At 63.5% G+C, this 43559-nt stretch carries 41 protein-coding genes, 1 pseudogene and 1 riboswitch (1 of these 43 cut by a window edge); of the genes and pseudogenes, 26 read left to right on the plus strand and 16 right to left on the minus strand.

The genetic code is table 11. The features are described 5' to 3' along the window. The 5 genes from CRO48_RS08075 to CRO48_RS08095 form a co-directional block, all read right to left on the minus strand. A protein-coding gene (locus tag CRO48_RS08075; RefSeq protein WP_097137959.1) for an ABC transporter substrate-binding protein crosses the window boundary here: on the minus strand, positions 1-455 show its 5' portion. It extends 499 nt beyond the left edge of the window; 455 of the gene's 954 nt are visible here — the first part of the coding sequence; its start codon is at positions 453-455; its stop codon lies off the left edge, out of view. A gap of 150 nt (positions 456-605) precedes the next feature. Continuing rightward, entirely contained in the window at positions 606-1781 is a 1176-nt protein-coding gene (gene rlmN / locus CRO48_RS08080; protein ID WP_245423464.1) for a 23S rRNA (adenine(2503)-C(2))-methyltransferase RlmN, read from the minus strand. A gap of 337 nt (positions 1782-2118) precedes the next feature. Next, a complete protein-coding gene (gene rpmF / locus CRO48_RS08085) occupies positions 2119-2304 on the minus strand; it encodes a 50S ribosomal protein L32 (protein WP_097137963.1) in 186 nt (61 codons plus the stop codon). Positions 2305-2493: 189 nt separating this feature from the next. Next, the gene (locus tag CRO48_RS08090; RefSeq protein WP_097137965.1) at positions 2494-3153 is read right to left on the minus strand and encodes a glutathione S-transferase family protein; all 660 of its coding nucleotides are present in this window, start codon (positions 3151-3153) and stop codon (positions 2494-2496) included. Positions 3154-3232: 79 nt separating this feature from the next. Beyond that, a complete protein-coding gene (locus CRO48_RS08095; RefSeq protein WP_407071901.1) occupies positions 3233-3919 on the minus strand; it encodes a biosynthetic peptidoglycan transglycosylase in 687 nt (228 codons plus the stop codon). Between the two features lie 283 nt (positions 3920-4202). Between CRO48_RS08095 and CRO48_RS08100 the strand changes: the two genes are divergently transcribed. From CRO48_RS08100 to CRO48_RS08110, 3 genes are all read left to right on the plus strand, one after another. Then, on the plus strand, positions 4203-5120 hold the full coding sequence (locus CRO48_RS08100) for a polyprenyl synthetase family protein (protein WP_102026001.1): 918 nt from the start codon (positions 4203-4205) through the stop codon (positions 5118-5120). 4 nt (positions 5121-5124) lie between these two features. Further along, complete coding sequence (gene hisC / locus CRO48_RS08105; RefSeq protein ID WP_097137967.1) at positions 5125-6180, plus strand: histidinol-phosphate transaminase; 1056 nt, start codon at positions 5125-5127, stop codon at positions 6178-6180. A 108-nt stretch (positions 6181-6288) separates the two neighbouring features. Beyond that, positions 6289-6930 carry a LysE family translocator gene (locus CRO48_RS08110; protein ID WP_097137969.1) on the plus strand — a complete coding sequence of 214 codons (642 nt, stop codon included), beginning with the start codon at positions 6289-6291 and terminating at the stop codon, positions 6928-6930. Here CRO48_RS08110 and ispG read toward each other — a convergent pair whose 3' ends face one another. Continuing rightward, positions 6931-8184: a flavodoxin-dependent (E)-4-hydroxy-3-methylbut-2-enyl-diphosphate synthase gene (gene ispG / locus CRO48_RS08115; RefSeq protein ID WP_097137971.1), complete on the minus strand. Its 1254-nt coding sequence runs from the start codon at positions 8182-8184 to the stop codon at positions 6931-6933. Positions 8185-8327: 143 nt separating this feature from the next. Further along, a complete protein-coding gene (locus CRO48_RS08120; protein ID WP_176526687.1) occupies positions 8328-8915 on the minus strand; it encodes a TetR/AcrR family transcriptional regulator in 588 nt (195 codons plus the stop codon). 125 nt (positions 8916-9040) lie between these two features. On the opposite strand from CRO48_RS08120, the gene CRO48_RS08125 reads away from it, so the two are divergent. From CRO48_RS08125 to CRO48_RS08135, 3 genes are read left to right on the plus strand one after another with little or no spacing between them, the layout of a single operon-like run. Further along, positions 9041-9499 (plus strand): (2Fe-2S)-binding protein, encoded by a 459-nt coding sequence (locus tag CRO48_RS08125; RefSeq protein WP_097137975.1) that lies wholly within the window; start codon positions 9041-9043, stop codon positions 9497-9499. A 2-nt stretch (positions 9500-9501) separates the two neighbouring features. After that, a complete protein-coding gene (locus tag CRO48_RS08130; protein ID WP_097137977.1) occupies positions 9502-11778 on the plus strand; it encodes a xanthine dehydrogenase family protein molybdopterin-binding subunit in 2277 nt (758 codons plus the stop codon). Beyond that, positions 11775-12344: a hypothetical protein gene (locus CRO48_RS08135; protein WP_210201983.1), complete on the plus strand. Its 570-nt coding sequence runs from the start codon at positions 11775-11777 to the stop codon at positions 12342-12344. The genes CRO48_RS08130 and CRO48_RS08135 overlap by 4 nt, the downstream gene beginning before the upstream one ends. A 27-nt stretch (positions 12345-12371) precedes the next feature. Here the strand turns inward: CRO48_RS08135 and CRO48_RS08140 are convergent, their stop codons facing one another. From CRO48_RS08140 to CRO48_RS08160, 5 genes are all read right to left on the minus strand, one after another. Beyond that, positions 12372-13565, minus strand: a complete 1194-nt coding sequence (locus CRO48_RS08140) for an MFS transporter (RefSeq protein ID WP_097138085.1) — start codon at positions 13563-13565, stop codon at positions 12372-12374. A 65-nt stretch (positions 13566-13630) separates the two neighbouring features. Then, a complete protein-coding gene (locus CRO48_RS08145; RefSeq protein WP_097137979.1) occupies positions 13631-14449 on the minus strand; it encodes a DeoR/GlpR family DNA-binding transcription regulator in 819 nt (272 codons plus the stop codon). Between the two features lie 191 nt (positions 14450-14640). Further along, the gene (locus CRO48_RS08150) at positions 14641-15387 is read right to left on the minus strand and encodes a Bax inhibitor-1/YccA family protein (protein ID WP_097137981.1); all 747 of its coding nucleotides are present in this window, start codon (positions 15385-15387) and stop codon (positions 14641-14643) included. 248 nt (positions 15388-15635) lie between these two features. Beyond that, positions 15636-18194, minus strand: a complete 2559-nt coding sequence (locus tag CRO48_RS08155; RefSeq protein WP_097137983.1) for an ABC transporter permease — start codon at positions 18192-18194, stop codon at positions 15636-15638. Further along, positions 18191-18907: an ABC transporter ATP-binding protein gene (locus CRO48_RS08160; RefSeq protein ID WP_097137985.1), complete on the minus strand. Its 717-nt coding sequence runs from the start codon at positions 18905-18907 to the stop codon at positions 18191-18193. Before CRO48_RS08160 ends, CRO48_RS08155 begins: the two co-directional genes overlap by 4 nt. A 132-nt stretch (positions 18908-19039) precedes the next feature. Here CRO48_RS08160 and CRO48_RS08165 point away from each other — a divergent pair, with 132 nt between their 5' ends. Both CRO48_RS08165 and thpR read left to right on the plus strand, forming a co-directional pair. Next, positions 19040-19684, plus strand: a complete 645-nt coding sequence (locus tag CRO48_RS08165; RefSeq protein ID WP_097137987.1) for an arylesterase — start codon at positions 19040-19042, stop codon at positions 19682-19684. Positions 19685-19771: 87 nt separating this feature from the next. Next, positions 19772-20353, plus strand: a complete 582-nt coding sequence (thpR, locus tag CRO48_RS08170; RefSeq protein ID WP_097137989.1) for an RNA 2',3'-cyclic phosphodiesterase — start codon at positions 19772-19774, stop codon at positions 20351-20353. Here thpR and CRO48_RS08175 read toward each other — a convergent pair. Then, positions 20299-20778 carry a low molecular weight protein-tyrosine-phosphatase gene (locus CRO48_RS08175; protein WP_097137991.1) on the minus strand — a complete coding sequence of 160 codons (480 nt, stop codon included), beginning with the start codon at positions 20776-20778 and terminating at the stop codon, positions 20299-20301. The genes thpR and CRO48_RS08175 overlap by 55 nt on opposite strands. Positions 20779-20848: 70 nt before the next feature. Here CRO48_RS08175 and CRO48_RS08180 point away from each other — a divergent pair, with 70 nt between their 5' ends. The 3 genes from CRO48_RS08180 (at position 20849) to CRO48_RS08190 (ending at position 22478) form a co-directional block, all read left to right on the plus strand. Beyond that, entirely contained in the window at positions 20849-21148 is a 300-nt protein-coding gene (locus tag CRO48_RS08180) for a 4a-hydroxytetrahydrobiopterin dehydratase (RefSeq protein WP_097137994.1), read from the plus strand. Between the two features lie 103 nt (positions 21149-21251). After that, positions 21252-21635 carry a YkvA family protein gene (locus CRO48_RS08185; protein WP_097137996.1) on the plus strand — a complete coding sequence of 128 codons (384 nt, stop codon included), beginning with the start codon at positions 21252-21254 and terminating at the stop codon, positions 21633-21635. Between the two features lie 339 nt (positions 21636-21974). Then, on the plus strand, positions 21975-22478 hold the full coding sequence (locus CRO48_RS08190; RefSeq protein WP_097137998.1) for an invasion associated locus B family protein: 504 nt from the start codon (positions 21975-21977) through the stop codon (positions 22476-22478). 126 nt (positions 22479-22604) lie between these two features. On the opposite strand, the gene phaR is transcribed toward CRO48_RS08190, so the two are convergent. Continuing rightward, the gene (phaR, locus tag CRO48_RS08195) at positions 22605-23183 is read right to left on the minus strand and encodes a polyhydroxyalkanoate synthesis repressor PhaR (protein WP_097138000.1); all 579 of its coding nucleotides are present in this window, start codon (positions 23181-23183) and stop codon (positions 22605-22607) included. 324 nt (positions 23184-23507) lie between these two features. On the opposite strand from phaR, the gene CRO48_RS08200 reads away from it, so the two are divergent. The 7 genes from CRO48_RS08200 to CRO48_RS08230 all read left to right on the plus strand — a co-directional run bounded on the left by CRO48_RS08200 (position 23508) and on the right by CRO48_RS08230 (position 30491). Beyond that, a complete protein-coding gene (locus CRO48_RS08200; protein ID WP_097138002.1) occupies positions 23508-24689 on the plus strand; it encodes an acetyl-CoA C-acetyltransferase in 1182 nt (393 codons plus the stop codon). A 104-nt stretch (positions 24690-24793) separates the two neighbouring features. After that, positions 24794-25519: a beta-ketoacyl-ACP reductase gene (phbB, locus tag CRO48_RS08205; protein WP_097138005.1), complete on the plus strand. Its 726-nt coding sequence runs from the start codon at positions 24794-24796 to the stop codon at positions 25517-25519. A gap of 205 nt (positions 25520-25724) precedes the next feature. Next, the gene (locus tag CRO48_RS08210) at positions 25725-26564 is read left to right on the plus strand and encodes an AAA family ATPase (protein ID WP_097138007.1); all 840 of its coding nucleotides are present in this window, start codon (positions 25725-25727) and stop codon (positions 26562-26564) included. A 100-nt stretch (positions 26565-26664) separates the two neighbouring features. Beyond that, positions 26665-26742, plus strand: a riboswitch (SAM riboswitch). Positions 26743-26801: 59 nt separating this feature from the next. Then, positions 26802-27725 carry a homoserine O-acetyltransferase MetA gene (metA, locus tag CRO48_RS08215; protein ID WP_097138009.1) on the plus strand — a complete coding sequence of 308 codons (924 nt, stop codon included), beginning with the start codon at positions 26802-26804 and terminating at the stop codon, positions 27723-27725. A gap of 4 nt (positions 27726-27729) precedes the next feature. Next, complete coding sequence (locus CRO48_RS08220) at positions 27730-28179, plus strand: GNAT family N-acetyltransferase (RefSeq protein ID WP_097138011.1); 450 nt, start codon at positions 27730-27732, stop codon at positions 28177-28179. 5 nt (positions 28180-28184) lie between these two features. Next, on the plus strand, positions 28185-29372 hold the full coding sequence (locus CRO48_RS08225; protein WP_097138013.1) for a vWA domain-containing protein: 1188 nt from the start codon (positions 28185-28187) through the stop codon (positions 29370-29372). Between the two features lie 96 nt (positions 29373-29468). Next, the gene (locus tag CRO48_RS08230) at positions 29469-30491 is read left to right on the plus strand and encodes an aldose epimerase family protein (RefSeq protein ID WP_407071899.1); all 1023 of its coding nucleotides are present in this window, start codon (positions 29469-29471) and stop codon (positions 30489-30491) included. 211 nt (positions 30492-30702) lie between these two features. On the opposite strand, the gene CRO48_RS33230 is transcribed toward CRO48_RS08230, so the two are convergent. Further along, on the minus strand, positions 30703-32259 hold the full coding sequence (locus CRO48_RS33230) for a calcium-binding protein (RefSeq protein WP_141402021.1): 1557 nt from the start codon (positions 32257-32259) through the stop codon (positions 30703-30705). Between the two features lie 517 nt (positions 32260-32776). Here CRO48_RS33230 and CRO48_RS08245 point away from each other — a divergent pair. From CRO48_RS08245 to CRO48_RS08275, 7 genes are all read left to right on the plus strand, one after another. Continuing rightward, positions 32777-34234, plus strand: coding sequence for a tyrosine-type recombinase/integrase (locus tag CRO48_RS08245; RefSeq protein ID WP_051796299.1), 1458 nt, complete (start codon positions 32777-32779; stop codon positions 34232-34234). A gap of 158 nt (positions 34235-34392) precedes the next feature. Further along, positions 34393-34704, plus strand: a complete 312-nt coding sequence (locus CRO48_RS08250; protein ID WP_035224494.1) for a type II toxin-antitoxin system TacA family antitoxin — start codon at positions 34393-34395, stop codon at positions 34702-34704. Between the two features lie 2 nt (positions 34705-34706). After that, positions 34707-35231 (plus strand): GNAT family N-acetyltransferase, encoded by a 525-nt coding sequence (locus CRO48_RS08255; RefSeq protein ID WP_308384985.1) that lies wholly within the window; start codon positions 34707-34709, stop codon positions 35229-35231. A 439-nt stretch (positions 35232-35670) separates the two neighbouring features. Beyond that, on the plus strand, positions 35671-36423 hold the full coding sequence (locus CRO48_RS08260) for an ImuA family protein (RefSeq protein ID WP_035224497.1): 753 nt from the start codon (positions 35671-35673) through the stop codon (positions 36421-36423). Beyond that, complete coding sequence (locus tag CRO48_RS08265; RefSeq protein WP_035224499.1) at positions 36338-37861, plus strand: Y-family DNA polymerase; 1524 nt, start codon at positions 36338-36340, stop codon at positions 37859-37861. Before CRO48_RS08260 ends, CRO48_RS08265 begins: the two co-directional genes overlap by 86 nt. Further along, positions 37858-41130: an error-prone DNA polymerase gene (locus tag CRO48_RS08270; RefSeq protein WP_035224503.1), complete on the plus strand. Its 3273-nt coding sequence runs from the start codon at positions 37858-37860 to the stop codon at positions 41128-41130. Before CRO48_RS08265 ends, CRO48_RS08270 begins: the two co-directional genes overlap by 4 nt. A gap of 67 nt (positions 41131-41197) precedes the next feature. Then, a complete protein-coding gene (locus tag CRO48_RS08275) occupies positions 41198-42148 on the plus strand; it encodes an AbiU2 domain-containing protein (protein WP_237681070.1) in 951 nt (316 codons plus the stop codon). 51 nt (positions 42149-42199) lie between these two features. Here the strand turns inward: CRO48_RS08275 and CRO48_RS08280 are convergent, their stop codons facing one another. Next, the gene (locus CRO48_RS08280) at positions 42200-42790 is read right to left on the minus strand and encodes an SOS response-associated peptidase (protein ID WP_035224507.1); all 591 of its coding nucleotides are present in this window, start codon (positions 42788-42790) and stop codon (positions 42200-42202) included. 60 nt (positions 42791-42850) lie between these two features. On the opposite strand from CRO48_RS08280, the pseudogene CRO48_RS08285 reads away from it, so the two are divergent. Continuing rightward, positions 42851-43355, plus strand: a pseudogene (locus CRO48_RS08285) (SOS response-associated peptidase family protein). Positions 43356-43559 lie beyond the last annotated feature (204 nt).

Here is a 43559-nt window from a genome sequence, read left to right on the forward strand (position 1 = left end):
GGCAGGATTTCCTTGATCAGCGCCAGGTGCTCGGCCACCGGCGACATGTCGGAAAGGCCGGTGACATTGCCGCCCGGCTTGTCCATGTCCCTCACCAGCTGCGCGCCGAGCGGATCGGAAACAGCCGTGAAGACGACCGGGATGTCACGGGTCGAGGACACCACTGCCTGCGCGGAAGGCGTGGAGATCGGGACGATGACGTTCGGGCCGTCGCCGGCGAACTGGCGGGCGATCTGCGCAGCGGTCGCCGGATTGCCCTGGGCAGACTGATAGACGAAGGTCAGGTTCTCGCCTTCCTTGTAGCCTGCGGCGGCAAGGGCTTCCTTGACGCCGTCGCGAGCGGCGTCGAGCGCCGGATGCTCGACGATCGCCGTGACGGCAACCGTCACGTCTTCTGCACGGGCAGGAAGTGAAATTGCAACCGTTGCCGCCAACGCAAGCAGAAGTGCGCGCATGAATTGATCTCCTCGAATAATTTTCGAGCAGTTTTTAGGCAATGCAGCCCGCGGAATCAATTCGCGCTCGCTACTACATCAATCAAATTTGTTGACCTGAGTATCTCTTCATCGGTCCGGCACACTAAACATGCGGCAACGGCACGGGCGTCAGTCGTCCTCGCCGTGGCCGGCAATCATCATGGCCTCGTAGGCCATGCGGTCGACCTTGCGCATCCGCTCGGATTCGGACTTCAGCTGGCCGCAGGCTGCAAGAATGTCGCGGCCGCGCGGCGTGCGGATCGGCGAGGCATAGCCTGCCTGGTTGATGAAATCGGCAAACTTCTCGATCTGTTCCCAGTCCGAGCATTGATAGTTCGTGCCGGGCCAGGGGTTGAAGGGAATCAGGTTGATCTTGGCGGGAATGCCCTTCAGGAGCTGCACGAGCAGCTTGGCGTCTTCGAGCGTATCGTTGACGTCCTTCAGCATCACGTATTCGAAGGTGATGCGGCGCGCGTTCGAAAGGCTCGGATAGGCGCGGCAGGCTTCCAGAAGCTCCTTCAGCGGGTACTTCTTGTTGATCGGCACCAGCATGTCGCGCAATTCGTCGCGTACGGCGTGGAGCGAAATCGCCAGCATCACGCCGATCTCCTCGCCGGTGCGATAGATTTCGGGCACGATGCCGGAGGTGGACAGGGTGACGCGCCGCTTCGACAGCGACAGGCCGTCCCCGTCCGTTGCAATCAAAAGCGCCTGCTTGACGTTTTCAAAGTTGTAGAGCGGCTCGCCCATGCCCATCATCACGATGTTGGACACCTTGCGCCCCTCGTTCGGCACGATCGCGCCAGCCGGCGTCTCGCGGTCCGGGAAATCGCCGAGACGGTCGCGAGCGAGAAGCAGCTGGGAGAGGATTTCTTCCGCAGTCAGGTTGCGCACCAGCTTCTGTGTGCCGGTGTGACAGAAGGAACAGGTCAGCGTGCAGCCGACCTGGCTGGAGATGCATAGGGTGCCGCGGCCCTCTTCAGGAATATACACCGTCTCGACTTCGACCGGTCGGCCGGCGCCGCGCGCGGGATAGCGCAGCAGCCATTTGCGCGTGCCGTCGTTGGAGACCTGCTCCTCGACGATCTCGGGACGCGCGATGGTGAAGTGCTGCTTCAGCATCTCTCGCATGTCCTTGGAGACATTGAGCATATGGTCGAAATCGGAAACGCCGCGCACGTAAAGCCAGTGCCAGAGCTGGCTCACCCGCATTTTCACTTGCCGCTCCGAGACGCCTCTCTCGATGAGCGCCCTACCCATGTCTTCCCGGGAAAGGCCGATCAGCGACGGCTTCTCCAAAAGCATCGCGTTGCGCGGCGGCTTCGCGGTCGCAGGCTCCGAGCCGTTCAGAAAATCCAAGGTCGCCATGGCTGCAATCCCGTTACGGCAGGCGTCCCACGTCGCCCTCGGGCCCGCAGTCGCGCCGTCTCTCTATCGTGAAGTCTTCCGAGCCTCCGGCGCAGCAGTTGGCGCGCGGCTCCTTGCGTTGCGTGCGCGTTTAGCATCGTTCGGCGGCAAAGTCACGCGCGGCGCGCCGCATCGCCCGTCCGGCACTGGCGGGGACGATAAGGAAGGCTGCCAAAAAAAGAAAAGGGCCGGTCGAAACCAGCCCTCTCTACATGCGTTTTCAACGCGAAGGCGGTTATGCGCTTTCCTTCGGCGTCAGAACCTGGCGACCGCGGTACATGCCGGTCTTGAGGTCGATATGGTGCGGGCGGCGCAGCTCGCCCGAGTTCTTGTCTTCGATGTAGCTCGGAGCCTTCAGGGCGTCGGCGGAGCGGCGCATGCCACGCTTGGACGGGCTCGTTTTTCTTTTCGGTACAGCCATTTCACTACTCCACTGAACGTGCGAACACGTCAAAGGCCATCTAAAATGGCCGAAAAGACGTGCATCCATCTCGGAAATTTGGCGGGCTTATACATGGCAAATTCCCGCTTGACCAGTCCCTGCGGGGATTTTTTCATTGCCGGTGACGCGGGCGCCTTGCGGCGGAAGGCGTTGCGAGGGCCGGGTCTGTCAGGCCTCGTCTTCCGGCACGATCCAGGTTTCGGCAAGTGCCGCCTCCTGCCACTTCTTCCAGGCCGGGTGCGCCATGACGCGGTCCATGTAGGCGAGCGTGCCCGGATCGCTGGTCAGGAGATAGGCGTGCAAGCGGTTGACGACCGGGGCATACATCGCGTCAGCGGCCGAAAACGCGCCGAACAGGTAGGGGCCGCCGGATCGCTCCAGCGCCTCGCGCCAGATCGCCTCGATGCGGGCGACGTCTTCCATCACCCCCTCCGGAAGCTCGATCGCGCGCTGCGGCCGGCGAATGTTCATCGGGCAGGCGTTGCGAAGTGAACGGAAGCCCGCAAGCATCTCCATCGATATCGAGCGGGCATGCGCGCGCGCTTCGCGGTCCGCTGGCCAGATCCCGGCGCTGGGAAAGAGCTCGGCCACATATTCGATGATGGCCAGCGATTCCCAGATCCGCAGCTTGCCGTGATGCAGCACCGGTACGCGCCCTGTGGGCGAAAGCTCCTTGAAGGCCGGATTGCCGGCCGCGAAATCGAATGGAACGACCCTGTCGGAGAAGGGAATGCCTGCCGCCTCCATGGCGATCCAGGGACGGAACGACCAGGACGAGTAATTCTTGTTGCCGATGTGGAGGACGAGATCGGAGGTGGGGTCTGACATGGCGTGCGGTTCCCTGCGGCTCTATTCGCCGGCAACCGTAAAGACGCTGCTCGGCCGGCGCCAATGAAAAGACATGAACTCACTCATAAAGGCACTTGATATATTCGCCCGACCGGCTGGCGCGCCGTTCGATAACCACGGCGAGACGCTGCAGGCCGCGCCCCGGCTTGCCGGCGTTTCGGTCGATCGGGTTGGGCAGAGACACGGCGAGCAGGGCGGCCTGGCGCCTTGAAAGCTTGCTGGCGGGCACGTCGAAGTGATGCTGCGCGGCCGCCTCGATGCCATAGATCCCGGGCCCCCATTCGGCGACGTTGAGGTAGATCTCCATCAGCCTGCGCTTGCTCCAGATCGTGTCGGCCGCCATCGCAAGCGGCAGCTCCAGCGCCTTTCTCACGAACGATCGGCCGTTCCAGAGGTACAGGTTCTTGACGGTCTGCATCGGAATGGTGCTCGCGCCGCGCGTCGGAGACCCTTCCAGCGCATCGTTGACCACGCCACGCATCTCGCCCCAGTCGACGCCGCCGTGGCGACAGAATTGGCCGTCCTCCGACATCATGACGGACTGGACGAGCACCGGGGCGATGTCCTCGAAGTCGACCCAGCGACGATCGTAGCCCTGCAATGTCACGAGATCGCGCAGCATGAGCGTGGAGACGGGATGAACGAAGCCGATCGCGTAGACGGGTATCAGCAGGTAGGGAAGCACCAGCAGGGCGAGCGCGACGAGCAACGCCTTGCGCCAGCCGCGCCGCAGCCGCCGGCTCACAGTCTCTTTTCCGTCAGCTCCCAGCCCGCCGGCTCCCGGCCCGGCAGCGCCGAGCGTGCCAGTACCGAGCCGGCTGGCGTCGTTGTGCCTGGCATCGAGCCCCGCCTCTGCGCGTCTTTCGGGTGAAATCTCCAAGGGCGGTGTCCGTCCTTTCGCCGTCGTGGGTTTTCATAGCGTCATGCCGCCCGGTTTGCCAGTGGTTGCGGCCAAACTTTGCTGCCTTTGCGGCGGCTATCCAACCTTCGCCGTTGCCTATCATCGCGCCGCATGCCAAAGAGCGGCAATGACCAGCCCTTCAGCCCTTTTCCGCCAGCGCCTGCAATCGAATGCCGTGGCCGTGGAGGCAATGCTTGCGGCCCTTTTGTCCGCCGATACCCAGGCCGGCGAAATCGCGCGGCCCGAACGCCTGCTTTCGGCGATCCGCCATGGCGTGCTGAACGGCGGCAAGCGGCTGCGTCCGTTCCTGGTGATGGAGACGGCGGCCTTGTTCGGCGAAGGTTTTACCGCGCCGGCGCTGCGGGTCGGGGCCGCGCTCGAGTGCATTCATTGCTATTCGCTGGTGCACGACGATCTGCCGGCGATGGACGACGACGACCTCAGGCGCGGCCAGCCAACGGTGCATATCGCCTATGACGAGGCAACGGCGATCCTCGCCGGCGACAGCCTGCTGACGCTGGCATTCGACATCGTTGCCGCACCGGAAACAATGCTGGCCGACCGGCTCAAGACGGCGCTCGTGCTGTCGCTCGCGCGCGCTGCCGGCATCGGCGGCATGGCGGGCGGGCAGGCGCTGGACCTGGCGGCCGAACAGAAGACGCCGGATGCCGAGGGCATCGTGACCCTGCAGGCGATGAAGACCGGCGCGCTGATCCGGTTTGCCTGCGAGGCCGGTGCCATCGTCGCGGATGCGGACGTGGAGGCGCGCAGCCTGTTGCGGCGCTACGGCGAGACCATCGGCCTGGCCTTCCAGCTGGCCGACGACCTGCTCGACCTGACGTCGGACGCTGCGACCATGGGCAAGGCCACCGGCAAGGACGCAGCCCGCGGCAAGGGCACGCTTGTTGCCCTCTACGGGCAGGACTGGGCCGAGGAGCGGCTGAACGAGCTGGTCGGAGCAGCGGAGGCCCTGCTTGCGCCGTTCGGAGAGCGCGGCGCGATCCTGGTCGAGACCGCCCGGTTCGTCGCCAATCGCAGGAGCTGACAGCATGAGCAAATTCTGGTCGCCGATCGTCGCTACGCTGAAACCCTACGTGGCCGGCGAGCAACCGCGCATCGCCGATCTCGTCAAGCTGAACACCAACGAGAACCCCTACGGTCCGTCGCCGAAGGCGATCGCGGCGATGCAGGAGGCCGTGTCGGACAGCCTGCGGCTTTATCCCGACCCGACCGCGCTCGCCCTGCGGCAGGCAATCGCGCGGACCTATGCGGTGGAGCCGGATGAGGTCTTCGTCGGTAACGGGTCCGACGAGGTGCTGGCGCACGCCTTTGCGGCGCTCCTCAAGCACGACAAGCCGCTGCTCTATCCCGACATCACCTACAGCTTCTATCCGACCTATTGCGGCCTGTTCGGCATCGAAGCCGTCGAGGTGCCGCTCAAGGACGATTTTACGATCGACCTGGCCGACTATGACCGGCCCTGCGGCGCGATCATCCTGCCCAACCCGAATGCGCCGACGGGGATCGGCCTGCCAATCGCCGCGATCGAGGCGCTGGTGGCGGTGCATCCCGATCAGCCCGTCGTGATCGACGAGGCCTATATCGACTTCGGCGGCGAGAGCGCGATCCCGTTGACGCGCAAGTACGACAACCTGCTGGTCGTCCACACGCTGTCGAAGTCCCGCTCGCTCGCCGGCCTGCGGGTCGGCTACGCCATCGGCCAGCGGCCGCTGATCGAGGCGTTGGAACGGGTGAAGGACAGTTTCAACTCCTATCCCCTGGATCGCGTGGCGCAGGCGGGTGCTGCAGCGGCGATCGAGGATGTCGCCTGGTTCGACGACACGCGGGGCAAGGTGATCGAGCAGCGTGAGCGCGTCACCGGCGCGCTGCGTCAGCGCGGCTTCGAAGTGCTGCCCTCGCAGGCGAACTTCGTCTTCGCCAGACATCCCGATCATGGCGGTGCGGACATCGCGAAAGGGTTGCGCGAGCGCGCCGTCCTGGTGCGGCACTTCGCCAAGCCGCGCATCTCCGATTTCCTGCGTATCACGATCGGCACGCCTGAGGAATGCGACAGGCTGGTGGCCGCTCTCGACGAGATCGTCTAAGGGCGGGCCGGCAGCCTGATGTGACCGTGCAGTCGCCGCCTCGTCGCCGATGTTGCGCTGAGCGTCGGCGGTGAATTATGCCGAACGAGGATTGCGGAGGTTCAAACGGTGCAAGAGATCCTGCCCTTTTTGCCGCAGCTTGCTGTCGGCTGGACGGCCTATCTGATCGCCACGGCTTCCCCCGGCCCGGCGATCCTTGCGATCATCGCGACATCGGTCGGCCAGGGTGGTAAGGCGGGTTTGGCGCTGGCATTCGGCGTGCTGACCGGTTCCTACTTCTGGGCGATGCTGACTGCATCGGGACTGTCCGCGCTCGTGCGGGCCTACGGGCATGCGATCATCGTGCTGAAGATCGCGGGCGGGCTCTATCTGCTCTGGCTTGCCTGGAATGCCATGCGATCGGCGATGCGCGACGGCGCGGCCTATAATGCACGGCAGGTCCTGGCTACACTTTCATTGCGCAAGCAATATCTGAAGGGGCTCGGCATCCACCTGACCAATCCGAAGGCGATTTTCAGCTGGATCATGCTGACCTCGCTCGGCATGCCGGCCGGCGCGCCGTCTTGGACCATGGCCGTCTTCATCGGCGGCTGCATGATGATCGGGCTTGTGACCTTCATCGGGTTTGCGCTGGTGTTCTCGCTGGCGCCGGTGCACCGTGCCTACCTGCGCTCGCGCCGGGTGATCGAGGGCGCGATGGCGGCGTTCTTCGCCTTTGCCGGGTTCAAGCTTCTGACGGCGCGGATCTGACTATTCCGCCGCCGCCTGGCCCTTGCCGAAGCGCTGCTCGATATAGTCGGTGACGAGCGCTTCGAAATCGCCGGCGATATTGGTGCCGCGCAGCGTCATCGCCTTCTTGCCGTCGATGTAGACGGGTGCGGCCGGCAGTTCGCCGGTACCGGGCAGCGAGATGCCGATGTCGGCGTGCTTGCTCTCGCCCGGGCCGTTGACGATGCAACCCATCACGGCGACCTTCAGCGCTTCCACGCCCGGATATTTCTCGCGCCAGACCGGCATGTTCTTGCGGATGTCGTCCTGGATCTTCTGGGCGAGCTCCTGGAACACCGTCGAAGTCGTGCGGCCGCAACCGGGACATGCGGCAACGACCGGCACAAACTGGCGAAAACCCATCACCTGCAGCAGTTCCTGCGCCACCTGCACCTCGCGGGTGCGGTCGCCGCCCGGCTCGGGGGTCAGCGAGATGCGGATCGTGTCGCCGATCCCCTGCTGCATCAGGATGCCGAGCGAGGCCGACGAGGCGACGATGCCCTTGGTGCCCATGCCGGCCTCGGTCAGGCCGAGATGCAGCGCATGGTCGGAACGGGCCGAAAGCATGGCGTAAACGGCGATCAGGTCCTGGACGTTGCTGACCTTGGCCGACAGGATGATGCGGTGGCGCGGCAGGCCGATCTCCTCGGCAAGCTCGGCGGAGAGAAGCGCAGACGCGCAGATCGCCTCGCGCATGACCTGCTGGGCGGTGAGCGGAAAGCCCTTGGCCTGGTTGTCGTCCATCATCCGGGTCAGCAGTTCCTGGTCCAGCGAACCCCAGTTGACGCCGATGCGCACCGGCTTGTCGTAGCGGATCGCGGTCTCCACGATCGCGCCGAACTGCTTGTCCTTCTTGTCCTTGAAGCCGACATTGCCGGGGTTGATGCGATACTTGGCCAGCGCCTCGGCGCAGGCGGGGTGATCGGCGAGCAGCTTGTGGCCGATATAGTGGAAGTCGCCGACGAGCGGCACGTCCATGCCCAGTCGCAAGAGACGCTCGCGGATCTTCGGCACGGCGGCTGCGCTCTCGTCTCGATCGACGGTGATGCGGACGATCTCCGAGCCCGCGCGGTAAAGAGCTGCGACCTGTGCCACCGTGGCGTCCACGTCGGCCGTATCGGTGTTGGTCATCGATTGGACGACAACAGGTGCCCCGCCGCCGACCATGACGCCACCGACGTCGACGCCGACGGACTGGCGGCGCGGTTTTGGCTCGAAATCGAAGGAGAAGGACATGGCTGCCTCGTCGTGGCCTTGCTGCTCGCCCGTCAGCGGACGACGGCAACGGAATCCGGGATTGTCACCATTCAGGTGGAGCAGGAAATGTGGCTTGTCAACTGCCGCGCCGGCATTGACGGCGAGTTGATGGCGGGCGATCCCTACCGCTCGACGGCTGCCGCCACGAGCCGGCCGAGATCCGTGATCGCCCGTTCTGCGTCACCGAGCGAGACCATACGCATCTTGATCCCCTCCATGGTGTCGATGATCAGGCGTGCGAGGCTTTCCGGATCAAGGCTGCTCGCCGTGAAATCGATTCGCCCTGCTTGTGCCTCCGCGGCGAAGGCTGTTGAGAACGCCGCCTCCGCTCCCTGCATCCAGTCGGCAAAGAGATCGGATGCGATCTCCTTGTTGACGCCCAGCAGTTCATCCCCGTGGGGAGAATCGCTGATCAGGCGGTGGGGGGAAAGAAAGGCGCCGTCGAGGGCGGTGGCGAGCTTGTCCTTGAACGCGCCCTCGCCGGCGAAGGCGGTTTCGATCGCCTTCAGCGTCGTCTGCTTCATCAGGGCCACATAGGCGCGGAATATGTCGGCCTTGCTGTCGAAGTGCTGGTACAGGCCGGGGCGGGAAAGCCCAGCGGCGTTGGCAATGTCGCTCATGCTGGTGCGACGGAAGCCGTAGGTGACGAAGACCTTGAAGGCGGCCTGCAGGATGACGTCGCGGCGCGGATCTTCGTTCTTCGCTTCCATGTTTTGACGTTCTGACATTTTCTGTTATTTTGTCAAAGGGTATCGAATTCCGGCAAAAACCTATCACATACAAAGACACGCGGAAAAGCCGGTATACTGTCTGCAAAGCTTGCGAGGATGCGACGATGAAGCTGAACGTCAATGGCAGGGACCACGATATCGAGGTCGAGCCCGAAATGCCGCTGCTCTGGGTCTTGCGTGACAAGCTTTCCATCCTCGGCCCCAAATTCGGTTGCGGCATCGCCCAATGCGGGGCGTGCACGGTCTTTCTGGACGGTGAGCCGGTACGCTCCTGTTCGGTAACGGTCGGCGAGGTGTCCGGCGCGGTGACGACCATCGAGGGGCTGATGCCCGATGGCCGGATGCATCCTGTCCAGCAGGCATGGATCGACGAACAGGTCGCCCAGTGCGGATACTGTCAGGCGGGCCAGATCATGACCGCCGTGGCGCTGCTCGAGGCGATTCCAAATCCGAGCGACGAGGAGATCGATAACGCCATGTCCGGCAATCTCTGTCGTTGCGGCACCTATCCGCGCATTCGCGCAGCCATCAAGCGCGCGGCCAGCGCCAATGCGGGAGCGTGACCATGGGAACGCTCGGAAAGATCGCGCGGCGCACCTTCCTGATCGGAACCGGTCTCGTCGCCGGTGGACTGGCCGTCGGCTATTACTATTATCGCCGTCCCTATCCGAATCCGCTCGAGGGCGAGCTGACGGACGGCGAGGTGACCTTCAATCCCTACGTCAAGATCGCGCCCGACAATTCCATCACCCTTGTCGCCCCGCGCGCCGAGATGGGGCAGGGGGTTTCCACGACACTGGCCGCCCTCGTCGCCGAGGAGCTGGACGTCCGCCTGGACCAGGTGACCGTCGAGCATGGGCCGGCGGGCCACGCCTATGCGAACACGACGATGCTGGAGGAGGGGGTGCCGTTCCCGCACTTCGACGAATCGACCATCGCCGAGCTGATGCGGTCGGGGATGGCGGTTGCCGGCAAGTTCCTGGGCCTGCAAGGAACGGGCGGGTCCACCTCGATCGTCGACGGCTATTACAGGATGCGGCAGGCGGGTGCGGCAGCGCGTGAGGTATTGAAGCTTGCGGCGGCGAAGCGGCTCGGCGTGGAGCCCGGCACGCTCTGGACGTCCGACGGCGTGATCACCGATCCTGCGTCCGGCAAGATCCTCACCTACGGCGAGGTGGCTGCCGAGGCGGCAGCCCTTGCGCCGCCATCTGAGATCCGGTTGCGCGACAAGGCAGACTGGAAGATCCTCGGCAAGCCGCAGAAGCGGATCGACATGCGCGCCAAGGTGACCGGGGCGCCGATCTTTGGCATCGACGTGCGCCTGCCGGAGATGCTGTTTGCGACGTTGCGCATGAACCCCTACCGCGGCGGCCCGATTGTGGGGCTCGATGCGGGTGCGGCCGAAAAGATGCGCGGCGTGGTCAAGGTGATCAGGCTGGAAACCGGCATCGCCAACGGTTTCGCGGTGATTGCGGACAATACCTGGCGGGCGTTTCAGGCGGCGGACGCGGTTCAGGCCGAATGGGGCAAGGGCGCCTACCCCCCTGATGATGCCGGCATTTTCGATGCGTTCGACCAGGCGCTCCGGAGCGGCGACGCCAGCTACGGGCGCGACGACGGCAATGTCGAGACGGCATTCGCCGATGCGCCGCGCGAGCGGATCGTCGAAGCGGAGTACCGCGTGCCCTATCTTGCGCACGCGACGATGGAGCCGATGAATGCTACCGCGCAGCTGAAGGACGGCCGGCTCGACATCTGGGCACCGAACCAGATGCCGACGCTGATCCGCCAGCTCGCCGCGAAGGCCGTCGGGATCGAGACGGAGAACTGTTTCGTCCACACCACCTATCTCGGCGGCGGCTTCGGCCGGCGCAGCGACGTCGACTATGCAATCTACGCGGCGCTGGTGGCAAAGGAGACGGAAGGCAGGCCGGTTCAGGTCACGTGGACACGGGAAGAGGACACGCAGCAGGACATGTACCGTCCGGCGGCCGTCGGTCGCTTCCGCGCCCGCCTGGGTGAGGACGGCCTTCCGGTTGCCATCGACATGCGCATCGCCGCGCCGTCCATCATCGCCAGCATCCTGCCGCGCTACTTTCCGAGCCTCTCGCCCATCGGGCCGGACAAGTCGATCACCGACGGTTCGGCGAACCAGCCCTATACGATCGCCAACTATCGCGTGGGCGGCGTCAAGGCGCCGGTCGCGATCCCGGTCGGCTTCTGGCGCTCGGTCGGCAACTCCTTCAACGGCTTCTTCCACGAAGGTTTTCTCGACGAGATCGCCGTGGCCGGGAAGCTGGATCCGCTGGACATGCGCCGCAAGCTGATGGCGGCCTATCCGACCGCCATCAACGTCGTCGACAAGGTCGCGGCGATGTCCCGCTGGGGCGAGACGCTGCCTGCGGGCAAGGCGAAGGGCTTTGCCTTCACGCTTTCCTTCGGCACCTGGGTCGCCCAGGTGGTGCAGGTCGCCGACGTCGGCGGCAGGATCAGGATCGAAAAGGTCTGGTGCGCCGCCGATCCCGGCCAGGTCATGGATCCCGCGATCTTCGAGGCGCAGATGATGTCCGGGATCGTCTATGGCCTGTCGTCGGCGATCGGCGAGGAGATCACCTTTGCCGACGGCGCCGCCCAGCAGTCGAACTTTCATGACTACGGGCCGATGCGGATGTTCCAGTGTCCGCAGATCGAAGTCGGTCTGCTTGAGACGGCGCATCGCATGGGCGGAGCGGGCGAACCCGGCACGCCGCCGGCGATCGCGGCGCTTGCGAATGCCGTCCATGCCCTGACCGGAAAGCGCATCCGCTCGATGCCGCTGTCGAAGGAAGTGGAGTTCGTATGATACGCAGGCACGTCTACGTTATAGGCCTTGCAGCCGCGACCCTGTGTCTCCCCACCGCCACCGCCGGCGCACAGGATGCAGGGCTCGAAGCCTGGCAGAAGATCTACAGCGTCTTTTCGCACCCCCGCTGCGCCAACTGCCATGTCGAGGACGAGCGTCCGCGCTGGTCCGGCGCTCACTATGGCGCAACCCGCGTTCACGGCATGAATGTTCAGCGCGGTCCTGATGGCTTCGGCAATGCCGGCATGCGCTGCGTCACCTGTCATCAGCAGGACAATGCCGCTCAGCTGCATGGACCGCCGGGCGCGCATGGTTGGCATCTGGCGCCGAAGGAGATGGTCTGGTGGCAGAAATCCTCGCAGGAGATCTGCGAGCAGGTGAAGGATCCCGCGCGCAACGGCAACCGCACCCTGGAAGAAATCGCAACCCATGTGCGCGACGACGGGCTCGTCGCCTGGGGCTGGGCGCCCGGCAACGGACGCGAGCCTGCGCCGGGATCGGCACAGGAGACCTACCTGCTACTGCAGCAGTGGGCCGCCGCCGGAGCACCCTGCCCGGCGGAGTGATCGCGCGAAGCCGGCAACCGCCCGGGGTCAGTCCTTCTGCCGGACGTCGGCGTGGACGGCATGGCGGGAAAGAAACAGCACAACCAGGAGCAGGACGGGCAGGGTTGAGAATACCCAGGCGAAGCTCGTATGCTCGGCGATGAAGCCGATGGTGGAAGGGGCGAAGAGCGAACCGGAGTAGCCCATCACGGTCGCCACCGACAACGCCACGCCCTGGGCGAAGCCCGGCAGGTTACCGGCCGCGGAGAAGGCGATCGGGACCATGTTGGAAATCCCGATGCCGCAGACGGCGAAACCCGCCATTGCAACATAGGCGTTCGGTGCGAAGCCCGCGATCACCATTCCGACGATCGCAAGTAACGTGGAGACGCGCAGCGTCGTCACCGCACCGAACCGGTCGCGCACGTGATCGCCGGCAAAGCGCATGATCGCCATGGTGGCCGAGAATGCGCCGAAGGCGAAGCCGGAGAGCGCCAGCGATGCGCCGAGTTCGTCGCGCATGTAGAGCGCGCCCCAGTCGAGGATGGAGCCTTCCGGGACCATGCTGAAAAGCGCCATCAGGCCGATCAGCCAGGGCAATGGCGTCAAGGGCAGGCGCGCCTTCTGACGGCCTTCGGCGGCATGGGGCTTGTCCGGCAGGATCGAGGTCCAGACGGCGGCGAGGGCGGCAAGGGCGATCACCGTCAGCAGGAGGGCGTGACCGAAGGTGCCGATCGTCTCGATCAGGAAGCCGCCGGTGGTGGCCCCGAAAAACGCACCGAGGCTCCAGAAGGCGTGACACGAGGACATGATCGCGCGCCGCATCGATTTTTCCACCTCGACGGCGTTCGCATTCATCGCGATATCCATCGCGCCGGTCAGCCCGCCGAATAGGAAGAGGGCGCCCGCCCCGGTCCAGATGTTTGGGGCGACCGACAGGAGAATGAGGGTTGGCAGGAACACAAGCGTCGCCGCCTTCAGCGAGCGCGACGCGCCCAGATGGGCGATCAGAATTCCGGCAAGCGGCATGAGAATGAGGGAGCCGATGCCGAAGCCGACGATCATCAGGCCGAGCTGGGTTTCGCTGAGCGAAAGGCGGCTGGCGAATTCGGGTATCTTCGTCGACCAGGCGCCCATGTAGGTGCCGTTCAGCAGGAACAGCGCCGAGACGGCGATCCGTGCGGCGGGAAAATAGGTCGAACGGGGTGCGGTCGAGGTCGCGGCGTTGTCTTGAATGCTCATCGTGATTTCCAGTTTCCCAGGCGCCGTCTTGATGCGCCGCATACGGTATCGTTCCGGCGTGAAAGCTATGAAGCGGCGTTGTTTCTCGTACGCCTGACGGGGCGTGCGGCCGGGGGACCAGCTTGCGTGATCCGTAAACCGGCCGCGGCAAATTCATCGGCCTCCCGCCCGTCCGCGTCCGCTTCGAACACGGCATGGTCAAGGCGGGAGAGCGCGACGACGGAGTAGGGGGCGGCCATGGCCAGCTTGTCGTTGGTGACGGCAGTCAGGACCGTCCGGCTGCGAAGCGCCACGAACCGCTTGAATTCGGCCTCTTCGAAACTGAAGGCCGTGACGCCCGCGTCGGGATGCAGGCCGCAGGCCCCGAGAATGCAGAGGTCCGGGCGCAGCGCCTCGGCATCGAGCAGGGCCTTGGCACCGGCCGCCGCGCCGGTCTTCCTGTCGATCGGTCCGCCGATCTGAATGACGTCAATCCCTGTGTTTTCGATCAGCGCCGCCGCGATCGCCGGCGCATTCGTCGCGACGGTCAGTTGCCGGTCTGCCGGAAGCGCCCGGGCGATCGCGAGGTTGGTGCTGCCGGAATCGAGGAAGATGGCGGAGCCTGCGGCCACGAACGGCACGACGGCGCGCGCCAGCGCATCCTTGCGCTCGGCGTCGCTGCCTGCGCGTTCGCTGAATGGGGTTTCCGCGGCCGGCGGCAGTGCGCCGCCATAGACCCGGCGGCAAAGACCGGCTGCGGCCATCTCGCGCAGGTCGCGGCGGATCGTGTCTTCCGAGACGCCAAGTTCGGCGGCAAGGTCTGCGGCGATAACGCGACCGTGCAGGGCAAGCCGTTTCTCAATAAGGGTCTGGCGCTCCCCGAGCAGCAAATCCAGAACTGACATCGCCCCTCCAATCGTGCATCAATATGCGCAAATATGCACAATCGTGTATACGGATCAAGAAGAGATTTGCCTGCTGCATGGGCTGTGTTCCGGAAAGCGCGATCCTCCGTGCCCGTGCCGCAACGAAAAACCCCGCCGGAACCGGCGGGGTCCAATGCCTCACAGTGCTGTTCGATCGAACCGAAGCCTGCTTACTCGTTGCGGTTTCCGAGGAAGCGCAGCATGAACAGGAACAGGTTGATGAAGTCGAGGTAGAGCGTCAGGGCGCCCATGATCGCCTTGCGACCGGCAACCGCTACCTCGTCTGCTTCGTAGTACATTTCCTTGATCTTCTGCGTATCCCAGGCCGTCAGGCCGGCGAAGACGAGAACGCCGATCGCGGAGATCGCGAAATCGAGAGCCGAAGACTGCAGGAAGATATTGACGAGCGAGGCGATGATCAGGCCGAACAGACCCATCACCATGAACGAGCCCATGGCGGAGAGATCGCGTTTCGTCGTGTAGCCGTACAGCGACAGGGCGCCGAAGGCCGCAGCCGTTACGAAGAAGGTCTGCGCGATGCTGGCACTGGTGTAGATCATGAAGATCGACGACAGCGACAGGCCCATCAGGCCGGCATAGACCCAGAAGGTCATCTGTGCGGCGGCAACGCTCATCGTATGGATGCGGAAGCTCAGGAAGAACACCAGCGCCAGCGGAGCGAGCATTACGACCCACTTCAGCGGGCTGACGTAGATCGCCTGACCGAACGCGGTCAGCTGGCCGCCCGAGAAGGCAGCCTGCGATGCGAAGAACGCGACGACGCCGGTGATCGCAAGCCCCAATGCCATCAGGTTGTAAACCTTCAGCATATAGGCGCGAAGCCCCTCGTCGACGACCGCACCGGCCTGTGCGCCGGCGTTCGTCATTCGCGTCTGGTAATTGCGAAAATCAGCCATTTTTTCCTCTCAAAAGCCCCGTTAGTTGCTACGGTGTCGGGTATCCCGCCTTATCCACTCAGGATCGCGGTATCTTTCGGACTGATCGGTCCAGGACCAGACTCAGCCCGCACACCCAGGCGCCGCTGCGGGGCTCCAGCATGCCTGTCGACAATATGAGGATGAACACGGCCGACTACAAGTGGCAATAGGCCGCTACCGATCAAATTCATGCGAGGTGACGGCCTGAAACCGGGCGATTTCCAACGCTAGAGTTCGCGCAATACGGGTGCCGCCTTCTGTCCGAGAACGCGCCAGGTGCCCGCCAGGCCGATGCCGACCGTCATCACCAGCGCGATCACCACCGTCATGACGGCAACGTCGGGCAGGAAGCTCGACGGCAGCGTCATGATCCGGCTCACGACGAACCAGGCAGCGATGCCGCCGGAGAAGAGCGCGAAGACGGCGGTGGCGAGGCCCAGCATCATGTATTCGTAACTGAAGGCGCGGATCAGCGTCGTGCGCGTGGCGCCGAGCGTCTTCAGCACCACCGCATCATGCGTCCGCGCCCGGTTTCCGGCCGCGAGCGCGCCGGCAAGGACAAGCACCGAGGCGACCAGCGCCACGGCGGCGGCGGCGCGTATCGCCGTGGCGAGCTGGCCCATCAGCTCGTTGACGATGTCGAGCGCATCCTTCACCCGCACGCTGGTGATCGTCGGATAGGCGTTTGTAATCGCCCGCAGCGTATTGGCCTCCTGCTCTGCGGTGGCCCTCGGGTCGATCATCGTCGCCAGCCAGGCATGCGGTGCGCCCGCGAATGTGTTGGGCGAGAAGACCATGACGAAGTTGATCGACAGCGATTCCCATTCGACATTGCGGAAGTTCGCGATGCGGGCGGTGATGTTGCGGCCCAGCACATTGACGGTGACGGTGTCGCCGACCTTCAGCCCAAGTTCGCCGCCTTCCTCCGCGGAGAAGGAGACGAGAGGTTCTCCGGAATAGTCTGCCGGCCACCACTCCCCAGAAGCCAGAGTGGAGTTCTCCGGCAGGTTCTTCGCATAGGTGACGCCACGGTCGCCCTGCAGGACCCAGCGGCCGGATGCGGGCACGTTGCGCCGCGAGACGTCTTCGCCGTTGAAGGCGGTGATCCTGCCGCGCAGCATGGGCACCTCGACGATCTTGCCGCCGGGCATGTTGTCCGACAGCACCTTGCGGAAGCCGTCGAGGTCGTTTCGCTGGATGTCGATGAAGAAGAAGTTCGGCGCGCGTTCGGGCAGGCTGCCGGTCAGCTCGCGGCGCAGATTGCCGTCGATTAACGTCAGGGTGACGAGCAGCGCGAGGCCAAGTCCAAGAGACAGCACCACGGAGGGCGTCAGCGCGCCGGGCCGGTGGATGTTGCCGATCGCGAGCCTGAGTGCCGGCGAATTGACCCGCGGCGCGCGCCGTGCAAGCACGGTCACCAGATAGGCGACGAACCGCAGCACCACGAAGGCAAATGCAATCGCGCCCAAAAACACGAAGGCGATGTAGCGGTCGTAGGCCGTCCAGACGGCGAGCCCGGCCAGAGCCGCCAGGAACAGCCCGGCGCCGGCGATATAGGGCCACGCCGGCAGGCGGGTGCGCTCGAAGCCCTGCTCGCGGAACAGCGCGGTTGCGGGCACTTCGCGTGCGTGGCCGAGCGGCATGACGGCAAAGGCAAGGGCCGTGATGATGCCGAAAGCCGCCGCCAGCGCCAGCGCGCCGGGGTAAAGCGTGATCTGCGAGGGTATCGGGAGGACACCCTCAAGGAAACGCGTTGCGACGAGCGGAATGATCGCACCGAGCACGAGGCCAACGGCGATGCCGATCACGGCGATCAGAACGATCTGGATAAGATAGATCGCCGAAATCAGGCGCGCTGGAGCGCCAAGGCACTTGAAGGTCGCGATCACGCCGCGTTTGGTCTCGAGATAGGCGCGCACCGCATTGGCGACGCCGACCCCGCCGACGATCAGCGCCGTGAGGCCGACCAGCGTCAGGAACTGGGAAAAGCGCGTGATGTTGTTGGTCAGCGACGGCGTCGCGTTGTTGCTGGCGCGGATGGACCAGCCGGCAGACGGAAACGCCTTTTCCGCGGCCTTGCGGATGTCGGAGAGCTTTTTCGCATTCGGCTGGTCGAGGCGGATCTTGTACTGGTTCTCCACGAGGCTGCCCGTCTGCACGAGGCCGCTTGCGGCAAGCGCTTCGCCGGACACCATCAGGCGTGGCGCAAGGCCGAAGCCGTCGGAGAGGGCGTCGGGTTCGCTGTCGATCGTGGCCGTGATCCTGACGCGCGCATTGCCGAGTAGCAGGTCGTCGCCCACGCGGATTCCGAGGCGCTCCAGCAGCAGGGGGGCTGCGAGGGCGCCGAACCTCTCGCCATCCCTGGCAAGCAGATCGGCGGTGCGGGCGGCGGGCGTGGTTTCGAGCGTTCCGTAGAGAGGATAGGCCCCGTCGACGGCCTTGAGCTCCACCAACGCCTGATCGGATCCATCCGGCAGGCGCGCCATCGAGCGCAGTCCGGCCGACACCGCAACCTCGCCGAGCCCGTCGAAATAGGCGCGCTCCTCGGCCGTTGCGACCCGGTTTCGCAGCTGGAAGCGGAGATCACCTGCAAGAAGCGACTGCCCCTGCGTCTCGATCGATCCGCTGATCGCGCTCGACACCGAGTTCACGCCTGCAATCGCCGCCGTCCCCAGAGCGATGCAGGCGAGAAAAATGTAGAAGCCGCGAAGCCCGCCGCGCATCTCGCGCAGGGCCAGGCGAAAGGCCAGCGGCAGCCAGACTGCGCGGGAGGATGCCCCGCTCATGCCGTCACCCGTTTGCCTGCGGGAGCGTCCGATGTTTCCACGGCATCGACGATCTGCCCGGACCGCATGCGGACCTGTCGGCCGCAGCGGGCGGCGAGGGCCGGATCGTGGGTGACGAGCACGAGCGTCATGCCGCGTCGCGCCTGTTCGGCAAAGAGCAGGTCGGAGATCTGGCGGCCGGTGTCTCCGTCGAGGTTGCCGGTCGGCTCGTCGGCGATCAGCAGCCTCGGTTGTGGCGCAAGGGCGCGTGCGATCGCGACGCGCTGCTGCTCGCCACCCGAAAGCTGGCCGGGATAGTGTGACAGGCGCTGGCCCAGGCCCACGGCCTCGAGCTCCTTGCGGGCAATGTCGAAGGCATCGCGCACATTGGCGAGTTCGAGCGGGACGGCTACGTTTTCAAGCGCGGTCATATTGGGAATGAGATGGAAGGACTGAAAGACGATGCCGATATTGCGGCCGCGGAAATCGGCGACCTGGTCCTCGCTCATCGTGTGCAGGGCGGCCCCGCCGATCGTGATCTCGCCGGCATCGAGGCGCTCCAGCCCGGCCAGAACCATCAGCAGCGTCGACTTGCCCGATCCCGAGGGGCCGACGATGCCGACCGATTCGCCTGCTGCGATCGAAAGGTCGATCTGCTTCAGCACGTGCACCGAAGCGGCGTCCTGCCCCAGCGTGAGGTCGGCCTTTTTGAGATCGATGATGGTTTCGCCCACGAAAATCTATCCTATATCTTGATGCAATGCGGGATCGGCCGGGAACTGCCCGGCCCGCGGACGCCGAATTCACGCACCTTACCCAGGCGGTTCCGGACTGCGGAGCTGCGCCAGCAACTTAGGATCTGCGAAATGCCGTTTAAAGCCACTCACGGAATTTTCATCGCCATCGCGCTTGCAATGCTGGCGCTGGTCCGCCCGGCTGCCGCCGAGCCGGCCCAGATCGTCGGCTTCGGTGACAGCCTGATGGCAGGGTATGAGCTTCCGGCGGAGGCGGCCTTTCCGGTGCAGCTGGAACGGGTGCTGAAGGAGAAGGGGCTGGACGTCGTCATCGCCAATGCCGGCGTATCGGGTGACACGACATCGGGCGGACTCGCGCGGATCGAGTGGTCGGTGCCGGACGGGACGAAGGCAGTGATCCTGGAACTGGGCGCCAATGATGCACTGCGCGGCATTGCCCCTGAAAAGACGGAACAAAACCTCGATAAGATGGTTTCCGATCTCAAGAAACGTGGCATTGCCGTCCTGCTCGTCGGCATGCTCGCTCCGCCGAACATGGGAGCGGAGTATGCCGAACGTTTCAACGGCATCTACGAGCGCATCGCCGAAAAGCACCAAGTCCCGCTCTATCCGTTCTTTCTCGACGGGGTGGTGACCCAGCCCCATTTGCAGCTCGAGGATGGCATGCACCCGAACGAAAAGGGCGTTTCCGTGATGGTCGAGAAGATGCTGCCGACGATTGAGCAGTTTCTAAAAAGCCTGGGGGTAAGCGGCTAGGGGTTTTCGCGGGTGCGAAATTGGAGTTGCGCAGAGGGGTAATGCGTGATTCCCTGAGCATACGATCACAGATTCGGGGAGCTCGCCATGCCGAGACTTTTTGTTGCCCTCGAAGTGCCGCGTAACGCCGCCATGAGCCTCTCGTTGCTCCGTGGGGGCCTTCCGGGAGCCCGCTGGATCGATGTCGAGAACTTCCACATCACATTGCGGTTCATCGGCGACATCGACGGGCGTACTGCCGATGAGGTGGTCGACCGGCTCGATCGCATCGAAAGGCCCGAGTTCCAGCTATCGCTGTCGGGCGTCGGATCCTTCGGCTCGAAGAAGCCGCACTCCATCTATGCCGGCGTGACACCTGCTCCGGAAATGTATGCGCTGCAGGCGGAGATAGAGCGGATCTGCCAGAGGCTCGGCCTTCCCGCCGATCCGCGGAAATTCACTCCGCATGTCACTCTTGCCCGTTTGCGGAACGCTCGTCTCGACGATGTGGTCGGCTATCTTTCCGGACGCGGCAACTTCTTCTCGTCGCCTTTCATGGTGAACCGCTTCGTGCTGATGTCCTCGAAGGAATCGGTCGGCGGCGGTCCCTATGTGACGGAGGAAGTCTTCCCGCTCTACGAGAGCGGCTCGTCGCTCGGTCCCTCGACCATGGTCGCGCATCCGCGGTAAAGCAGACGATAGACCGCCTCGAAATCGGCATGCCCGCCGAAATAGGGGTCCGGCACGTCATCTGCCGCACCCAGCGCATGGCTGCAGAAAAGCGCGATGGTGGCGCGGCTGCCCTCAGGCGCCAGCTCGCGTAGCGTCTTCAGGTTGCTGCTGTCCAGCGCGAGGATAAGGTCGAAGCGGTCGAAATCGTCTTTCGCAACCTTTCGAGCCTTCAGCTTCGAGATGTCGACGCCATGGCCGGCGGCGACCGAAATGGCACGCCTGTCCGGCGGATCGCCGATATGCCATGCACCCGTTCCGGCGGAATCGATGACGAAATCGTGATGGCGTCCCACCTTTTCGACCAGGTGGCGCAGAATTCCCTCTGCCAGCGGAGAGCGGCAGATGTTGCCGAGGCAGACGAAGAGGATAGAACGCTGGGCCAATCGAGCCTCCGAAGATGAAGGCGGGCAAATTATCTGCTAAGAGAGAGCCCTGCAACGGAGGATGTCGTCGATGAAGCACGAGAAGCTCAGCACCGAAGCCGTCACGTCCAGTCTTGCCGTTCTCGACGGCTGGAAGCTCGAAGACGATGGGCTGGCCATCGCTAAGTCTTTCAAGTTCAAGAATTTCGGCGCCGCATTCGCCTTCATGACGGAGGTGGCAAAGGCCGCCGAGCGGCTCGATCATCATCCCGAGTGGTTCAACGTCTACAATCGCGTCGATGTGCGCCTGACGACCCACTCCGCCGGCGGTGTGACCGCGCTTGATTTCCGGTTGGCTGAAGCGATGGAGAAGGCGGCCCGCATCCATTGAGAGGCTTGGTCCGGGGGAGATGCTTGCCACACGGAAGCGTCATTCCCATATCATCATGCATGGTGCTCATGGACGCGTGCAGTCAGTGTGGCGGAGTGTCGGAATGGACGAAGTGAAGATCGGAGAAATTCTGTTGCCTGGCGACGACGAGGAGCAGGAAGGCCAGCGCCAGCGTGTCCGCAAGCGCTTCTGGCCCGTGCTGAAGCGTGCCATCCGGCAGATCCCGTTCAGCCGCGATCTCGTGGCCGCCTACTTCTGCGCCCTCGACCCGCGTACGCCGGCGCGCGTGCGCGGCATCCTGCTGGCCGCGCTGGCGTATTTCGTCCTGCCGATCGATGGAATCCCGGATTTTCTCGCCGTTGTCGGCTTTTCCGACGATATTGCGGTTTTGACGGCGGCGTTTGCCGCCATTCGCGGACATGTCCGCCAGGACCACTACGACTCTGCCGACCGGGCGATGATGGATGGCCTGCAGGACGCCGTCTGAAGCAGGCAGTCACGTCTGTGTTCCTCGCTTACCAAAGGGGTGCATGCTCCGGGGGACTGCGATTCCTGCCGTTGGCGACGGCTGTCAAACTCTTGCCCGAATCTTTGTGAACACCATCACGCGATGGGATGGGCTTTTTCACCGGCGACTGGGCGGCCCGGGCTGTGGATGCAGAGGCAATTTGCATTGTCGAGGCGTTCATAGTAACCGCGGGGTCAACGAAATAAGCATCCGTTGACGTTTTGGTAACCAGAATTAAGTCAAATTAAATCAAATCGTGGCCATGCGAAGGCCACGTCCGCGTCCGGGCGACGATAGCAAGACAATCGGCAGGGAATCATGTTTGTAAGAAAGATCGCAACCGCACTCACCTTCGTCGCAGCAACCGCCGGCGTTGCTCTGGCGCAGTCACCGACGCGCATACAGCAATTCAATGCATGGGGCGCCTACTCCTACCAGTCCAGCAACGGCAAGGTCTGCTACGTCCTGTCCGTGCCGAAGGAAAAGGCCCCGGCCGGCGTCGACCACGGCGATATCTTCTTCCTCGTGTCGCAGCGCCCGGGCCAGAACATCTCCTACGAGCCGCAGGCGATGATGGGTTATCCGCTGCAGGACAACTCGAAGGTCAACGTCGTCATCGACGGCCGCACCTTCGTCATGTTCACCAAGGGCAATTCTGCCTGGGTCGAAAACGCTGCCGAAGAACCAGCACTGGTCGCGGCAATGAAGTCGGGCAAGGACATGTCGGTCAAGGCGACCTCCCGCCGTGGCACGGGCACCTCCTATTCCTATTCGCTGTCGGGCATTTCAGCGGCGCTGAAGCAGATCGAAGGCTGCAAGTAAGCGCTCTTCAACGGACAGGACAAAGGGCTGGTCGTTCCGAGACCGGCCCTTTTGTTTTTCTGAGATATCGGGGGCGGATCACCCGGCGCCGGCCTGCAGTGGATTCCGCGCTCGCCGGTCCGTCGTTCAGCCCAGATTGTCGAGCTTCGATTGCAGCGCGCGAAGCTGCTCCTTCAGTTCGTCGATATCCTTTGCCTCTGCCTTCTTCGTTTCCTTCGGCTGCGGCGCGTTCATGAAGGGCGAGAACATCTGCATCGCCTTGTGGAACATCTCGGTGTTGCGGCGAACCTGTTCCTCGACGAGCTGCATTGGCATCTGCAGGTTCTTGCCGATCGGCGTGTCGCCAAAGGCCTTGTTGATCTGCTCGCGCATCTGCGACTGCTGCTCGGTGAACGCCTGCATCGAGTGCTCCAGATAGCTCGGCACGACCATTTGCATCTGGTCTCCGTAGAAGCTGATCAGCTGGCGCAAAAAGGAGATCGGCAGGAGCGTGTTGCCCGTCTTCGATTCCTGCTCGAAAATGATCTGTGTGAGAACCGAATGGGTGATGTCCTCCCCCGACTTCGCGTCCTGGACGATGAAGTTCTCCCCCTTCTTCACCATCACCGCGAGATCGTCGAGCGTGACGTAGGTGCTCGTTCCGGTATTGTAGAGGCGCCGGTTCGCATATTTCTTGATTGTAATCGGACTGTCGTTCTTGGCCATCTGGGTCTCCTCATCCCCGTGTTCCAATCGCTCTGTGCGTTTCGAGTATCCTCAAAAAAGTGCGGCATAACAAACCCTTTGTGCGTTGCGGTGAAAAAATGCTGCGCAATATGCGCAGCACGCGCGCAGCATCGGCCGCAATAGCGTCGAATGGCGGGACAAGCCGTTTGACTCTCCTCCAAAGCTTTGCCAGTTTTGCCTTGAGGCGATTGCCGAAACAGATGGCCGATCGGCCGGGCGGGCAATCGGAAGGGCATGCCCAAGCCTATGCGGCGAATACAAGCCGCGGGTGGAATGCGACCCAGATCTTGAGGAGAGACACCCATGGCCAACCCGTCTATCGTCATTGCAAGCGCGGCCCGTACCGCGGTCGGCGCCTTCAACGGCGCCTTCGCCAATACGCCCGCCCATGAACTCGGAGCGGCGGCGATCTCCGCCGTCCTGGAACGCGCCGGGGTTTCGGCCGCCGAAGTGGACGAGGTCATCCTCGGCCAGGTGCTGCCGGCAGGCGAAGGGCAGAATCCGGCCCGCCAGGCCGCAATGAAGGCCGGCCTGCCGCAGGAGAAGACGGCCTGGGGCATGAACCAGCTCTGCGGATCGGGCCTTCGGGCAGTCGCACTCGGCATGCAGCAGATCGCGACCGGCGACGCCGACATCATCGTTGCGGGCGGCATGGAATCCATGTCGATGGCGCCCCACTGCTCCCACCTGCGCGCCGGCGTGAAGATGGGCGATTTCAAGATGATCGACACGATGATCAAGGATGGCCTGACCGACGCCTTCTACGGGTACCACATGGGCATCACCGCCGAGAACGTCGCCAAGAAATGGCAGCTTTCGCGCGAGGAACAGGACATCTTTGCCGTCGCTTCGCAAAACAAGGCGGAAGCCGCCCAGAAGGAAGGCCGCTTCAAGGACGAGATCGTTCCCTTCACGGTCAAGACGCGCAAGGGCGACGTGATCGTCGACAGCGACGAGTTCATTCGCCACGGCGCGACGATCGATGCGATGGCCAAGCTGCGGCCCGCCTTCGACAAGGAAGGCACGGTCACCGCAGCAAACGCCTCCGGCATCAATGATGGTGCCGCCGCGGCATTGCTCATGAGCGAGGCCGAGGCTGCGCGCCGCGGCATCCAGCCGCTGGCCCGCATCGTTTCTTGGGCCACTGCCGGCGTTGATCCGCAGATCATGGGCACGGGCCCGATTCCGGCGTCTCGCAAGGCACTGGAGAAGGCAGGCTGGAAAATCTCGGATCTTGACCTCGTCGAAGCCAACGAAGCGTTCGCGGCCCAGGCCTGTGCAGTCAACAAGGATCTCGGCTGGGATCCGGCGATCGTCAACGTCAACGGTGGCGCGATCGCCATCGGTCACCCGATCGGTGCTTCGGGAGCACGCGTGCTCAACACGCTTTTGTTCGAAATGAAGCGTCGCGGCGTCTCCAAGGGCCTGGCGACCCTCTGCATCGGCGGCGGCATGGGCGTCGCCATGTGCGTGGAACGGATGTAAGTCTAGGCTAACGTCATTCTCACGAACCATCCGCCGCATCCGGGCGCGATGCTTTACTGCACCGCGCCCGGCCAAACCAAAAAATCTCGACAGGGGAGGCAGGCATGACGAGGGTAGCTCTGGTAACGGGTGGAACGCGGGGTATCGGTGCCGCGATATCGATTGCGCTGAAGCAGGCGGGATACACGGTCGCCGCCAACTATGCCGGCAATGACGAGGCGGCAAACGCCTTCAAGGCCGAGACCGGCATCCCGGTCTACAAATGGGACGTGTCCAGCTATGAGGCCTGCGCAGCGGGCATCGCCAACGTCGAGGCGGATCTTGGTCCGGTCGACGTGCTGGTGAACAACGCCGGCATTACGCGCGACGCCATGTTCCACAAGATGACGCCTCAGCAATGGGGCGAGGTCATCGGTACCAACCTGACGGGCCTGTTCAACATGACCCATCCGGTCTGGAGCGGCATGCGCGATCGCGGCTTCGGCCGCGTCATCAATATTTCCTCCATCAACGGCCAGAAAGGTCAGATGGGGCAGGCGAACTACTCTGCCGCAAAGGCGGGGGATCTCGGCTTCACCAAGTCGCTTGCCCAGGAGGGCGCCGCCAAAGGCGTCACCGTCAACGCCATCTGCCCGGGCTATATCGGCACGGAGATGGTCCGTGCGGTGCCCGAGAAGGTCCTGAACGAGCGCATCATTCCGCAGATTCCCGTCGGCCGGCTTGGCGAACCGGAAGAGATCGCCCGTTGCGTGGTTTTCCTTGCTTCGGACGATGCGGGCTTCATCACAGGCTCGACGATCTCGGCCAATGGCGGGCAATTCTTCGCCTGAGAAAGACGCATCGCATGGAAATCGGATCCGTCGCTGCGCTGCACGCGGCGGCGCCTCCTTTTAATTTGCCGGCCGACCCGTTGCACAGTCCCGGTCGGGCATTGCACTATCCGTATGTGCTTCCGCAATTTGGGACGCAAAACCGCTTCGCAGTTTTGATGGAATTGCCTTACATGGCGGGGCAAAGCGGAGGCAATGACAGAGCATGAAGTTTTCCGGCACAGCCGACTACGTCGCCGACAAGGACCTGATGATAGCGGTCAACGCCGCGATCAGGCTGGAACGCCCGCTGCTGGTGAAAGGCGAGCCCGGGACCGGCAAGACCGAACTCGCGCGCCAGGTCGCAACGGCGCTAGGCCTCGAGCTGATCGAATGGAACGTCAAGTCGACCACAAAGGCCCAGCAGGGGCTCTACGAGTACGACGTGGTGACGCGCCTGCGCGACAGCCAGCTTGGCGACGACCGGGTCAACGACGTTCGCAACTACATCCGCAAGGGCAAGCTCTGGCAGGCCTTCGAGGCGCAGCGGAAGACGGTGCTTCTGATCGATGAGATCGACAAGGCCGATATCGAGTTCCCGAACGATCTGTTGCAGGAACTCGACCGGATGGAGTTCCACGTCTACGAGACGAGCGAAACGGTGTCGGCGGCAAACCGGCCGATCGTCATCATCACCTCCAACAACGAGAAGGAACTGCCGGACGCCTTCCTGCGCCGCTGCTTCTTCCATTATATCCGCTTTCCCGATGCGGAGACGCTCGCCCGCATCGTTGAAGTTCACTATCCCGGTATCCGCAAATCGCTGCTTTCGGCAGCGCTTTCGGCATTCTTCGATATCCGCGAGACGCCGGGCCTGAAGAAGCGCCCCTCGACCTCCGAGGCGCTCGACTGGATTCGCCTGCTTGTTGCAGACGACGTCGAGCCCGCCGATCTGCGGACGGACCCGAAGACGATGCTGCCGAAACTCTACGGCGCGCTGCTGAAGAACGAACAGGACGTTCATCTGTTCGAGCGGCTGGCTTTCATGGCGCGGCGCGACGGGTAGTTCTCCCCACGTTCGGGCTTCGCATGAGAACCATCGGCCCGGCCGGTTTCCGGCGCTTCCATCGCCGATGTTGATTCCGGAGCGCTCAAGCGCTATCTAGTCTTCGTTCCGTGGTGATTTGGCCGGCCGGCTTGCAGCCACGTTAAAGAAGTCGCTAAAGGGCCGCGAGAAGGGGCCTTCCCGTGGACCGGTTGCGACGAAAATCGCCGCCGGTTTTTTGTTTTTGTCGAGTGAGCCATGCCCATCAAGATTCCCGATACGCTGCCCGCATTCGAAACCCTCGTGCATGAGGGCGTGCGGGTAATGACCGAGACGGTGGCTGTCCGCCAGGACATCCGCCCGCTGCAGATCGGGCTCCTGAACCTCATGCCCAACAAGATCAAGACCGAGATCCAGATGGCGCGGCTCGTCGGTGCGTCGCCGCTGCAGGTAGAGCTTTCGCTCGTGCGCGTTGGCGGCCACAAGGCGAAGAACACCTCCGAAGAACACCTGCTGGCCTTCTACGACACCTGGGAGGAGATCAAGCATCGCAAGTTTGACGGCTTCATCATCACCGGCGCGCCGATCGAGACGCTGGATTATGAGGACGTCACCTACTGGGACGAGATGAAGCAGATCCTCGACTGGACCGTGACCAACGTTCATTCGACATTGAACGTCTGCTGGGGCGCGATGGCGGCGATCTATCACTTCCATCAGGTGCCGAAATACACCCTCGAGGAGAAGGCGTTCGGTGTCTTCCGCCATCACAACCGCAATCCCTCCTCGGTATTCCTGAGCGGCTTCTCCGACGATTTCCAGATCCCGGTATCACGCTGGACGGAGGTGCGGGCTGCGGACATTCGCAAGCATCCGGAACTGGAAATCCTGATGGAATCGGACGAAACGGGCGTCTGCTTCGTGCAGGAAAAGGCAGGCAAGCGCCTCTACGTCTTCAATCACGTAGAATACGATTCGACGTCGCTGGCCGACGAGTATTTCCGCGACGCAGATGCCGGCGTGCCGATCAAGTTGCCGAAGAACTATTTCCCGCACAACGATCCGGCGATCCCCCCCTTGAATCGCTGGCGAAGCCATGCACACCTCCTGTTCGGCAACTGGATCAACCAGATGTACCAGACGACGCCCTATGAGCTGGACCGTATCGGCACCGAAGGATGACGGGATGAGCGACCTCGAAGTCAGACCCCTGGAACTGAGCGACGAGGCCGAGTGGCGGCGGTTGTGGACGGCCTATCTGGCTTTCTACGAGACAAGCCTGCCCGAAGAGGTCTTCCGGAAGACCTTCGCCCGGCTGACGGGCGAGGACGGCGCGTCGATGGCCGGCCTGCTTGCCGTGTCGGGCGGAAGGGCGGTGGGTCTGGTGCATTTCCTGTTTCATCGCAGCACCTGGTCGACTGGCGACGTCTGCTATCTCCAGGACCTCTATGCCGACCCCGAAGTCCGCGGCATGGGCATCGGGCGCGCCCTGGTCGAGGCCGTCTATGAGAGGGCGGCTGCGACCGGCGCGCCGGAGGTCTACTGGCTGACGCAGGACTTCAACGCCACAGCCCGCCGGCTCTACGACAGGATCGCGACAAAGACCCCGTTCATCGTCTATCAGAAGAACCTCTGAAGGCCATGTTCATATCCTTCTTCCTGGCCCTGCGGGCGGCGAAGGTTCCGGTCGCGCTCCGGGAGTTCCTGACGCTGCTCGAAGGCCTGGAGGCGGGGCTTGCCGCCTTCGACGTCGAAGCCTTCTACTATCTCGCCCGCAGCGCGCTGGTGAAGGACGAGCGCTTCATCGACCGGTTCGACCGCGTCTTTGCGGAGAGCTTCAAAGGGCTCGAGGCCGTATCCGGCGGCATGTCCGGCACGATCGACCTCAACATACCGGCCGAGTGGCTGCAGAAGCTTGCCGAGAAGTACCTCACCGACGCGGAGAAGCGGCTGATCGAGAGCCTCGGCGGCTTCGAACGCCTGATGGAGACGTTGAGGGAGCTGCTTGCCGAGCAGAAGGGGCGCCACCAGGGCGGCTCGAAATGGATCGGTACCGCAGGTACCTCCCCCTTCGGGGCCTTCGGGTACAATCCCGAAGGCATCAGGATCGGGCAGGACACATTGCGCCACCGCCGCGCCGTGAAGGTCTGGGACCGTCGCGAATTCAAGGACTACGACGATACCGTCGAACTGGGCACGCGCAATATCAAGGTGGCCTTGAAGCGTCTTCGCAAATGGGTGCGCGAAGGGGCTGCCGACGAGCTCGACCTGCAGGGTACGATCCGCTCGACCGCCGAGCACGGCTATATCGACGTGGTGACGCGCCCTGAACGCCGCAACGCCCTGAAGCTTCTGATGTTCTTCGACGCGGGCGGCTCCATGGAAATGCATGTGCGCGTCGTCGAGGAGCTTTTCTCGGCCGCCCGCTCCGAGTTTCGGCACATGGAGCACTTCTACTTTCACAATTGCGTCTATGAAGGCGTGTGGAAGGATAATCGCCGCCGCCGCGTCGACGTCACGCCGACGCTTGATCTCATCCGTACCTATGGGGGCGACTATCGTCTCATCTTCGTCGGCGACGCCTCCATGAGCCCCTACGAGGTCACCCATCCGGGCGGATCGGTGGAGCACTGGAACAAAGAAGCGGGCGCGGTATGGCTGTCGCGGCTGACGACGCATTTTCCCCACGCGATCTGGATCAATCCGGTCCCGCAGGGCCATTGGCACCACACCCAGTCGATCGCGCTGATCAGCCGGCTGATGCTCGGTCGCATGTTCCCGCTGACGCTTGAGGGCCTGCAGGCGGCCACAAGGGAGCTGTCGCGCTGACGCCCGAATTGGCCGAGGCTATTTGTATGATTTTTTGATTGCCCCGTCCGCCCATTTGCCGCAGTTTGCCCGCGGAATTCGGAAATGCCGGGAGGAATGTCGATGGTTGCGGAAAATGAAGTGTTTGGCCGTCTGGAGGATGGTGAGCCGGTCTATCGGGTGACGATCACCGGCGGCGGCCTGACAGCGAAGGTGCTGACCTGGGGCGCGGTTATTCAGGATCTCCGGCTGGAGGGACATGAGCCTCCGCTTGTCCTCGGGCTTACAAGCCTCGCCGACTATGTCGCCCATTCCCCCTATTTCGGTGCGACCCCCGGCCGCAACGCCAACCGGATCGCAAACGGCCGGTTCGAGATTGACGGCCACCCCTGCCAGCTCGAGCTGAACGAACGCGGCGTTACCCATCTCCATGGCGGCAGCGACGGGATGGGCAGGCGAAACTGGCAGCTGATCGAGCAGTCGGACAGCCATGTGGTGCTGCATATCGTCGATCCGGCCGGTCGCGCCGGCTATCCCGGCACCAGCACGACGACCTGCACCTACCGCCTGACCGGGACCGGAACCCTGTCGGTCGTCTACGAGACGACCAGTGACGCACCGACCATCGCCAACGTCTGCCAGCACAGCTATTTCAATCTGGACGGCAGCAGCGACGCGTTCGATCACGAAATCAGCATCGCCGCGGATCGCTACCTGCCGGTGGACGACCGCCTGATCCCCACAGGCGAGATCCGCGCCGTCGAGGGAACCCCGTTCGACCTGCGAGAGATGACGTCGATGCGGCGGCAGACGGAAGCCGGCGGCGTGGCGTTCGACCACAACTTCTGCCTCGCGCCCGAACGCCGCGCCAAGACGCCAGTCGCCTTCGCGCGCAGCGCAAGCTCCGGGGTCTCGATCGAGGTGAGGACGACGGAGCCGGGCGTGCAGTTCTATACCGGTGCAATGGTGAATGTGCCCGTGCCGGGGCTGGAAGGCCGGACATACGGCCCCTTCGCCGGCTTCTGCCTGGAGACGCAGATCTGGCCGGATTCCGTCAACCAACCCACCTTCCCCAAGGCGGTCCTTCGGCCAGGCGAGATCTTGCGGCAGGAGACGGACTACGTCTTCAGCAAGCGCTGACGCCTCTATTCGCTCCGATCTCTACCGCCACATAGTCGAGTTGCCCATTGCCGCTCGAAAAGATTTCCAAATACGAACCAGGCGAAAGGCGCTTGGACGTCGCAGGGTTCGTGGCGGCAGGTCGTGGTATCGGCGTTGTTCTGCACTTGATTTTCGAGCGGGTAGAACAACGGTAGCAGCGCGCGGGCATCAAAACGTGCGGCTTCAATTGTCAAAGGATGAAATCGGCCTTTGCGAGCATCCGCGCATCATCGAGATGAAAGGCGAAATCCGACTTGCCGTCGCCATCCACGTCACCACGAATATAAGTGTCGGATTTCCCCTTGTCGTAGCGCAGTTCCCCGGCCTTATCCGAGAAGACGTCCGCTCCGATGAAGGTGAAACCCTGATCGCCACCCTTTTTCGTGCTGGCGTCGATAGCCGAAACGTCGATCTTGTCGCCGTTGGAGAAGTCGAAAATGGTATCTCGGCCGGATTTGCCGGGCGTGGAATCCTGAAGGGTTTTGAAAATGAAGATGTCCGACCCCGTGCCGCCGTAGAGCTTGTCCGCGCCGAGACCGCCAATGAGCTTGTCGTTGTTGGAGCCGCCGTTCAGCGTATTCGCGGAGTTGTTGCCGGTGATCGTGTTGGAAAGGTTGTTCCCGGTACCGCTGGTCTTGCCGTTGCCGACAAGCGTCAGGTGCTCGACGTTGGCCGTAAGCGTATAACTGATTGACGACACTACATGGTCAGTCCCTTGCTTGGCTAGTTCGACTACCTTGTCGCCCTCGTTGTCGATGATGTAGGTGTCGTTGCTTGTGTTGCCCGCCAGCGTGTCAGCCCCGGTGCCGCCGTCCAACAGGTCGCTGCCGCGGCCACCCCAAAGCCCGTCGTTGCCCGATCCGCCGTAGAGCTTGTCGTTGCCTTGTCCGCCGGTGAGTTCGTCTTTGCCGCTCTGGCCGTAGAGCTTGTCGTTGCCCTTATCGCCGCCAAGAAAGTCGTCGCCGGTCCCACCATCAAGCAGGTCGCCTCCGCTCCCGCCCTTGAGGGAGTCGTTACCGCCGCCGCCAGAAAGGATATCGTTGCCGCTGCTGCCGTCGAATATGTCCTTGCCCGTACCCCCGGAAAAGCTGTCTCTCCCCATGCTGCCGACAAGTTCGACGCTTTCCACATTCTTCAACGTTACCGACGCGATAGTGAATGAAGGCGCATCCGAAACCGAGATTTTCAGGCCGGTCGTGTAGAACCGGAAGTCGAGGGACACATGGTCGGTGCCGGATCCGCCGTCTACCACGATTTCATCCTCGGGGTGGAGTACGGCCTCGAACCGGTCATTGCCGGATCCAAGGTCCACGGTATAGGAGTTCGGCTTGGCCGTCGTGACGAACACGAAATCGCCTCCGTAAGTCTCGGCCAGGGTAGCGTATCGAAAGTCGCGCACGACGTCGTTGCCCTTGCCGCCGTAGAACTTCCCGCCTACGCCGTGGATGATGTAGAGGGTGTCGTTGCCGTCGCCGCCGTCGACCATGCAGTTGACGCCCGCGGTGTAGAGTGTGTCGTTCCCAGCTTCACCAAGGACCCTGTCGCTACTGGTTTGCGCGGCGTTGTACTCGTAGCTGTGGTAATCTTCATTGCCACCGAAGAGCGTATCGTCGCCGGTTCCGCCGTGGAGAGTGTCGCTCCCGTCGTCACCAATGAGCGTGTCATTGCCGCCCAGCCCCTTGATAATATCGTCCTCGGAAGTCCCCTTCAGGAGGTCTTTGCCAGACGTTCCGGTAATCTCGGCCATGCTGCGTCCTCAATTCGGGTAAATAGGGGCCAGTCTTGCGGGCGGAACGCCACGCCGGCTGTACTATAAGTTGTTCCGTGCGCAGCCTCAATTATCGAAGCTGTAGAAATCAGTCACCGTCTCAACCAAAGGTGCAGGGGGGGTTGCACACTAGAGACCAATTCTCGCTCAGAGTGACATGCACGAAACCGTCGATGGAAATACCAGGCGCTATTTCTGCGATTCCAGATGCGCCAAAACGCACAAAAGCCCCGGCGAACCGAGGTTTGCAGCGTCTTGGAAGAATGGAGCGGGTGAAGCGATTCGAACGCTCGACCCCAACCTTGGCAAGGTTAGAGAGGGTCTACTCCACGATATCCGGCAATATCCAAAAACACGATAAGGCATTGAAAAATATATGAAACACCTTGACATGCTTTTCGTGCCTACGCTAGGGTAGCGCAAACATTTTCCCTCACGGTGTTGACCAGGTGTTGACCAGCGGTGATGACCATGAGGCCGGTATCGGAGGCCGTTCATGGCAAAGCGTGTAGGCGTGGCATTGACCAAACGTGTCGTCGATGCGGCTGAAAAGAAGGACAAGCGCTACTATCTCTGGGATAGCGAGCTGTCCGGTTTCGGTCTGCGTGTCGAGACCAGCGGCGCTAAGACCTTCATCGTCCGTTATCGGGCCGAAGGTGGCGGCCGGTCCGCAGCTCAGCGCTTCGTGACCGTTGGTCGATCTGGTCCCCTGACGCCGGAGCAGGCCCGCAGGCAAGCCAAAATCTTACTCGGTGGCGTGGCCAAGGGAGAGGACCCGGCGGACGAACGTCGTGCCAAGCGCCGGGAGATGAGAATCAGCGGCCTGATCGATCTTTATGAAGAGGAAGGCTGCGTGATCCAGCGGGGTAAGCGGCAGGGGCAGCCGATGAAGCCGTTGACCAAACAACTGACGCTCGCCCGCCTGCGGAACCATGTGGTGCCGCTGCTCGGCCACAAGCGCGTCAGTGAAGTCAACGCTGGCGACATCGAACGCTTCGTCCGAGACGTGACTGCCGGTAAGACGAGCCGCGACGAGAAAATTGGCCCACGTAAGCGCATCATCGTGAAAGGTGGCGAGGGTGCTGCGCGCAAGGTCGTTCGCGACCTCTCCGCCGTCTTCAGCTTCGCCATTCGCAGCGAGATTGTCGAAAGAAACCCTTGCGAGACCGCCGCTGTCCGGAAAACGGACAATCAGCGGGAGCGCTTCCTGACGCTTGAAGAAGTGGCGCAGCTCGGCGCTGCGTTAGACGCGTTGGAAGCGGAGGGGGTAAACCCCAAGGCCGTTAACATTGTCCGGCTGTGGGCTCTGACAGGTTGCCGCCGGGAAGAGATTGCTGCGCTCAAATGGGCCGAGGTCAACCTGGCGGACGGGCTTCTGGAGCTTGACGATAGCAAGACCGGCAAATCCGTCAGGCCGCTCGGCGCGGCCGCTGTCGCTCTTTTGGAGAGCCTCCCGCGCGAGGTGGCCAGCGGCTTTGTCTTCCCCGCCGAGCGGGGCGAAGGCTATTTTCAGGGCACGAAGCGGATCTGGGCGAAGGCGGTGAAGAAGGCTCGATTGCCTGGCGTGACTCCGCACACTTTGCGGCACACGATCGGCTCAACGGCCATCTCGACCGGCGAGGCCCTCGCTCTCACTGGCGCCATTCTCGGTCACTCCAATCCGCGTTCGACCGCGATCTACGCCCATGTCCAGAACGATCCGTCGCGGCGGGCCGCCAATCGCGTCACCAAGAAAATCGCTGCGGCCCTTGCCGGTAAGACGGTCGGTGTCCGGCGCCCGTCGGCCAAGACAAAGACCGATGATCTCAGCGCTCTCGTGGCCAACCTCGTCGCTCGTCTTGAGGCGGAAGGCATCGATGGCGCTCAGGCGCAGACGATTTTCGCCGAGGCCATTGCGACAAATGCCGGACGAAAAAAATCGGCGACGTCCACGGTCTCGTCCAAGGCAGCCTGAGTATGTCGGCGCTCACCGAGGTTTTGGCCGCCGCGCGCATCGCCAGCCGCGGGAGATGGTCTTCCACTGCGCGCATATCGAACCTTCGGCTGAGCGCGGGCGTCTATTGAAAATGCCGGCATTTGGCCGTACATTGTCGATAAAAGAAGGAGGCATTTATGGCTCATGCCCAAAAACGGGAAGATCAACCGACAAGCCGCCGCCGGGCCGAAAGGCTGGAAGCGCGGGTAACGGCTGAACAGAAAGCGCTCATCGAGCACGCCGCGGCGCTGGAAGGCCGCAGCATCACCGATTTCGTGCTGGCGAGCGTGCAGGATGCCGCCAAACGCACCATTGCGGAGCATGAGGTGATCCGACTCAGCGTCAAAGATTCTCAGGCTTTCGTCGAGGCCCTTCTCAACCCGCGTGAGCCCGGCCGAAGAATGAGGGAAAGCGTGGCTTCCTACAAGGCATTGATGGGCGAACAATAATCGTGGGTTCTACCGCAAAGCCTGTCATCGAGCTTCTCGACACGGCAAGGCACGACCGTTCACAATTCTCCTGCGGTGTCGAAGCTCTTGATCGCTATCTGCAGTCCCAGGCAGGACAGGACGCACGGCGGCGTGTCGCCGCTCCCTACGTTCTGCTGGAACCGCCATCCACCACCGTCATCGGCTTCTACACGCTTTCGAATACCTCGGTCCAGTCAGCCGAGCTCCCGCCCCCATTGGTGAAGAAGCTCCCGCGCTATCCCACCCTGCCGGCTACATTGCTCGGCCGGCTGGCCGTCGACGCGAAGCAGCGCGGCAAAGCCTTCGGAACACTTCTGCTCCTCGATGCGCTTCGCCGGTGCCTGCGGAGCGAAACTGCCAGCCTGGCGATCATAGTGGATGCCAAGGATGATATGGCAGCCTCGTTCTATGAACGGCATGAATTCTACCGCCTGCCTGACCAGCCCAACCGGCTGTTTAAACCCATGGCCGAGGTTGAGAAGCTATTTGTCGATTCGACGCCATAACATTCGAGCGTGCCAACTCTGCAACCGCTGGGAGGACAGATTGTCCTCGGGCGCTGATGACTTATACGATATTGCCGAGTGTCTTCGCTCGCCATCTTCAATGACAGCCGGCTAGATCAGCGTGCTTCCTGAGATCCGTTTTTGCGCTTTTGCGCATTTCCGGCTCTGCGGGGTTGGCGTGCGTCGTGAAGAACCTTGGTTCGAGTCGTGACTGCGCCACCCGGGCCGGCCCAGACCCGACTACCGTATTAGAGACCTCAATCTGCTGAAAACTAAGAGCTGCAAGCTGTCGTCTGAGGTCCGCGCCCTCCCATTTCCTGACACGGATCCCTCTCATCGAAAAGAATCCACCTTGACTCCTGACTGGGAAAATAAGAACAAATAGAGAACATGATAGAGAACATGATAGAGAACCCGTCCCCGGAGGTCAGGAACGAGCTTGCGGCCGAAGCCCGCCATAGAGTCTTTGCGCGCCCAGATCGAGCGGATCGAAGGTCGATCCCGGCGCGCGACATCGGTGCTTCCCTTCGGAATCCCCGAGGTCGACTCGCGACTCCCCGGCGGCGGGCTGGCACGCGGCGCGCTTCATGAGGTCGCCGGCGGCAGCAACGGCGCGATCGACGGCGCGGCCGCTGGTCTCTTCGCCGCCGGAATAGCCGCCCGTACGACCGGCAAGACGCTCTGGTGCATCGCCAAGCCGGACCTGTTCGCTCCGGCGCTGGCTCAGGCAGGCCTTGCGGCCGATCGCGTGGTCTATGTCGAGGCCGGCGACGACAAGACCGTTTTGGCCTGCATGGAGGAAGGTCTTCGCCATGGTGGCCTCGGCGCCGTCGTCGGCGAGATTGCGCATTTGTCGATGACGGCGTCGCGCCGGCTCCAGCTCGCCGCCGAGGAAACAAGATCGATCGGCATCGCGCTGCGCCGCTGGCGACGCCACACCGATGCCTACGATTTCGGCGTGCAGACCGCCGCCAGGACGCGCTGGCGCGTCTCCGTCATCCCGTCCGAGACGCTACCGGTTCCCGGCATCGGCCGCCACCGCTGGCTGGTCGAGCTGGCCCACGTCAAGGGCGGAGAGAGTGCTGATTTCGAAGTGGATGCGTGTGATGAGCAGGGTTGTCTCGCTCTACCTGCCGAACTGGTCGACCGACCGGCTGCGGCGGAAGGCTGGCGACGCGGCGCCTCCGGCTGAGGCGCCGCTCGTGATGATAGGCCGTGAAGGAAACAGGCGGGTGGTGATGGCGGCGGACGCCGCCGCCCAGGCCGCTGGGCTGCGCCCCGGCATGCCTGCCGCCAAGGCGCAGGTGCTCGTATCCGGCCTGATCGTGCAGGACGCCGATCCGATCGCCGACGCGGAGGCGCTGGAGCGCTTGGCGCTCTGGGCGCTCCAACGCGTCGCGCCGATCGTCGCCGCCGACCCGCCGGACGGCATCGTGATCGACTCTACCGGCGCGGATCACCTGCATGGCGGCGAAGCCGCCATGATCGAGACCCTGATCGGCCGGCTGGCCATGTCCGGCGTTACGGCGCGCGGCGCGATCGCGGACACCTGGGGCGCTGCCCATGCGCTCGCCCGTTTCGTCGCCGATCCGTCCGTCATCGCGCCGGCGGGGCATGGCGCGGCCGTGATCGATCCGTTGCCGCTTGCCGGGCTGCGCCTGCCGCCCGGCATGGCGGCCGACCTGCGCGTGCTCGGTTTCGAGCGCATCGGCGATCTCCTGGCCCAGCCGCGCGCTCCGCTGATCCTGCGCTTCGGCCCGGAACTCGGCCGGCGCATCAATCAGGCCCTCGGCGAACTGGCCGAGCCGATCGAGCCGATCCGGCCTGCCGACCTGATCGAGGTGCAGCGGACCTTCGCGGAGCCCATCGGCGCGGCCGAGACGATCGCCCGCTATGTCGGCAAGCTCGTCGCGCAGCTCTGCGCCGCGCTCGAGGAAAAGGCCCTCGGCGCCCGCCGTCTCGATCTTCTCTGTCACCGCGTCGACAACCGGATCGAAGCGGTCCGGGTCGGCATGGCGCAGCCGGTGCGCGACATCAAACGTCTGACCCGCCTCTTGTGCGACCAGATCGAGCAGATCGATCCGGGCTTCGGCATCGAACTCATGGCGCTGGCGGCCACGATCGCCGAGCCGCTTCAGCGCCGACAGATCGCCAGCAGCCTGATCGAGGTCGCGACGCCGGACATCTCCGATCTCGTGGACACTCTCGCCAACCGCGTCGGCGAGCGGGCGATCTATCGGGCCGCGCCCGTCGCCAGCGACGTGCCGGAGCGCTCCGTCTGCCGTATCCCGGCCATGTCGCCCGATACCGGCGCGACATGGCCGAGCCATTGGCCGCGGCCGATCCGGCTTCTCCCGCATCCGGAGCGCATCGAGGCGATCGCGCTCCTGCCGGATCATCCGCCCGTCTCCTTCACATGGCGCGGCGTGCGCCGCCGTGTGAAGCGCGCGGACGGTCCCGAGCGCATCCATGCGGAGTGGTGGAAGCGCGACGCCGAGCTTGCCGCGATCCGCGACTATTTCCGCGTCGAAGACCCGTCTGGCGAACGCTACTGGATTTACCGCGCGGGCAATGGCGAGGACCCCGAGACGGGCTCCCACCTCTGGTATCTCCATGGGGTGTTCGGATGAGCGATCCCGGTTACGCCGAGCTACAGGTGACGAGCCATTTCAGTTTCCTGCGCGGCGCATCGTCCTGCGACGAGCTGTTTGCGCGCGCCGCCGAACTCGGCATCGAGGCGCTGGCCGTGGTCGATCGCAACAGCCTCGCCGGCATCGTGCGCGCCCACGAAGCCGCAAAGGCGACAGGCGTGCGCCTCGTCGTCGGCTGCCGGCTCGACCTCACGGACGGCCCGTCGATCCTCGTCTACCCGACCGATCGGCTCGCCTATTCGCGGCTGTGCCGCCTGTTGTCGCTGGGCAAGAAGCGCGCCGGAAAGGCCAAATGCGATCTGCGGTGGCCCGATCTCGTCGCCTATGGCGAGGGCTTGATCGCTGTGCTCGTGCCCGACATGGCTGACGAGGAGTGCGGCTTCCATCTGCGCCGGCTGCGCGAGGCCTTCGGCGACCGCGCCTATATGGCCTTGACGCTGCGGCGGCGGCCCAACGACCAGCTCCGGCTTCACGAGCAGTCGAACCTCGCGACACAGATGCGCGTGCCGACGATCGTCACCAACGACATCCTGTTTCATGATCCCGACCGACGCATTCTTCAAGATGTTGTCACCTGCATCCATCACGGCGTCACGATCGACGAGCTGGGCGATCGCCGCGAGCGGCATGCGGATCGCTATCTCAAACCGCCCGCCGAGATGCACCGCCTCTTCGCGCGTTATCCCGAGGCGCTCGCGCGGACGCTAGAGATCGTGCGGCGCTGTGCCTTCTCCATGGACGAACTGCGCTACCAGTACCCGGAGGAGCGCGACGATCCCTCGCTGACGCCGCAGCAAACGCTCGCGAAGCTGACCTGGGAAGGCGCGGAGCGGCGCTACCCGGAGGGCGTGCCAGAGAACGTCGTCACCTCGTTGAAGCACGAGCTGGCGCTGATCGAGAAACTCGACTACGCGCCATATTTCCTCACCGTCAATTCCATCGTGCAATTCGCCCGCTCGCGCGACATCCTCTGCCAGGGCCGCGGCTCGGCCGCCAATTCGGCGGTCTGCTATGTGCTCGGCATCACGAGCATCGATCCCGGTCGCAATGATCTCCTCTTCGAACGGTTCATTTCGGAAGAGCGACGCGAGCCGCCCGACATCGACGTCGATTTCGAACACGAGAGGCGCGAGATCGTCATGCAGTGGGTGTTCGACGCCTACGGCCGCGACCGCGCCGCGCTCTGCTCAACGGTCATCCGCTACCGCACCAAGGGCGCGTTGCGCGACGTCGGCAAGGCCCTCGGCCTGCCCGAGGACCTGATCTCGACGCTCTCCGGCCAGGTCTGGGGCTGGTCGGAGGAGGGCGTCTCGAAGGGCCAGGTCGAACAGCTCAATCTCAATGCGTCCGACCGGCGCCTGCGCCTGACCCTCGACCTCGCCCGGCAGTTGCAGGGCGCGCCGAGGCACCTGTCGCAGCATCCCGGCGGGTTCGTCCTCACCCAGGACCGGCTCGACGATCTCGTGCCGATCGAGCCGGCGGCGATGGCCGACCGCCAGGTGGTGGAATGGGACAAAGACGATGTCGACGCGCTCCGATTCATGAAGGTGGACGTGCTCGCGCTCGGGATGCTGACCTGCATGAAGAAGGGCCTCGACCTTCTGGCCGAGCACAAGGGCGCCAACCTCGATCTCGCGACCATCCCGCCCGAAGATCCGCGCACCTATGCGATGATCAGGCGCGCCGACACGCTCGGGACGTTCCAGATCGAATCCCGCGCGCAGATGTCGATGCTGCCGCGCCTCAAACCCCGGACCTATTACGATCTCGTCGTGCAGGTCGCGATCGTCAGGCCCGGTCCCATCCAGGGCGACATGGTGCACCCCTATCTGCGCCGTCGCGAGGGGCTGGAGCCGGTTCACTATCCCAAGCCCGAACTGGAAAAGGTGCTCGGCAAGACGCTCGGCGTCCCGCTCTTTCAAGAGCAAGCCATGATGGTCGCGATCACCTGCGCCAACTTCACACCGGGCGAGGCCGACATGCTGCGCAAGTCGATGACCACTTTTAAACATACGGGCGGCGTCAGCGCGTTCCGGGCCAAGCTCATCGACGGCATGATCGACAACGGCTACGAGCGCGACTTCGCGGAGGCGACCTTCCGCCAGCTCGAAGGCTTCGGCTCTTACGGATTTCCGGAAAGCCACGCAGCCTCTTTTGCGCTGATCGCCTACGCCTCCGCCTGGCTCAAATGCTGGCACCCCGACGTCTTCGCCGCGGCGCTGCTCAATTCACAGCCCATGGGCTTTTACGCGCCCGCCCAAATCGTGCGCGACGCCCGCGAGCACGGCGTCGAAATCCGGCCGGTCTGCGTGAATGCGTCCCGCTGGGACTGCACGCTGGAGCCGACCGGCGACGAGGATCGCTTCGCTGTGCGCCTGGGGCTGCGCATGGTGAAGGGCCTCGCCAACGCCAATGCCGCCGCGATCGTCGCGGCGCGGGCGGGCCAGCCCTTCGCTTCCGTCGACGACCTCTGGCGCCGTGCCGGCGTGCCGCAGGCCGCGCTCGTCCAGCTCGCCGAGGCCGACGCCTTCCGGCCGGCTTTCGGGCTCGCCCGGCGCGAGGCGCTCTGGGCCATCCGCGGCCTGCGCGACGAGCCGCTGCCGCTCTTCGCGGCCGCGACCGCGCGTGAAGCCGAGATCGTGCCCGAGATCGACGAGCCGTCCGTCTCGCTTCGCCCGATGACGGCCGGCAGCGAGGTGGTGGAGGACTACGGCCATACCGGCCTGTCGCTGCGCGCGCATCCGGTCTCCTTCCTGCGCGAGGACCTGCGCCGCCGGCGCATCGTCTCGCTGGCCGAGGCGATGGACGCCCGCGACGGCCGCTGGCTCGAAGCCGCCGGCATCGTCCTTGTCCGGCAAAGGCCCGGCTCCGCCAAAGGTGTGCTGTTCGTCACGCTGGAGGACGAGACCGGCATCGGCAATCTCGTCATCTGGCCGAAGGTCTTCGAGGCGAACCGCCGCACGCTGCTGTCGGCCGGCATGCTCGCGGTACGCGGCCGCATTCAGCGTGAAGGCGCCGTCGTGCATCTGGTCGCGCAGCGCATCACCGACCTCTCGGCCGATCTGGCGAGCGTCGGCGCCCGCGACGCCGCCTTTCCATTGCCCCACGGACGCGGCGACGAATTCCACCACGGCTCGCCGTCGCCCGATCCGCGCGGCCTGCCACCGCGATCGTTCAAGGGCCGCACCTTCACAGACAATTACGGTCATATCCGCCAGATCGCCGTGAAGGGTCGGAATTTCAAATGATCTTTCCATCCAAGGTTCGCCGCACGACAGCCGCATTTACATTGGTCATTCTTGAGTATTTGTTCAGTTGCAACGCGCACTGGCCGATAAACAACTAACGACGCCCAAAGAAAGTGAATTCATGCCGTCTTCCTCGAAGCAAACTGAGCAAATAGCTACATGGAAGCAGGCCTTTCGCGACGAGACGACGGGAATACACAAAACCGTCCGCGACCTCATCTGGAACTACGCGGCATTTCGGACGACGATCCGGATTGTCAGGCTCGCAAACGAAAAGCGTGAAGAGCATCCGCGCCTCAATCAGATGCTGTTCGATCTGATTTCAGATGGCTACTGGTCGAGCCTGCTCGTAGGGATCAGACGTCTGCTCGACAAAGGACCCATAAAGGGGCCGAAAGGAGTCTACTCCATCCGGTCGGTCGTGAAAGACGTTGAGCAGTCTCGCCCCTGGCTAACGCGCAGGAAATATATCGAGGAGGTCCTTGAGGCGCGGTATGACCTCACACCGATGCTTGAGGAGCAGCATCAGAGATTGATCGCCGCGAAAGGGGCGGCGACCTGGGGAGACCCTGACCTCTTCAGGAGCGAGATCGCGCACGAGCAGTTTGATTTCCTAAGCGGCGTTCTGCCGACCGATCGCCGAGCGGACGACCTTATCGATCCGGCCGTCCTGGCCAGGATCGAGAAGCGTTTGGCTTCTCTCGATACCATTGGTGATCACGTCAATTCTCATTTGGCGCATGCAGGAAACCACGAAAGCCGGCAGGGCAAGTCGCTCGCGAACTTCGACATACGAGACGCCCAACGAGCACTCCGCGAGTTGAAGCAGATTTCCGACCTCACCGGCGTCTGGTTCGCAAATGAGGGTGGCGGCGGACTTGCGACATTCATAGGAGATCAATTCGCAGGCCTCGATGAGCCGCTCGTCGACACCGAACAGATCGCTCAACTTCTAGAGCATTGGCGAGAGATCGACCGCGAAGTCGCAAACTGGTCAATCACGCCGAAGGAATTGTAGCCCGTTCTGCTCCTGTGGTCTCCGGAACTGCGCGACAGACCGACCGGCACATTACGCGACCTGCTCGACCGCCAGTGACCCGGCTGGCAGCGGCTTGATCAGCGTTTGGGCCGGGACCGACGGATCGAGCCAGTCAGCCCAGGCTTTCCGTTCCAGAATGACGATCTGGCGATCATGATAGGGCGCGATGTCGGGACCGGGCCCCATCGTCAGCATGGTGAAGGCCTCGCCGACCTCCTTCGTGTCCCGCCAGATGCCCGCGATCCCGAAGATCGGCTCGCCGCTCTTCGTGAATAGCCACTTGTCCTTGCGCTTCTTTCCCTTCTCGGCCGGGTCCGTGAACTCGTAGAATCCATCAGCGACGATGATGCAGCGGTTGGAGGCGAACTCGCGGCCGTCCGAGCGGAAATTGTAGACCGGCCGCTTGTTCTGGCCCGGCCAGCTCCAGCGCCGTTGCACGAGATCGCCTTCGCCGCGCTCGCCCTCGACCGTGCGCACGATCGGCCCGACATCGGTGATCTTGATGTCGTCGCGGGCCTCGATGTTCGGGCGGCCCTCCGAAAACCGTATCTTGATCTTCAGGTCGGCGAACTCCTCGATGATCGAGGAGATGTCGACCTTCAGCCGGTAGTCATTGCACATCGGTCCTCCGTCCGGATCGTCTTTGCCTCGCGATCCTGTTCTTTGATATCGTCGCCCGCTATGAGCGCGACGTCTTTCGACATGGACGCATCGCTCGACGAACGCCGCGTGATCATAAGACTTGCAGGCGGCGAAGTTGAGATGGTGGAGCTGGCCTGGGGTCTGCAACCGCGCGAGCGTGGCGGGCGCTCCGCCACCGTGATCCGCGCCGACGGCCGGACCTTTCCGAGTCATCGCTGCCTCGCCGGCGTCCGAGTTCCGGTTTCGCAGCCGCGGCAGGCACTACGGCTTCGCGCTCGCCGATGGCGACTGGTTCTATTTCGCAGGGATATGGCGGCCTGCGTCGCCGGACTGGCCGGAGGCCTATGCGATCCTCACCACCGAGGCGAACCCCGACGTCGCCCCGTTTCATGATCGGCAGGTGGCGGTGCTGCGCCGTGAGCAGCGCATGGCCTGGCTCGACATGACCTGCCGGGAATCGGAATTGCTTCGTCCCTTGCCGACAGGGTCGTTCAGCGTGTCGGGACTGGACGAGGATGGTGCGCAGGCGAGGTTCGCCTTCTGAAACTCTGATATCCGTATTTCCGTGTTGGCGGCTTTGCAGCTTTGTGGGGAAGGCCTTCCCCCTGGTCGGCACTGCGTTGCCGACGCACCCCCTTCTGCGGGGAGACCCCCAGGCTGTGCAGAAACTCGGCGACGATTCAGTGCGGGTGCGATGACGCGAACTGAATCGAGCGGGGTTCTCAGCCCCGCGACATCAGCGCCCCGG

Origin of the sequence: Rhizobium subbaraonis, assembly GCF_900220975.1 — a bacterium.
Classification (GTDB): domain Bacteria; phylum Pseudomonadota; class Alphaproteobacteria; order Rhizobiales; family Rhizobiaceae; genus Mycoplana; species Mycoplana subbaraonis.

Excerpts from the sequence above, each read along its gene's own strand:
- rlmN (WP_245423464.1), bottom strand. The coding sequence starts at position 1,781 with ATGCTTTTGGAGAAGCCGTCGCTGATCGGCCTTTCCCGGGAAGACATG.
- rpmF (WP_097137963.1), bottom strand. The coding sequence starts at position 2,304 with ATGGCTGTACCGAAAAGAAAAACGAGCCCGTCCAAGCGTGGCATGCGC.
- CRO48_RS08090 (WP_097137965.1), bottom strand. The coding sequence starts at position 3,153 with ATGTCAGACCCCACCTCCGATCTCGTCCTCCACATCGGCAACAAGAAT.
- CRO48_RS08100 (WP_102026001.1), top strand. The coding sequence starts at position 4,203 with ATGACCAGCCCTTCAGCCCTTTTCCGCCAGCGCCTGCAATCGAATGCC.
- hisC (WP_097137967.1), top strand. The coding sequence starts at position 5,125 with ATGAGCAAATTCTGGTCGCCGATCGTCGCTACGCTGAAACCCTACGTG.
- ispG (WP_097137971.1), bottom strand. The coding sequence starts at position 8,184 with ATGTCCTTCTCCTTCGATTTCGAGCCAAAACCGCGCCGCCAGTCCGTC.
- CRO48_RS08120 (WP_176526687.1), bottom strand. The coding sequence starts at position 8,915 with ATGGAAGCGAAGAACGAAGATCCGCGCCGCGACGTCATCCTGCAGGCC.
- CRO48_RS08125 (WP_097137975.1), top strand. The coding sequence starts at position 9,041 with ATGAAGCTGAACGTCAATGGCAGGGACCACGATATCGAGGTCGAGCCC.
- CRO48_RS08130 (WP_097137977.1), top strand. The coding sequence starts at position 9,502 with ATGGGAACGCTCGGAAAGATCGCGCGGCGCACCTTCCTGATCGGAACC.
- CRO48_RS08135 (WP_210201983.1), top strand. The coding sequence starts at position 11,775 with ATGATACGCAGGCACGTCTACGTTATAGGCCTTGCAGCCGCGACCCTG.
- CRO48_RS08140 (WP_097138085.1), bottom strand. The coding sequence starts at position 13,565 with ATGAGCATTCAAGACAACGCCGCGACCTCGACCGCACCCCGTTCGACC.
- CRO48_RS08145 (WP_097137979.1), bottom strand. The coding sequence starts at position 14,449 with ATGTCAGTTCTGGATTTGCTGCTCGGGGAGCGCCAGACCCTTATTGAG.
- CRO48_RS08150 (WP_097137981.1), bottom strand. The coding sequence starts at position 15,387 with ATGGCTGATTTTCGCAATTACCAGACGCGAATGACGAACGCCGGCGCA.
- CRO48_RS08155 (WP_097137983.1), bottom strand. The coding sequence starts at position 18,194 with ATGAGCGGGGCATCCTCCCGCGCAGTCTGGCTGCCGCTGGCCTTTCGC.
- CRO48_RS08165 (WP_097137987.1), top strand. The coding sequence starts at position 19,040 with ATGCCGTTTAAAGCCACTCACGGAATTTTCATCGCCATCGCGCTTGCA.
- thpR (WP_097137989.1), top strand. The coding sequence starts at position 19,772 with ATGCCGAGACTTTTTGTTGCCCTCGAAGTGCCGCGTAACGCCGCCATG.
- CRO48_RS08180 (WP_097137994.1), top strand. The coding sequence starts at position 20,849 with ATGAAGCACGAGAAGCTCAGCACCGAAGCCGTCACGTCCAGTCTTGCC.
- CRO48_RS08185 (WP_097137996.1), top strand. The coding sequence starts at position 21,252 with ATGGACGAAGTGAAGATCGGAGAAATTCTGTTGCCTGGCGACGACGAG.
- CRO48_RS08190 (WP_097137998.1), top strand. The coding sequence starts at position 21,975 with ATGTTTGTAAGAAAGATCGCAACCGCACTCACCTTCGTCGCAGCAACC.
- phaR (WP_097138000.1), bottom strand. The coding sequence starts at position 23,183 with ATGGCCAAGAACGACAGTCCGATTACAATCAAGAAATATGCGAACCGG.
- CRO48_RS08200 (WP_097138002.1), top strand. The coding sequence starts at position 23,508 with ATGGCCAACCCGTCTATCGTCATTGCAAGCGCGGCCCGTACCGCGGTC.
- phbB (WP_097138005.1), top strand. The coding sequence starts at position 24,794 with ATGACGAGGGTAGCTCTGGTAACGGGTGGAACGCGGGGTATCGGTGCC.
- CRO48_RS08210 (WP_097138007.1), top strand. The coding sequence starts at position 25,725 with ATGAAGTTTTCCGGCACAGCCGACTACGTCGCCGACAAGGACCTGATG.
- metA (WP_097138009.1), top strand. The coding sequence starts at position 26,802 with ATGCCCATCAAGATTCCCGATACGCTGCCCGCATTCGAAACCCTCGTG.
- CRO48_RS08220 (WP_097138011.1), top strand. The coding sequence starts at position 27,730 with ATGAGCGACCTCGAAGTCAGACCCCTGGAACTGAGCGACGAGGCCGAG.
- CRO48_RS08225 (WP_097138013.1), top strand. The coding sequence starts at position 28,185 with ATGTTCATATCCTTCTTCCTGGCCCTGCGGGCGGCGAAGGTTCCGGTC.
- CRO48_RS08230 (WP_407071899.1), top strand. The coding sequence starts at position 29,469 with ATGTCGATGGTTGCGGAAAATGAAGTGTTTGGCCGTCTGGAGGATGGT.
- CRO48_RS33230 (WP_141402021.1), bottom strand. The coding sequence starts at position 32,259 with ATGGCCGAGATTACCGGAACGTCTGGCAAAGACCTCCTGAAGGGGACT.
- CRO48_RS08245 (WP_051796299.1), top strand. The coding sequence starts at position 32,777 with ATGGCAAAGCGTGTAGGCGTGGCATTGACCAAACGTGTCGTCGATGCG.
- CRO48_RS08250 (WP_035224494.1), top strand. The coding sequence starts at position 34,393 with ATGGCTCATGCCCAAAAACGGGAAGATCAACCGACAAGCCGCCGCCGG.
- CRO48_RS08265 (WP_035224499.1), top strand. The coding sequence starts at position 36,338 with ATGAGCAGGGTTGTCTCGCTCTACCTGCCGAACTGGTCGACCGACCGG.
- CRO48_RS08270 (WP_035224503.1), top strand. The coding sequence starts at position 37,858 with ATGAGCGATCCCGGTTACGCCGAGCTACAGGTGACGAGCCATTTCAGT.
- CRO48_RS08280 (WP_035224507.1), bottom strand. The coding sequence starts at position 42,790 with ATGTGCAATGACTACCGGCTGAAGGTCGACATCTCCTCGATCATCGAG.